The organism is Streptomyces sp. cmx-18-6 (assembly GCF_046548915.1).
Classification (GTDB): domain Bacteria; phylum Actinomycetota; class Actinomycetes; order Streptomycetales; family Streptomycetaceae; genus Streptomyces.
The window spans coordinates 1-57671 of record NZ_JAEBEP010000001.1 but is presented as its reverse complement, the minus strand read 5'-3'; the positions used below and the strand labels follow the sequence as shown (position 1 = coordinate 57671).

Annotated in this window: 50 protein-coding genes and 2 pseudogenes (1 of these 52 running past the window's edge); 32 read left to right on the top strand and 20 right to left on the bottom strand. The window is 73.2% G+C overall.

From position 1 onward, the window contains the following. A protein-coding gene (locus ACLJPL_RS00260; protein ID WP_411078579.1) for a Na+/H+ antiporter crosses the window boundary here: on the top strand, positions 1-139 show its 3' portion. The gene continues 1448 nt to the left of window position 1, outside the view; only the last 139 of its 1587 coding nucleotides appear in the window; its start codon lies beyond the left edge, outside the window; its stop codon occupies positions 137-139. 98 nt (positions 140-237) lie between these two features. Here ACLJPL_RS00260 and ACLJPL_RS00255 read toward each other — a convergent pair whose 3' ends face one another. Beyond that, on the bottom strand, positions 238-1389 hold the full coding sequence (locus ACLJPL_RS00255; protein WP_411078578.1) for a mechanosensitive ion channel family protein: 1152 nt from the start codon (positions 1387-1389) through the stop codon (positions 238-240). Positions 1390-1426: 37 nt separating this feature from the next. On the opposite strand from ACLJPL_RS00255, the gene ACLJPL_RS00250 reads away from it, so the two are divergent. Further along, the gene (locus tag ACLJPL_RS00250) at positions 1427-2005 is read left to right on the top strand and encodes a dienelactone hydrolase family protein (protein WP_411079418.1); all 579 of its coding nucleotides are present in this window, start codon (positions 1427-1429) and stop codon (positions 2003-2005) included. 198 nt (positions 2006-2203) lie between these two features. Here ACLJPL_RS00250 and ACLJPL_RS00245 read toward each other — a convergent pair whose 3' ends face one another. The 3 genes from ACLJPL_RS00245 to ACLJPL_RS00235 form a co-directional block, all read right to left on the bottom strand. Beyond that, on the bottom strand, positions 2204-3019 hold the full coding sequence (locus ACLJPL_RS00245) for a DsbA family protein (protein ID WP_411078577.1): 816 nt from the start codon (positions 3017-3019) through the stop codon (positions 2204-2206). A gap of 71 nt (positions 3020-3090) precedes the next feature. Beyond that, positions 3091-3822 (bottom strand): hypothetical protein, encoded by a 732-nt coding sequence (locus ACLJPL_RS00240; RefSeq protein WP_411078576.1) that lies wholly within the window; start codon positions 3820-3822, stop codon positions 3091-3093. 78 nt (positions 3823-3900) lie between these two features. Then, entirely contained in the window at positions 3901-5226 is a 1326-nt protein-coding gene (locus ACLJPL_RS00235) for a DUF2252 domain-containing protein (RefSeq protein ID WP_411078575.1), read from the bottom strand. Positions 5227-5440: 214 nt separating this feature from the next. Between ACLJPL_RS00235 and dnaE the strand changes: the two genes are divergently transcribed. Next, the gene (gene dnaE, locus ACLJPL_RS00230) at positions 5441-8977 is read left to right on the top strand and encodes a DNA polymerase III subunit alpha (RefSeq protein ID WP_411078574.1); all 3537 of its coding nucleotides are present in this window, start codon (positions 5441-5443) and stop codon (positions 8975-8977) included. A gap of 78 nt (positions 8978-9055) precedes the next feature. On the opposite strand, the gene ACLJPL_RS00225 is transcribed toward dnaE, so the two are convergent. After that, positions 9056-9235 (bottom strand): hypothetical protein, encoded by a 180-nt coding sequence (locus tag ACLJPL_RS00225; RefSeq protein WP_411078573.1) that lies wholly within the window; start codon positions 9233-9235, stop codon positions 9056-9058. 290 nt (positions 9236-9525) lie between these two features. Between ACLJPL_RS00225 and ACLJPL_RS00220 the strand changes: the two genes are divergently transcribed. The 4 genes from ACLJPL_RS00220 (at position 9526) to ACLJPL_RS00205 (ending at position 13671) form a co-directional block, all read left to right on the top strand. Next, positions 9526-10800, top strand: a complete 1275-nt coding sequence (locus ACLJPL_RS00220) for an NYN domain-containing protein (RefSeq protein WP_411078572.1) — start codon at positions 9526-9528, stop codon at positions 10798-10800. A gap of 141 nt (positions 10801-10941) precedes the next feature. Next, positions 10942-11925 carry an ABC transporter ATP-binding protein gene (locus tag ACLJPL_RS00215; protein ID WP_411079417.1) on the top strand — a complete coding sequence of 328 codons (984 nt, stop codon included), beginning with the start codon at positions 10942-10944 and terminating at the stop codon, positions 11923-11925. A gap of 112 nt (positions 11926-12037) precedes the next feature. After that, positions 12038-12883, top strand: coding sequence for an ABC transporter permease (locus ACLJPL_RS00210; protein WP_411078571.1), 846 nt, complete (start codon positions 12038-12040; stop codon positions 12881-12883). Positions 12884-12927: 44 nt separating this feature from the next. Further along, complete coding sequence (locus ACLJPL_RS00205) at positions 12928-13671, top strand: ABC transporter permease (protein WP_411078570.1); 744 nt, start codon at positions 12928-12930, stop codon at positions 13669-13671. A 218-nt stretch (positions 13672-13889) separates the two neighbouring features. Here ACLJPL_RS00205 and ybaK read toward each other — a convergent pair whose 3' ends face one another. From ybaK to ACLJPL_RS00185, 4 genes are all read right to left on the bottom strand, one after another. Continuing rightward, complete coding sequence (gene ybaK / locus ACLJPL_RS00200) at positions 13890-14390, bottom strand: Cys-tRNA(Pro) deacylase (RefSeq protein ID WP_411078569.1); 501 nt, start codon at positions 14388-14390, stop codon at positions 13890-13892. A gap of 16 nt (positions 14391-14406) precedes the next feature. Further along, complete coding sequence (locus ACLJPL_RS00195; RefSeq protein WP_411078568.1) at positions 14407-15171, bottom strand: LON peptidase substrate-binding domain-containing protein; 765 nt, start codon at positions 15169-15171, stop codon at positions 14407-14409. A gap of 5 nt (positions 15172-15176) precedes the next feature. Further along, on the bottom strand, positions 15177-16217 hold the full coding sequence (locus tag ACLJPL_RS00190) for a hypothetical protein (protein ID WP_411078567.1): 1041 nt from the start codon (positions 16215-16217) through the stop codon (positions 15177-15179). Positions 16218-16439: 222 nt separating this feature from the next. Continuing rightward, positions 16440-18041: an oxidoreductase gene (locus tag ACLJPL_RS00185; RefSeq protein ID WP_411078566.1), complete on the bottom strand. Its 1602-nt coding sequence runs from the start codon at positions 18039-18041 to the stop codon at positions 16440-16442. A gap of 219 nt (positions 18042-18260) precedes the next feature. On the opposite strand from ACLJPL_RS00185, the gene hisD reads away from it, so the two are divergent. From hisD to ACLJPL_RS00130, 11 genes are all read left to right on the top strand, one after another. Beyond that, a complete protein-coding gene (hisD, locus tag ACLJPL_RS00180) occupies positions 18261-19583 on the top strand; it encodes a histidinol dehydrogenase (RefSeq protein ID WP_411078565.1) in 1323 nt (440 codons plus the stop codon). After that, positions 19580-20746, top strand: a complete 1167-nt coding sequence (locus ACLJPL_RS00175; RefSeq protein ID WP_411078564.1) for a histidinol-phosphate transaminase — start codon at positions 19580-19582, stop codon at positions 20744-20746. Before hisD ends, ACLJPL_RS00175 begins: the two co-directional genes overlap by 4 nt. After that, complete coding sequence (hisB, locus tag ACLJPL_RS00170) at positions 20743-21339, top strand: imidazoleglycerol-phosphate dehydratase HisB (protein WP_411078563.1); 597 nt, start codon at positions 20743-20745, stop codon at positions 21337-21339. The genes ACLJPL_RS00175 and hisB overlap by 4 nt, the downstream gene beginning before the upstream one ends. After that, positions 21336-21503, top strand: coding sequence for a hypothetical protein (locus tag ACLJPL_RS00165; protein WP_003969742.1), 168 nt, complete (start codon positions 21336-21338; stop codon positions 21501-21503). Before hisB ends, ACLJPL_RS00165 begins: the two co-directional genes overlap by 4 nt. 10 nt (positions 21504-21513) lie before the next feature. Further along, entirely contained in the window at positions 21514-22167 is a 654-nt protein-coding gene (hisH, locus tag ACLJPL_RS00160) for an imidazole glycerol phosphate synthase subunit HisH (RefSeq protein WP_411078562.1), read from the top strand. Further along, positions 22167-22892, top strand: a complete 726-nt coding sequence (priA, locus tag ACLJPL_RS00155; protein ID WP_411078561.1) for a bifunctional 1-(5-phosphoribosyl)-5-((5-phosphoribosylamino)methylideneamino)imidazole-4-carboxamide isomerase/phosphoribosylanthranilate isomerase PriA — start codon at positions 22167-22169, stop codon at positions 22890-22892. Before hisH ends, priA begins: the two co-directional genes overlap by 1 nt. Beyond that, positions 22889-23302 (top strand): RidA family protein, encoded by a 414-nt coding sequence (locus tag ACLJPL_RS00150; RefSeq protein WP_411078560.1) that lies wholly within the window; start codon positions 22889-22891, stop codon positions 23300-23302. Before priA ends, ACLJPL_RS00150 begins: the two co-directional genes overlap by 4 nt. Then, positions 23299-24054, top strand: a complete 756-nt coding sequence (gene hisF, locus ACLJPL_RS00145) for an imidazole glycerol phosphate synthase subunit HisF (protein WP_411078559.1) — start codon at positions 23299-23301, stop codon at positions 24052-24054. The genes ACLJPL_RS00150 and hisF overlap by 4 nt, the downstream gene beginning before the upstream one ends. 306 nt (positions 24055-24360) lie before the next feature. Beyond that, positions 24361-25284, top strand: a complete 924-nt coding sequence (locus ACLJPL_RS00140; RefSeq protein WP_411078558.1) for an alpha/beta hydrolase family protein — start codon at positions 24361-24363, stop codon at positions 25282-25284. 135 nt (positions 25285-25419) lie between these two features. Next, positions 25420-28620 carry an AAA family ATPase gene (locus ACLJPL_RS00135; RefSeq protein ID WP_411078557.1) on the top strand — a complete coding sequence of 1067 codons (3201 nt, stop codon included), beginning with the start codon at positions 25420-25422 and terminating at the stop codon, positions 28618-28620. A gap of 181 nt (positions 28621-28801) precedes the next feature. Beyond that, positions 28802-30184 carry a PucR family transcriptional regulator gene (locus ACLJPL_RS00130; RefSeq protein ID WP_411078556.1) on the top strand — a complete coding sequence of 461 codons (1383 nt, stop codon included), beginning with the start codon at positions 28802-28804 and terminating at the stop codon, positions 30182-30184. Between the two features lie 71 nt (positions 30185-30255). On the opposite strand, the gene ACLJPL_RS00125 is transcribed toward ACLJPL_RS00130, so the two are convergent. Next, positions 30256-30888, bottom strand: coding sequence for a TIGR03085 family metal-binding protein (locus ACLJPL_RS00125; protein ID WP_411078555.1), 633 nt, complete (start codon positions 30886-30888; stop codon positions 30256-30258). 84 nt (positions 30889-30972) lie between these two features. Between ACLJPL_RS00125 and hisI the strand changes: the two genes are divergently transcribed. From hisI to lgt, 11 genes are all read left to right on the top strand, one after another. After that, positions 30973-31350: a phosphoribosyl-AMP cyclohydrolase gene (hisI, locus tag ACLJPL_RS00120; RefSeq protein ID WP_411078554.1), complete on the top strand. Its 378-nt coding sequence runs from the start codon at positions 30973-30975 to the stop codon at positions 31348-31350. 11 nt (positions 31351-31361) lie between these two features. Then, positions 31362-32855, top strand: coding sequence for an anthranilate synthase component I (locus tag ACLJPL_RS00115; RefSeq protein ID WP_411078553.1), 1494 nt, complete (start codon positions 31362-31364; stop codon positions 32853-32855). Positions 32856-32869: 14 nt separating this feature from the next. Beyond that, on the top strand, positions 32870-33652 hold the full coding sequence (locus ACLJPL_RS00110; protein WP_411078552.1) for a TIGR02234 family membrane protein: 783 nt from the start codon (positions 32870-32872) through the stop codon (positions 33650-33652). Positions 33653-33785: 133 nt separating this feature from the next. After that, positions 33786-34037, top strand: coding sequence for an HGxxPAAW family protein (locus ACLJPL_RS00105; RefSeq protein ID WP_411078551.1), 252 nt, complete (start codon positions 33786-33788; stop codon positions 34035-34037). A gap of 841 nt (positions 34038-34878) precedes the next feature. Beyond that, positions 34879-35277 (top strand): DUF2752 domain-containing protein, encoded by a 399-nt coding sequence (locus ACLJPL_RS00100; RefSeq protein ID WP_411079416.1) that lies wholly within the window; start codon positions 34879-34881, stop codon positions 35275-35277. A gap of 115 nt (positions 35278-35392) precedes the next feature. Beyond that, positions 35393-36202: an indole-3-glycerol phosphate synthase TrpC gene (gene trpC, locus ACLJPL_RS00095; protein WP_356748790.1), complete on the top strand. Its 810-nt coding sequence runs from the start codon at positions 35393-35395 to the stop codon at positions 36200-36202. Positions 36203-36219: 17 nt separating this feature from the next. Then, positions 36220-36432: a tryptophan biosynthesis modulator TrpM gene (gene trpM, locus ACLJPL_RS00090; protein WP_411078550.1), complete on the top strand. Its 213-nt coding sequence runs from the start codon at positions 36220-36222 to the stop codon at positions 36430-36432. A 139-nt stretch (positions 36433-36571) separates the two neighbouring features. Then, positions 36572-37858: a tryptophan synthase subunit beta gene (gene trpB / locus ACLJPL_RS00085; protein WP_411078549.1), complete on the top strand. Its 1287-nt coding sequence runs from the start codon at positions 36572-36574 to the stop codon at positions 37856-37858. Next, the gene (trpA, locus tag ACLJPL_RS00080) at positions 37855-38667 is read left to right on the top strand and encodes a tryptophan synthase subunit alpha (protein WP_411078548.1); all 813 of its coding nucleotides are present in this window, start codon (positions 37855-37857) and stop codon (positions 38665-38667) included. The genes trpB and trpA overlap by 4 nt, the downstream gene beginning before the upstream one ends. Before the next feature lie 76 nt (positions 38668-38743). Next, positions 38744-39604: a DsbA family protein gene (locus tag ACLJPL_RS00075; RefSeq protein ID WP_411078547.1), complete on the top strand. Its 861-nt coding sequence runs from the start codon at positions 38744-38746 to the stop codon at positions 39602-39604. A 138-nt stretch (positions 39605-39742) separates the two neighbouring features. Beyond that, positions 39743-40852 (top strand): prolipoprotein diacylglyceryl transferase, encoded by a 1110-nt coding sequence (lgt, locus tag ACLJPL_RS00070; RefSeq protein WP_411078546.1) that lies wholly within the window; start codon positions 39743-39745, stop codon positions 40850-40852. Here the strand turns inward: lgt and ACLJPL_RS00065 are convergent. From ACLJPL_RS00065 to ACLJPL_RS00030, 8 genes and pseudogenes are all read right to left on the bottom strand, one after another. Further along, positions 40747-41151: pseudogene (locus tag ACLJPL_RS00065) on the bottom strand (pentapeptide repeat-containing protein); the annotation flags it as partial. The gene lgt and the pseudogene ACLJPL_RS00065 sit on opposite strands and share 106 nt — an antisense overlap. Beyond that, a pseudogene (locus ACLJPL_RS00060) lies at positions 41112-41762 on the bottom strand (HpcH/HpaI aldolase/citrate lyase family protein); the annotation flags it as partial. The pseudogenes ACLJPL_RS00065 and ACLJPL_RS00060, both read right to left, overlap by 40 nt. Positions 41763-41776: 14 nt before the next feature. Beyond that, positions 41777-43003, bottom strand: coding sequence for a CaiB/BaiF CoA transferase family protein (locus ACLJPL_RS00055; protein ID WP_411078545.1), 1227 nt, complete (start codon positions 43001-43003; stop codon positions 41777-41779). Continuing rightward, positions 43000-43890 carry a ribokinase gene (gene rbsK, locus ACLJPL_RS00050; RefSeq protein ID WP_411078544.1) on the bottom strand — a complete coding sequence of 297 codons (891 nt, stop codon included), beginning with the start codon at positions 43888-43890 and terminating at the stop codon, positions 43000-43002. Before rbsK ends, ACLJPL_RS00055 begins: the two co-directional genes overlap by 4 nt. Next, complete coding sequence (locus tag ACLJPL_RS00045; protein WP_411078543.1) at positions 43887-45278, bottom strand: ADP-ribosylglycohydrolase family protein; 1392 nt, start codon at positions 45276-45278, stop codon at positions 43887-43889. Before ACLJPL_RS00045 ends, rbsK begins: the two co-directional genes overlap by 4 nt. Beyond that, positions 45275-46474: an ADP-ribosylglycohydrolase family protein gene (locus ACLJPL_RS00040; protein WP_411078542.1), complete on the bottom strand. Its 1200-nt coding sequence runs from the start codon at positions 46472-46474 to the stop codon at positions 45275-45277. The genes ACLJPL_RS00045 and ACLJPL_RS00040 overlap by 4 nt, the downstream gene beginning before the upstream one ends. After that, a complete protein-coding gene (locus ACLJPL_RS00035; protein WP_411078541.1) occupies positions 46395-47654 on the bottom strand; it encodes an ADP-ribosylglycohydrolase family protein in 1260 nt (419 codons plus the stop codon). The genes ACLJPL_RS00040 and ACLJPL_RS00035 overlap by 80 nt, the downstream gene beginning before the upstream one ends. After that, positions 47651-48754: an ADP-ribosylglycohydrolase family protein gene (locus tag ACLJPL_RS00030; RefSeq protein ID WP_411078540.1), complete on the bottom strand. Its 1104-nt coding sequence runs from the start codon at positions 48752-48754 to the stop codon at positions 47651-47653. Before ACLJPL_RS00030 ends, ACLJPL_RS00035 begins: the two co-directional genes overlap by 4 nt. A 299-nt stretch (positions 48755-49053) precedes the next feature. Between ACLJPL_RS00030 and ACLJPL_RS00025 the strand changes: the two genes are divergently transcribed. The 3 genes from ACLJPL_RS00025 (at position 49054) to ACLJPL_RS00015 (ending at position 56293) form a co-directional block, all read left to right on the top strand. Then, on the top strand, positions 49054-49785 hold the full coding sequence (locus ACLJPL_RS00025; RefSeq protein WP_411078539.1) for a VIT1/CCC1 transporter family protein: 732 nt from the start codon (positions 49054-49056) through the stop codon (positions 49783-49785). 486 nt (positions 49786-50271) lie between these two features. Then, the gene (gene gltB / locus ACLJPL_RS00020) at positions 50272-54840 is read left to right on the top strand and encodes a glutamate synthase large subunit (RefSeq protein ID WP_411078538.1); all 4569 of its coding nucleotides are present in this window, start codon (positions 50272-50274) and stop codon (positions 54838-54840) included. Then, entirely contained in the window at positions 54833-56293 is a 1461-nt protein-coding gene (locus tag ACLJPL_RS00015) for a glutamate synthase subunit beta (RefSeq protein WP_411078537.1), read from the top strand. Before gltB ends, ACLJPL_RS00015 begins: the two co-directional genes overlap by 8 nt. Positions 56294-56500: 207 nt before the next feature. On the opposite strand, the gene ACLJPL_RS00010 is transcribed toward ACLJPL_RS00015, so the two are convergent. Together ACLJPL_RS00010 and ACLJPL_RS00005 are read right to left on the bottom strand one after the other, a co-directional pair. Next, a complete protein-coding gene (locus tag ACLJPL_RS00010) occupies positions 56501-57430 on the bottom strand; it encodes a rhomboid family intramembrane serine protease (RefSeq protein ID WP_411079415.1) in 930 nt (309 codons plus the stop codon). 114 nt (positions 57431-57544) lie between these two features. Continuing rightward, positions 57545-57671: integrase core domain-containing protein (locus ACLJPL_RS00005; RefSeq protein WP_411079414.1), on the bottom strand; the 127-nt coding region annotated here is incomplete at its 5' end.

Sequence of the window (57671 nt, the reverse complement as noted above, 5' to 3'; positions counted from 1 at the left end):
CAAGGCGGTCAGCCGCGTCCAGCGCGAGATGATGTCGGCCGCCCGCCACGAGGTGCTCTCCGCCCGCAACGAGGCCGGCTCCGACCCCGAGGTCGTGGACCGGGTGCTGCGCTACCTGGACTTCCGCTCCCTGCGCTGAGCGTTCCGGAGGGCGGGCCCCGGGGGCGTACGGAAACCGGGGGCCCGCATTCCGGGGCGTACGGGATCGTCCGCGCCGCCCCCCGGGCGTACGGGGCCTCAGCCGCGGCCGGTCCTGGGGGCCTTGGAGTCGTCCAGGTCGCGGGAGGGGCCCGACCCGTTGCGGCCGGCCAGGACCTCCGCGCCCGTCAGCTCCGCCCACTGCTCGCCCGGCGGCAGAGCGGCGGGGGAGGTGGCCAGGCGCGGCAGCGCGTACGGGTGGTGGTCGCGCAGCCAGCCGATCAGCTGCTCGCGCACCGCGCAGCGCACCGTCCAGATGTCGTTCGCGTCCTTCGCGGTGACCACGGCCCGCACCTCGATCGTGGTGGGGGTCGTGTCGGTGACCGCGAGCGACCAGTCCCGGCCGTCCCACGCGGCGATGTCGCCGAGGATGTCCCGCAGCTTCCGGCGCATCGCGGCCACCGGCGCGGCGTGGTCGAGGTGGAAGAAGACCGTGCCGGTCATCTGGACCCCGCCGCGCGACCAGTTCTCGAACGGCTTGCTGGTGAAGTACGAGACCGGCATCGTGATCCGCCGCTCGTCCCAGGTCCGTACCGCCAGGAACGTCAGCGTGATCTCCTCGATGGTGCCCCACTCGCCGTCCACCACCACGGTGTCCCCGAGCCGGACCATGTCCCCGAAGGCGATCTGGAGACCGGCGAAGAGGTTGCCCAGGGTCGACTGGGCGGCCACGCCGGCGACGATGCCGAGCACACCGGCCGAGGCCAGCATCGAGGTGCCGACCCCGCGCATCGCCGGGAACGTCAGCAGCATCGCCGCGATGGCGACGACCGTCACGACCGCTATGACGACCCGCTGGATCAACGTCACCTGTGTACGGACCCGGCGCACCCGGGCCGGATCGCGGGTGGACGTCGCGTACCGGGCGTAACTGGACTCCACGACCGTCGCGGCGGCCCGGACCACCAGCCACGCCGAGGCGCCGATCAGCACCAGGGAGAGGGCCTGACCGATCCCGACCCGGTGCTCCCACACCCAGGCGATGCCCGACTGGCGGTAACTGCCGCGCAGCAGCGCGGTGATGACCACCACCTGCAACGGTGGCCGGCAGCGCCGCAGCAGACCCCAGAGCGGGGTCTCGTGGTGGCGGCCGTCGGCCCGGCGCAGCAGCCGGTCGACCAGCCAGCCGACCAGCAGGGTGATCACCACGGAACCGCCGATGACCATCAGCGGGCGCAGCACGTTCTCCATCGCCTCGTCCTCCAAGCTGTGGGGCACAACTGGCACCATGGGCCTCATGAACATCATGCTTTTCCACTCGACCTACGGGTTCAGGCCCGCGGTGCACGCGGCGGCGGCACGTCTGAGGGACGCCGGCCACGAGGTGCGCGTGCCCGATCTCTTCGAGGGGCACACCTTCGACACGGTGGAGGAAGCCAGGGTCTTCAAGGAGGAGGTCGGCAAGGAGGAGCTGCTGAAACGCGCCGTGCTGGCCGCCGCCCCCTACTCCGACCAGGGCCTCGTCTACGCCGGTTTCTCCCTCGGGGCCGCGGTCGCGCAGACGTTGGCCCTGGGCGACGCGAAGGCGCGCGGGCTGCTGCTGTTCCACGGCACGTCGGACATCGCCGAGAACGCCTCGGTGGAGGAACTGCCCGTCCAGCTGCACGTCGCGGACCCGGACCCCTTCGAGCCGCACGACTGGCTGAACAGCTGGTACCTCCAGATGCAGCAGACCGGGGCGGACGTGGAGATCTACCGCTACCCCGGGGCCGGCCACCTGTTCACCGACCCCGATCTGCACGACTACGACCAGGCTGCCGCCGAGCAGACCTGGAAAGTCGCGCTCGGCTTCCTGGCCACGCTGTAGGAGCCCTCAGCCCTCAGCCCTCAGTTCTCGGCCCTCAGCCCTCAGTCCTCGGCCCCAAGTCCTCAGCGCACCGGGCGGTCCATTTGCGAGCGCCCGGCGGTGACGTCCAGGACGCCATAGCCGTGCGAGTCCAGGTGGCGGGCGGCGGAGAGGCCGGGGCCGGGCGACCCGACCCGGGCCCTCCGCCGCCCGAAGGCGCTACGCCTTCAGCGCCTTGTCGACCGCCGCCGTGAACGCGGCCGCCGTCATCGGGGCGGCGTCGCTGCCTTCGGAGGTGACCGGCTTGCCGTCCATCTTCAGCGTGGGCGTGCCCTCCACCCCGCTCTTGCTGAACGCGGCGGACATCTTCATCGCCCAGGCGTCGTACGTGCCGTCCTCGACGTCCTTCTGGAACGCCTTGTCGCCCTTCAGCGCGTCCACCGAGTCCGCGACCTCGATGAGATAGCTGTCCTTGGCGAACTTGTCGTCGCGCTCCTCCGGGTGGAACTTCGCGGAGTACAGCGCGGCCTTGTAGTCGAGGAACGCCTCGGGGCTCACGTTCAGCGCCGCGCCCAGCGCGCTCAGGGCGTTCTTGGAGCCCTCGCCACTGGCCATGTTGTCGATGAAGGTCGCACCGACGTACTTGACCTTGTACTTGCCGTCCTCGACGTCCTTCGCGAGGGTCTCGCCGACAGCCTGCTCGAACGTGGCGCAGACCGGGCAGCGGGAGTCCTCGTACAGCTCCAGGGTCTTCTTGGCGTCGGACTTGCCGATCACCACGGTGGTGCCGTTCTCGCCGGAGGCGTTCTTCGGCACGCTGACGTTCTTCGCGTCGGCGGCGGCCTCCCAGGCGTCCGGCTTGTTCAGCTGCATCACGCCGTAGCTGATGCCGCCGACGACGGCGAGGGCGGCGACGACCGAGACGGCGACGACGACCTGCTTGCGGGTCCGGTCCCTCTTGGCCTGGGCCTCGCGCTCGGCGCGCAGCCGCTCACGGGCGGCAGCCTTGTTGGCCTGGTTGTTGCGCTTGCTCATGATCGTTCTCCGTGCGTGCGTATGTGCGTGGGGAGTGGAAGGGGTGCTGCTCGACGTCGGCCGTCCTGCCCTCAGGCAGCGGCGGCGTACGCGGTGAGCGGCGGCCCCCTCCGTCCCACGGAGTGCACGAGGAGGCGGGCGGGGCAGAGCGGGTGCACGCGCCCGGCGGTCCGCGGCCGGCGGGCCGCCGACCGGACGCTCCCGCGCACCACGGCGACCGCGACGAGCAGGGGCCGGAAGGCCACCAGGGCCGCCGCGCGCAGCAGCCCCGCGAGCGCCGCCTCGCCCCGGCGCAGCCACGCCGCGGCGAGCAGCCCCACGGCCACATGGGCGGCGAGCAGCAGCCACGGCACGGCGGGTCCTGGCTGCGCCAGCAGGGCCGCCGCGCGGTCGCCCGCACCGGTCACCCCGGCGAGCGGGGTGCCCACCGTGCCGACGCCCGCCAGGTGCGCCCCGGCCGCACCGGCCTCGCCGCCGCCGCACAGCACGTCGAAGCCCACCGAACGCAGCGGGCCCGCGATGGGCCCGCCGGCCGCCCCGTAACAGAGGTGCTGGCCGGCGGTGAAGAGCGTGTCGGCGGCCAGCTCCAGCGGGACGAGCAGCCCCGCTATCGCGCCGAAGCCGCGCTCCCGGCCGGCCAGTGCGTAGGCGACGGCGAAGACGACGCCGGCGAGCAGCGCCACCGCGGCCAGCGGCAGCGGGACCCCGGAGAGCAGCACATGGGACGCCGTGGACAGGGTGACGACGAGCGCGGCGAAAAGCGCCGCGCGCGCCACCCTGAGCTGCGTCCCTGAGATGTCCATCGCCGGAAAGTGTGTCATGTGCTGAGGTAGGAGGAGATTAAAAGAGGCTGAGATTGAGTCCCGGGACACATGCCCTGGTCACAGCCCCGGGATCTTCCCGTTGCGGAAGAGGTCCACGAAGATCTGGTGGTCCGCGCGGGCCCTGGCCCCGTAGCTGTGGGCGAAGTCGACCAGCAGCTCCCCGAACCCCTCCTCGTCGGCCGCGATGGCCGCGTCGATGGCCCGCTCCGTGGAGAACGGCACCAGCGAGTGCCCGCTCTCGTCGTCCGCCGCCGCGTGCATGGAGGCGGTCGCCCGGCCCAGGTCGGCGACGACCGCCGCGATCTCGTCCAGCTCGTCTATCTCGGACCAGTCCAGGTCGACCGCGTACGGCGAGACCTCGGCGACCAGCTGGCCCGCGCCGTCCAGCTCGGTCCAGCCCAGCCACGGGTCCGCGTGCGCCTGGAGCGCCCGCTGCGAGATCACCGTGCGGTGGCCCTCGTGCTGGAAGTAGTCCCGCACGGCGGCGTCCGTGATGTGCCGGGAGACCGCCGGGGTCTGCGCCTGCTTGAGGTAGATCACCACATCGTTCTCCAGGGCGTCGCTGTTGCCCTCCAGGAGGATGTTGTACGAGGGCAGCCCGGCGGAGCCGATGCCGATGCCCCGGCGGCCCACCACGTCCTTCACCCGGTAGGAGTCGGGGCGGGACAGGCTCGACTCCGGCAGCGTCTCCAGATAGCCGTCGAACGCGGCCAGCACCTTGTACCGCGTCGCGGCGTCCAGGTCGATCGCGCCGCCGCCGTCCGCGAACCGGCGCTCGAAGTCCCGGATCACCGTCATCGAGTCCAGCAGCGAGAAGCGGGTCAGCGAGCGGGCGGTCCGCAGCGCGCCCAGCAGCGGGCCCTGAGCCGTGTCCAGCGTGAAGGGCGGCACCTCGTCGTTCTTCGCGCCCGTCGCCAGGGCGTGGACGCGCTCCCGGTAGGCCCCGGCGAAGATCCGGACCAGGTCGGTGATCTGCTCGTCGGCCAGGGCCTTGGCGTAGCCGATCAGCGCCACGGAGGCGGCGAAGCGCTTCAGGTCCCAGGTGAAGGGGCCCACGTACGCCTCGTCGAAGTCGTTGACGTTGAAGACGAGACGGCCGTGGGCGTCCATGTAGGTGCCGAAGTTCTCCGCGTGCAGATCGCCGTGGATCCAGACCCGGCCGGTGCGCTCGTCCAGATACGGGCCGCCGCGCTGCTCTCGCTCCAGATCGGTGTAGAACAGGCAGGCCGTGCCCCGGTAGAACGCGAAGGCCGAGCCCGCCATCTTGCGGAACTTGACCCGGAAAGCGGCCGGATCGGCGGCCAGCAGCTCCCCGAAGGCGGTGTCGAAAATGGCGAGAATCTGCTCCCCGCGCCGCGCTGCGCCGGTCTGCGTCTCCGACATTTCTTGCTGCCTCCCGCTGTAGCTGGCGTGCCTGGCCGGACCGAGGGTCCTCATGACCGGTGGATGATGGAGGTCATGACAAAACGGACACGTGTTCCGCCCTCTCCAACGCTCGGCGATCGCCAGTAGTGCCCGTCGTCCGGGTCCGCCACGTCGTAGACTTCCACGCTGTCCCCCCGTCCGTCATCGCCCGACTTCCCGGAGGCCCGACGCCGTGACCAAGCCGCCCTTCACGCACCTGCACGTGCACACCCAGTACTCGCTGCTGGACGGTGCGGCGCGGCTCAAGGACATGTTCGAGGCGTGCAACGAGATGGGCATGTCGCACATCGCGATGACCGACCACGGCAACCTCCACGGGGCCTACGACTTCTTCCACTCGGCGACCAAGGCCGGCGTCACGCCGATCATCGGCATCGAGGCGTACGTGGCCCCCGAGTCGCGCAAACACAAGCGGAAGGTGCAGTGGGGACAGCCGCACCAGAAGCGCGACGACGTGTCCGGATCCGGTGGTTACACCCACAAGACGATCTGGGCGTCCAACAAGACCGGGCTGCACAACCTCTTCCGGCTCTCCTCGGACGCGTACGCCGAGGGCTGGCTCCAGAAGTGGCCCCGGATGGACAAGGAGACCATCTCCCAGTGGTCCGAGGGCCTGATCGCGTCCACCGGCTGCCCCTCGGGCGAGGTGCAGACCCGGCTGCGGCTCGGCCAGTTCGACGAGGCGGTGCAGGCGGCCTCCGACTACAAGGACATCTTCGGCGCGGACAAGTACTTCCTGGAGCTGATGGACCACGGCATCGAGATCGAGCGCCGGGTCCGTGACGGGCTCCTGGAGATCGGCCGGAAGCTGGACATCCCGCCGCTCGTGACGAACGACTCCCACTACACGTACGCCAACGAGGCCACCGCCCACGACGCCCTCCTGTGCATCCAGACCGGCAAGAACCTCTCCGACCCGGACCGCTTCCGCTTCGACGGCACCGGCTACTACCTGAAGACGACGGACGAGATGTACGCCGTCGACTCATCCGACGCCTGGCAGCAGGGCTGCGCCAACACCCTCCTGGTCGCCCAGCAGATCGACACCGCCGGCATGTTCGAGGCGAAGAACCTCATGCCGAAGTTCGAGATCCCGGACGGCTTCACGGAGGTCACCTGGTTCCAGGAGGAGGTCCGGGTCGGCATGCAGCGCCGCTTCCCGGCCGGGGTGCCCGAGGACCGGCAGAAGCAGGTCGAGTACGAGATGGACATCATCATCCAGATGGGGTTCCCCGGGTACTTCCTGGTCGTCGCCGACTTCATCATGTGGGCCAAGAACAACGGCATCGCGGTGGGCCCCGGCCGCGGTTCGGCGGCCGGCTCGATCGTGTCGTACGCGATGGGCATCACCGACCTCGACCCGATCGAGCACGGGCTGATCTTCGAGCGCTTCCTCAACCCCGAGCGCGTCTCCATGCCCGACGTCGACATCGACTTCGACGAGCGCCGGCGCGTCGAGGTGATCCGGTACGTCACCGAGAAGTACGGGGCCGACAAGGTCGCCATGATCGGCACCTACGGCAAGATCAAGGCGAAGAACGCCATCAAGGACTCGGCCCGCGTGCTGGGCTACCCGTACGCCATGGGCGACCGCCTCACCAAGGCGATGCCCGCCGACGTCCTCGGCAAGGGCATCGACCTCAACGGCATCACCGACCCCAAGCACCCGCGCTACAGCGAGGCGGGCGAGATCCGGGGGATGTACGAGAGCGAGCCGGACGTCAAGAAGGTCATCGACACCGCGAAGGGCGTCGAGGGCCTGGTCCGGCAGATGGGCGTGCACGCCGCCGGCGTCATCATGTCCAGCGAGCCGATCGTCGACCACGCACCGGTCTGGGTCCGGCACACCGACGGCGTCACCATCACGCAGTGGGACTACCCGCAGTGCGAGTCGCTCGGCCTGCTGAAGATGGACTTCCTCGGCCTGCGCAACCTGACGATCATGGACGACGCCATCAAGATGGTGAAGTCCAACAAGGGCATCGACCTGGAGATGCTCTCCCTGCCGCTGGACGACCCCAAGACGTACGAACTGCTCTGCCGCGGCGACACGCTCGGCGTCTTCCAGTTCGACGGCGGGCCCATGCGCTCCCTGCTGCGCCAGATGCAGCCCGACAACTTCGAGGACATCTCCGCCGTCTCGGCCCTCTACCGGCCGGGCCCGATGGGCATGAACTCGCACACGAACTACGCGGAGCGCAAGAACGGCCGCCAGGAGATCACCCCGATCCACCCGGAGCTGGAGGAGCCCCTCAAGGAGGTCCTCGGCCTCACCTACGGCCTGATCGTCTACCAGGAGCAGGTCCAGAAGGCCGCCCAGATCGTCGCCGGGTACTCGCTCGGCGAGGCCGACATCCTGCGCCGCGTGATGGGCAAGAAGAAGCCCGAGGAGTTGGCGAAGAACTTCGTCCTCTTCGAGGCGGGAGCCAAGAAGAAGGGCTTCTCCGACGCGGCGATCAAGGCGCTGTGGGACGTCCTGGTGCCGTTCGCCGGGTACGCGTTCAACAAGGCGCACTCCTCGGCGTACGGCCTGGTCACCTACTGGACGGCCTACCTCAAGGCGAACTACCCCGCCGAGTACATGGCCGCCCTGCTGACCTCGGTCAAGGACGACAAGGACAAGTCCGCGGTCTACCTCAACGAGTGCCGCCGCATGCGCATCAAGGTGCTCCCGCCGAACGTCAACGAGTCGCTGTCCAACTTCGCCGCCCAGGGCGACGACGTGATCCTCTTCGGCCTGACCGCCATCCGCAACGTCGGCCAGAACGTCGTGGACTCGATCATCCGCTCCCGCAAGGCCAAGGGGAAGTACAGCACCTTCCCCGACTTCCTCGACAAGGTCGAGGCGGTCGTCTGCAACAAGCGCACCGTCGAATCGCTGATCAAGGCCGGCGCGTTCGACGAGATGGGCCACACCCGCAAGGGCCTCGTCGCCCACCACGAGCCGATGATCGACAACGTGGTGCAGGTCAAGCGCAAGGAGGCCGAGGGGCAGTTCGACCTCTTCGGCGGCGGCGAGGAGGAGAGCGGCGAGCCGGGCTTCGGGCTCGACGTGGAGTTCTCCGACGTCGAGTGGGAGAAGTCCTACCTGCTCGCCCAGGAGCGGGAGATGCTCGGCCTGTACGTCTCCGACCACCCGCTCTTCGGTCTGGAGCACGTGCTGTCGGACAAGGCCGACTCCTCGATCTCCCAGCTCATGGGCGGGGACTACGGGGACGGCGCGATCGTCACCGTGGGCGGCATCATCTCCGGCCTCCAGCGCAAGATGACCAAGCAGGGCAACGCCTGGGCCATCGCCACCGTGGAGGACCTGGCCGGCTCCATCGAATGCATGTTCTTCCCCGCCACCTACCAGCTGGTCTCCACCCAGCTCGTCGAGGACACCGTCGTCTTCGTCAAGGGACGGCTCGACAAGCGCGAGGACGTGCCCCGGCTGGTCGCCATGGAGATGCAGGTCCCCGACATCTCCAACGCCGGGATCAACGCGCCGGTCATCCTCACCATCCCCACCGTGAAGATCACCCCGCCCATGGTCACCCGGCTCGGCGAGGTGCTCAGCCACCACCGGGGCGACACCGAGGTGCGCATCAGGCTCCAGGGCCCCCGCAACACCACGGTCCTGCGGCTCGACCGGCACCGGGTCAAGGCCGACTCGGCCCTCTTCGGCGACCTCAAGGTGCTGCTCGGACCGTCCTGCCTGGCCGGCTGAGCCCGGAGACACGACGAGAGGGGCGTCCCGCACCGTGCGGGACGCCCCTCTCGTGCATGACCGCGAGCGGCCGACGCGTCAGTTGTGACCGAAGCGCCGCTGGTGCTTGCGCGCCACGTCGGAGGGGCTGCCCTGAGCCTGCGGCTGGGACTGGGCCTGCGACTCGTACGCCGTCGACTTCGCCTGCTCGGCACTACGCTCCGACGCGGACGCGCGATCGTGCTGGCTGCCCTGCTTGCGGTTCTTGTTCTTGGCCATGGTGAATGCCTCCTGTGGGGAATCCTGGGGGGCCAGGACCGTTGTCAGACTCACATAGCGCCGCAAACCGTGCATGTTGGATCATTACGGTGCGTAGTGGTATCCGCAGTGGCCGCTCCGCCGTCGCCTGCCCCAGACCTTTTCCGGCCCTTTCCCGATTCGCCACGCCGATGATCGAGTTCCGGCCGCTAACCCCTGCGCGGTCGGGCAGACTCGAAGGAAACCCTGGGTAAGCGGACCCACTCATCGAGGGGCGGGCCGCTGAACCGTTCCCGAATTCCTGGAAGAGGGTGGAGCGCGTGGACCGTTGCGTCGTCCTGGTGGACGCCGGCTACTTGCTGGGCGCAGCCGCGAGTCTGCTGGCCGGAGAGCCCGCACGTTCCCGCATCACCGTCGACCACGCCGCCCTCATCCTGGGGCTGCGCGAGCGGGCCGAAGCCGATACGCAGCAGCCGCTGCTGCGGATCTACTGGTTCGACGGCGCCCCCGACCGGGTGCCCCAGCCCGAGCACCGCAGGCTCCGCGTGATGCCCCGCGTGACCGTACGGCTGGGAGCCCTGACCCGCAGCGACGGACGCTGGGCGCAGAAGGGCGTGGACGCCGCCATGCACGCCGAACTCACCGAACTGGCCAGGAACCGGGCCTGTTCCGACGTGGTCCTGGTGACCGGCGACGGCGATCTGCTGCCGGGCCTGATGTCCGCCAAGGAGCACGGGGTCGCCGTCCACCTCTGGGCCGTCCAGGCCGCGGACGGCGACTACAACCAGTCCGAGGACCTGGTCGCGGAGGCGGACGAGCGGCGGGTGCTCGACCGGGCCTGGATCACCAAGGCCGTCCGCGCCAAGGACACCGGCGGCAACTGCCCCCCGCCGCCCGCCCCGCGCCCCGAGATCGCCGCCATCCTCTCCGCGCCGCTGCCGGAGGCCGCCCTCGCCGCCTCCGCCGAGCGGGCCTCCGAGGCGGCGCAGGCAGCCCAGGCCGCAGCCGCCCGCAACGGACCCGCGGCGCACGCCGAGCCCGGCCCCTCCGAGCCCGCACCCGCCCCCGGCCACAAGGGCGTCCCCACCCCCAAGGACCTCGCCGCACTCCGCGCCCACAGCACCCACCCCGACCGGTCGGCCGCCCAGGCAGCGCCCCCCGCCAACGCCACCCTGCGCTGGTCCTCCGACAAGGGCTGGGTCGAGCGCGGCGGCCCCCTCGGCGAACCGGCCGAGACCGCGTCCCTGCCCACCCTCGCCCAGCTCACCAGCGCCGAACAGCGCTGGGCCGACCGGGAGGAGGACATCACCACGGTCGGCGGCGACCCCTTCGAGGTGGGCCAGGTCTTCGCCCGGCGCTGGATGGAACGCCTCCCGGAAACCGTCCACCTGCAAAAGCTGTCCACCATGTACCCCCGCATCCCGCACCGCATCGACGGCGAACTCCTCCGGTACGCGGCCCGCTTCGGGCTGCTGGCCCACAAGGACGACCAGATCGACGAACACGACCGGTACGCGATCCGGGCCGGGTTCTGGCGCGAGATCGACGTGCGGGCGGCGGCCGAACACGTGCCCGCCGGGGAGTAGGCGCGTACGCGGGGTGCGAGCGGGCGCGTACGCGGGCTCCGCGACGCGTGGCGGCCCCGGGCGCGAACCGGGGCATGTGACCCCGTACCCTCGTACCTCGTGAGTACGGGCACAGCACAGGCGCAGAGCGACACCGGCACCGTGTGCGCGGTGCGCGACCTCGTCAAGACCTACCCCGCCGTCCGGGGCCGTCGCGGCGCACCCGCCACCCCCGAGGTGCGCGCCACCGACCGGATCAGCCTCGACGTCGAGCGCGGGGAGATCTTCGGCCTGCTCGGCCCCAACGGCGCCGGCAAGTCCACCCTGGTCCGCCAGCTCACCGGCCTGATGCGCCCCGACTCCGGCTCCGTCGAGGTCCTGGGCCACGACCTCGTACGCCACCCCGAGCGGGCCTCCCGGCTGATCGGCTACCTCGGGCAGCAGTCCACCGCGCTCGACGAACTCACCGTCTCCCTCGCCGCGGAGACCACCGGACGACTGCGCGGCCTCACCGTGCGCGAGGCCCGCGCCGAACGGGACGCCGTCCTGGAGGAGCTCGGCCTCACCGAGCTCGCCGGACGGCCCCTGAAGAAGCTCTCCGGCGGTCAGCGCCGGCTCGCCTGCTTCGCCGCCACCCTCGTCGGCGACCGGCCCGTGCTGGTCCTGGACGAGCCCACGACCGGCATGGACCCCGTCGCCCGCCGGGCCGTCTGGGCCGCCGTCGACCGCCGCCGCGCCGAGCGCGGGGCCACCGTCCTGCTGGTCACCCACAACGTCATCGAGGCCGAGACCGTCCTCGACCGGGTCGCCGTCCTGGAACGCGGCCGGGTCATCGCCTGCGACACCCCCTCCGGACTCAAGGAGAAGGTCGCCGGAGAGGTCCGCGTCGAGCTGATGTGGCGTGAGCGGGCCCCGCTGGACGTCCCGGAGGTCGCGGCCCTGCGCCCCTCCGCCCAGGAGTCCGGGCGGCGCTGGGTGCTGCGGCTCAGCCCCGACGAGGCCCGGGCCGCGGTCGCCGCGGTCACGGGCGGCGCGGCCTTCGCCGCGCTCGACGATTTCACCCTGGCCACACCCAGCCTGGAAGATGTGTACCTGGCGCTCGGGGGAGACGCGGCCAATGCGACCAAAGGGCTGGTGAAGGCGTGAGGATCCACCGACGCGGGACGCGGGCGTCAAAGGCGTTGAACGCCGCGCGGACGCGGTACGTAGGGGTGGGCGCGGTGCATGGACCGGACGGGTGTAAGGGGAGCGGCCTCAGGTGACGAGCATCATTCCGGCCAGGACCGCACCCTCGCGCGTCCGGCCCCTGACCCGCCCCGCCGGTTCCGGCTCCGCCGCGCGGACCGTGCCCGCCCCCCTCGCGCCGCGCGCCCGGCTGCTGCCCTCGCTGGCCGCCGTCTACCGGGCCCAGCTCTCCCGGGCGCGGGTCGCCCGGATCCCGCTGCTGTTCGTGGCGACCTTCCAGTCCGTCGGGATCATGGTCCTGATGCGGGGCGTCGTCGACGGCGGGGCCGAGGCGCGGGCGGTGGTCGCCGGCTCCAGCGTGCTGGTCGTGGCGTTCGTCGCGCTCAACCTGCTCGCCCAGTACTTCGGCCAGCTGCGGGCCGGCGGCGGGCTCGACCACTACGCCACGCTGCCGGTGCCGCCCGCAGCGGTGGTGCTCGGGGCGGCGGCCGCGTACGCCTCGTTCACCGTGCCCGGCACGATCTTCACGGCGATCACCGGGAGCGTGCTGTTCCAGCTCCCGATGACCCATCTGTGGGTCCTGGTCGCCGTCATCCCGCTCTCCGGCGCGGCCCTGGCGGGGCTCGGCGCGGCCCTCGGCCTGCTGGCCCCGCGCCAGGAGCTGGCCACCCTGCTGGGGCAGCTGGGGATGTCCGCCGCCCTGCTGCTCGGGGTGCTGCCGGCCGACCGGCTGCCGGAGCCGGTGGGGTGGGCGCGCGACCTGCTGCCTTCGACGTACGGGGTCGAGGCGCTGGCCCGCTCCTTCGACGCCGATCCGGACTGGGGCGTGATCGGCTTCTTCCTCGCGATCTGCGCGGTGGTGGGGGTGCTGTCGCTGGCGGTGGCGACGTGGGCGTACCGGCGGGCGGCCGTACGGTAGGCGGCGGCCCCCCCCGTGCGGCAGCCGGTGAGGCGTCGCACCGGGTGGCCTGGCACGATGGCACGGTGACCGCACCTCTGACGCCGCCCGACCGGCCGCACTCCGACGACCCGTGGCAGGCTCCGCCCTCGGGCTCCCACTCCGCGAAGTCGCCCGACGACCCGGACACGGCCACGGAGCTCCGTCAGGCCGCCCTGGTCGTCGTGTTCACGGCGCTCGCGGGCCTCGCGCTCGGGCTGCTGTGGCTGTGGCTCGCGCCCCGGGTTCCACTGGTCTCCGACGACACGGCCGTCTTCCTGAGGAACAGCGAGGGCGAAGAGGCGATCGGGGCGGACGGAACGTTTGTCCTGCTGGCGCTCGGGTTCGGCGCGGTGTCGGCGGCGGCCGTCTTCTGGCGGCTGCGGCGCGGGGGCGTCTTCGTGGTGGCGGGTCTCGCGCTGGGCGCGCTGCTGGGCTCCCTGATCGCGTGGCGCGTCGGCGTCTGGCTGGGACCGTCCTCCGACGTGGTGTCCCGGGCGCGGGAAGTGGGCCAGGGCGTGACGTTCGACGCGCCGCTGGAGCTGCGTGCGGTGTGGGTGGCGGTGCTGGTGTGGCCGTTCGCGGCGATGGCGGTGCATCTGCTGCTGACCGGGGCGTTCGGGCCTCGGGATCCGGAGCCGGATTGGGTGGGGGCGGGGTGGTCCACGTATTACGAGGGGGAGGGGGCGGTCGGTGCGGCTGGCGCGGCTGACGCGTCCGGTGCGGGTGGGCAGCCTGGCACGCCGCCCGAGGCGCCCAGGGCGTCCTAGGGGCGCCTGCGGCGCTGTTCCCCTACCCCGCCCCTTCCCGAAACCGGGGCTCCGCCCCGGACCCCGCTCCTCAAACGCCGGAGGGGCTGAAATGCCCGCCGGTCGTCTGGATTCTGGTGGGGCGGGGCAAATCAAGCCCGTCCGGCGATTGAGGACGTCTTTCCAGCCTCGCCGGCGTTTGAGGCGCGGGGGTTCGGGGGCAGCGCCCCCGGTAGCGCCTACGCGGCCCTCCCGATGTCCGCGAACACCGCCCCCGTCAGCCCCGCCAGATCCGTCGCCGCGAGCTCCACCTCCAGGCCCCGGCGGCCCGCCGAGACGCAGATCGTCGGGTGCGATCGCGCCGACGCGTCCAGCACCGTGCGCAGCCGCTTGCGCTGGCCCAGGGGCGAGATTCCGCCCCGGACGTAGCCCGTCGTGCGTTCCGCCGCCGCCGGGTCCGCCATGACGGCCCGTTTGCCGCCCACCGCGGACGCCAGGGCCTTGAGGTCCAGGGAGCCGGCCACCGGGACGACCGCGACCGTCAGTTCGCCGTCCACGTCCGCGACCAGGGTCTTGAAGACCCGGTCGGGGGAGACGCCCAGGGCCTCGGCGGCCTCCTCGCCGTAGGAGGGGGAGGCCGGGTCGTGGTCGTAGGCGTGGACCGTGAAGGGCGTGCCCGCCGCGGTCAGGGCGACCGTGGCCGGCGTGCCGCCCGGCTGCTTCTTCGGCTTCTTCGCCACCGGGGTGGAGTCCTCGTCAGTTGGGGTGGGTGGGGGCGCGGGTCAGGTCGGTGGCGGGGAGCGAGGGCAGGTGGCGGATGACCGCGGTCTCCCTGCGCAGCAGGGTCAGCTCCTCGCGCAGCCGGGTCGCGGTGTCCGGGGCCTGGAGCAGCCGCTGCTTCGTGGGGACGTCCAGGACCGTGGCCGCCGCGACCAGGTAGGAGACGACGGAGGGGTCGTCGGGGAGGTCGGAGCCCGTGGCGAGCGAGCGTTCGCTCGCTCCGGCCAGGCGCTTCTGGTAGGCGCGGAAGGCCCGCAGGACGCCCTCGGCCAGGGCTCCGGCCTCGTCGGCCTCGTCCTTCGCGGGGGGTTCCTCGGTCACCTCCTCGACCTCGGCGCTCAGATAGGGGCCGCTCGCGTCGACGGAGAGCAGCCTGACCCGGGTGGTGCCGGTGGCCAGGACCTCGAAGCTGCCGTCGGGGCGCTCGCGGATGGTCGCGGCGTCGGCCACGCAGCCCACCCGGTGGAAGGTCTGGACGGGGTCGGGGCCGAAGCCCCCGGCGGGGGCGCGCTCGGCGGGGGGTGCGGAGGCGACGGGGTCCGGCATGCCGGTGCCCGTCACGGCGGTCTCGCGGCCGTCGCGGATCGCGACCACGACGAAGCGGCGAGGTTCGTCCTCGTCGCTCTTCAGCAGCTCCCGCATCATGGCGCGATATCGCTCCTCGAAGACGTTGAGCGGCAGCACGAGGCCGGGGAACAGCACCGCGTTGAGCGGGAAAAGGGGAAGACGGGCGGTGGTCACAACGCTCAAGCGTAATGGCCGCGCGGCCGGCCGCGGTCGGCCCGGTTCCGTATCGGGGTCAGGGAGGCCGCCTGGAGCCGTGCGCCGTCCCGCGCGTCGAGGAAACGGCCCAGTGCGTCGTCGGAGACCGAGGACCACGGGAACGACGTGGCGTGCAGCCCGATCAGCGTGAACTGGTCCAGCGCCTCGGCCCAGCGGCCGCGGGCGAGGAGCACGTACGCGAGGAGGTTGCGGACCTCGGCGGGCCACGGGTCGCCGGGCCGGTAGGCGGCCGAGAGCCGGATGGCCGCGTCGGCCGCCGCGTCGATCCGCTCCTCCAGTACGGAGGTGCTGCGGGTCATCGCCTGGGGGTCCAGCAGCAGGGCGAAGGCCGCCCGCACCGGCAGGGCCTGCACCAGGGAGTCGGGCAGGGCGTCCTCGGCGGCCCGCTCGGCGAAGTCGAAGCACTCGCGGTGCGAGCCGTACCAGGCGGCGGAGAGGTAGCGCAGCGCCGCCACATGGCAGCCGTAGTGGTGCGCGGAGCGGCGTACCGCCTGCTCCCACAGCGCCTCGAAGGCGGTGTGCGTGGCGTGGGAGCCGCGGGCGTGGTCCAGCGCGAGCCGCCAGGGCACGGGGTCGAGCGGAGCCGCTTCGGCGGCGGCCGTGATCAGCGGGCCGACCTCCTTGAGCCGTTCCGCGCGGGCGGGCGACTCCCAGGCCCGGTGGACCGCGAGCTCCGCCTTGACCAGCAGGGCGTCCGGGTCGCGCGGGGCGGCGGCCAGCCAGTCGACGAGCCAGCCGTCCCGGTGGCGGGCGAAGGTCACGAGCCGGCCGAGATAGCGGTCCCGGTTCTCCCAGTCGGCGGCCTCCCGGGTGGCGGCGAGCAGCCGGGCGGCCGGTTCGTGGTCGCCCAGGGCGGCGGCCACCAGCGCCGGGGAGAGCCGCTCGTCGGGTGCGTCGAGCAGCACGGCGTCATCCGCGGACAGTCCGGCGGACAGCGGAGGGCTGTGCCGGATCATGCGGGCGGTACTGAGCAGAGCACGAAGGAAAGCCATGGTGCAGACCATTGAAAAGCGCTGGTGAGGGCCGCGCCAGAGCTGTGCTGTGAAGCTTCTGTGGCGAGTGAATGGGTTGTATCGGGGCAGGTCAAGAAAGAGCAAAGGAAAAAGCCGATGATGGCGTGAAATCGCCCCTCCGGTCAGGCCGTCCGGAGTGGTCCCTCCTTGTCCTCGAACCCCTGGACGTACCGGTGCGGAGGCATCCGCACCCGGTTCGAGCTGCCCTTTCGGTCAGCCCCTGCGCAGCAGCCGGGAGGCCCCGGCGGCCACCGTCGTGGCCAGAACCCACCCCACGAGCACCAGACCGGCCGCCGCCCACTGCCAACCGCCCTCCATCCGCCAGTAGCCGTCCTGCCCCAGGTTGATCACGGGGATGAGCAGGTCCAGCGCGTAGAGCGCGGGATTCCACAACGGGGACTCGTCGTTCTTGATCGACGCCGGCTCGTACTGCGAGAACGCCGCCGTGCCCGCCGCCCACAGCACCGCCATCCACACCGCCGCCCGCCCCGGCCGGTACCCGTACGCCACCGTCCAGTCCTGGAGGAAGCCCCACGCCTTCGCGGCGGGCGGCAGCGTCTCGCGGCGGCGGCGCTGCTTGGCCAGCAGCACCTCCCGCGCGTCCGAGTCCTCGCCGCAGCTGCGCATCACCGCGGCCAGCCGCTCGTACGGCTCGGGGACGTACTCCGGGGTCGCCGCCTGCACCCACTCCAGCCGCCGGGAGAGCGGGAAGTGGCCGTAGGGGACGAGGTTCTCGTACACGAAACCGCCCATCGCGAGGCCGCCGGGTCCCGGCCAGCTGGTGGACAGGTCGATCAGGGTCACCACCTTCGCGCCGTTCAGCACGACCCGGCCCTCCTCCGGGCGCTCCGCGTTGAACCGCAGCTCCGGCGTGACGATCCGGCGCAGCGACAGCTCCTCCTGCCGGGTCATCGTGAACCGGGCCTTGTGCAGGTCCACCGCGTCCCCGAACCGTCCGTCGTCGAGGCGCACCCCGCCCTGGCACTCGAAGATCTGCGACCGGGTCCCGCGCGCCGGGGTCGGCGCGTAGACCACGCCGTACGGGGGAGTGGTGCCCTGGTTCCCGGTGTCGACGCTCACCCACGCCTCGGTCATGTACAGCGTGCGCTCCACGGTCAGCTGCGGGGCGTTCAGCGCGCGCCGCCCGTCCCCGGCGCGCAGACGGCTGCCGCGCAGGCTCAGCGAACCGCCCACCTTCGCCCCGCGCAGGCTCAGCTCCCCGTGCGTCTCGACCATCTCGGCCTGGAGGTCCTGGGCGACCGCCATGCCGTCCCCGACGAAGGCCCGGCCGTGCCGGTCGGAGCCGACGCTGAGCTGGTTGATCAGCAGATCGGTGCCTATCTGCGCGTCGGTGAGCCGGATCCCCCGGTCGATCCGGCAGCGCGGCAGATGCAGATCGCCCTCCGTGTGCAGCCGGGCCGCCTCCAGCCGGGGCAGCAGGCAGCCCACCATCCGCAGCGTGGTGAAGTGGCACTCCGGCAGCACCACCTCCTGCTCGAAGCGGCAGCCCGTCAGCTCCACGTACGGAGCCACCCGGCCGCCCGCCAGGTCCAGCTTGCCGGTGATCCGCACCCCCCGGAGCTTGAGCGCGGCCACCCGGCCGGGTCTCGCCGGCGGCCCGCTCAGCAGCAGCCGCGCCAGCGTGCGCGCGCCGACGCTCCGCTCGGGCCCCCAGACGTGCGGGGCGAACGGGTCGTTGCGGGTCGAGTCGTAGGTCCGTAAGTCGTAGGTGGTCCCGTTGCGGAAGGACTGCCACATGCCCAGCTCCGCTGCGCTGAGGCCGTCCGGGATGTCACCGTCGTGCGGCTCGGTCACGGCCGCTCCCTCCGTGCACACTGCACACAAGTCGTAGTGCTGTTCTTCCCTCTGTGTGACGATGTGAAAGCTATCGGTCAGCAGTGACAGTCGGGCATGGCCGGGCGACGGCCGTGCGTGGACGCGCACGGCCGGGCCGGGATCCGGCGCCGGCCGCGTCATGTATCAGCCAGTGATACGGGCGACCGGCGGCGCTGAGCGGTCTGAGAGAATTGCGGTGTGATCTCTCGAATCGATCTGCGCGGTGACGCCCTCCCCGAGGGCGCCGCCCTGCGCGACCTGCTGCCCCGTGCCGAGTTCGACGTGGAAGCCGCCCTGGAGACGGTGCGGCCCATCTGCGAGGACGTACGCCATCGCGGCTCCGCGGCAGTGATCGACTGGGGGGAGAAGCTCGACGGTGTCCGGATCTCGTCGGTCCGGGTGCCCGCCGACGCCCTGACCCGGGCGCTGGACGAGCTGGACCCCGCCGTCCGCGCGGCCCTGGAGGAGTCGATCCGCCGCGCCCGCCTCGTCCACCGCGAGCAGCGCCGCACCACGCACACCACCCAGGTCGTCCCCGGCGGCACGGTCACCGAGAAGTGGGTCCCCGTCGAGCGCGTCGGGCTCTACGTCCCCGGCGGCCGCTCGGTCTACCCCTCCTCCGTCGTCATGAACGTCGTCCCCGCCCAGGAGGCGGGCGTCGAGGGCATCGCCGTGGCCTCCCCGCCGCAGAAGGACTTCGACGGCCTGCCGCACCCCACGATCCTCGCCGCCTGCGCCCTGCTCGGCGTGGACGAGGTGTACGCGGCGGGCGGCGCGCAGGCCGTCGCGATGTTCGCGTACGGCACCGAGGACTGCCTCCCGGTCAACCTGGTCACCGGCCCCGGCAACATCTACGTGGCCGCCGCCAAGCGCCTCCTGAAGGGCCGCATCGGCATCGACGCCGAGGCCGGGCCCACCGAGATCGCGATCCTCGCGGACGCCACCGCCGACCCGGTGCACGTCGCCGCCGACCTGATCAGCCAGGCCGAGCACGACCCGATGGCCGCCGCCGTCCTGGTCACCGACTCCGAGGAGCTGGCCGCCGCGACGGAGGCCGAGCTGACCCCGCAGGTCGCCGCCTCCAAGCACGTCGAGGACCGCATCGCGCCCGCCCTCGCCGGCCGCCAGTCCGCGATCGTCCTGGTCTCCGGCATCGAGGACGGCCTCAAGGTCGTCGACGCGTACGGGGCCGAGCACCTGGAGATCCAGACCGCCGACGCCGCCGCCGTCGCCGACCGGGTCCGCAACGCCGGAGCGATCTTCGTCGGCCCCTGGTCGCCGGTCTCCCTCGGCGACTACTGCGCCGGCTCCAACCACGTCCTGCCCACCGGCGGCTGCGCCTGCCACTCCTCGGGCCTGTCGGTGCAGTCCTTCCTGCGCGGCATCCACATCGTCGACTACACCCGCGACGCCCTCGCCGAGGTCGCCCACCACGTCGTGACCCTCGCCGAGGCGGAGGACCTCCCCGCCCACGGCGCGGCCCTCAAGGCAAGGTTCGGCTGGAAGGTCCCGCAGCAGTGACGAACGGCAGCACCACCCCCCGCGACGCCGAGGCCGGCAACGGCGGGAACGAGCCCCGCAACCCCTGGGACGAGCTCCCCGTCCGCGACGAACTGCGCGGCCAGTCCCCGTACGGAGCCCCCCAGCTCGACGTCCCCGTACGCCTCAACACCAACGAGAACCCCTACCCGCTCCCCGAAGCCCTGGTCGACCGCATCGCCGAGCGGGTCCGCGAGGCCGCCCGCGGCCTCAACCGCTACCCCGACCGGGACGCCGTCGAGCTCCGCACGGAGCTGGCCCGCTACCTCACCCGGACCGCCGGGCACGAGGTGACAGCGGCCCACGTATGGGCCGCCAACGGCTCCAACGAGGTCCTCCAGCAACTGCTCCAGACCTTCGGCGGGCCCGGACGCACCGCGATCGGCTTCGAACCCTCGTACTCGATGCACGCCCTGATCTCCCGGGGCACCGGCACCGGCTGGATCTCCGGGCCGCGCAACGACGACTTCACCATCGACGTGGAGGCCGCCCGCGCCGCCATCGCCGAGCGGCGCCCCGAGGTCGTCTTCATCACCTCGCCCAACAACCCCACCGGCACCGCCGTGGACGCCGACACCGTCCTCGCCCTGTACGACGCCGCCCAGGCCGCCGGGCCCTCGATCGTCGTCGTCGACGAGGCGTACGGCGAGTTCAGCCACCACCCCTCGCTGCTCCCGCTGATCGAGGGCCGCCGCCACCTGGTCGTCTCGCGGACCATGTCCAAGGCGTTCGGCGCCGCCGGGCTGCGCCTGGGCTACCTCGCCGCCGACCCCGTCGTCGTCGACGCGGTGCAGCTGGTGCGGCTGCCGTACCACCTCTCCTCCGTCACCCAGGCCACCGCGCTCGCCGCCCTGGAGCACACCGATACGCTGCTGGGGTACGTCGCGCAGCTCAAGAGCGAGCGCGACCGGCTGGTGGCCGAGCTGCGCGCCACCGGCTACGAGGTCACCGAGTCGGACGCCAACTTCGTCCAGTTCGGCCGCTTCGACGACAGCCACGCCGTCTGGCGGCAGATCCTCGACCGGGGCGTCCTGGTCCGGGACAACGGCGTACCGGGATGGCTGCGGGTCACCGCGGGAACCCCGGCAGAGAACGACGCGTTCCTCGATGCGGTACGCGAACTCAAGAAGGAGCACGACGCATGAGCCCCCGCGTAGGCCGCGTGGAACGCACCACGAAGGAAACGTCCGTGCTCGTCGAGGTCAACCTCGACGGCACCGGAAAGGTCGATGTCGCCACCGGGGTCGGCTTCTACGACCACATGCTCGACCAGCTCGGCCGCCACGGCCTCTTCGACCTCACGGTCAAGACCGAGGGCGACCTGCACATCGACAGCCACCACACCATCGAGGACACCGCGCTCGCGCTCGGCGCGGCCTTCAAGCAGGCCCTCGGCGACAAGGTCGGCATCTACCGCTTCGGCAACTGCACCGTCCCGCTGGACGAGTCGCTCGCCCAGGTCACCGTCGACCTCTCCGGCCGCCCCTACCTCGTGCACACCGAGCCCGAGAAGATGGCGCCGATGATCGGCGAGTACGACACGACGATGACCCGGCACATCCTGGAGTCCTTCGTCGCCCAGGCGCAGATCGCCCTGCACGTCCACGTGCCGTACGGGCGCAACGCCCACCACATCGTCGAGTGCCAGTTCAAGGCGCTCGCCCGCGCCCTGCGGTACGCCTGTGAGCACGACCCGCGCGCCGCCGGCATCCTGCCCTCCACGAAGGGCGCCCTGTGACCGGCCTCAACACCATCCTGATCGTCGTCGGCCTCTTCCTGGCCGGCGGCGTCTACTCCTTCGCCAAGCAGGGGATGCCCAAGGGCGTCATCGTGCTGCTGTCGATCGGCTCCGTGATGTGCCTGGTGGCGGGCATCCTGCGGATCCAGGGCCTGTGGGACTGAGGGGCACGCTGTGACTGACACATCGACCGGCAAGAAGAAGGTCGTCGTCTTCGACTACGGCTTCGGCAACGTCCGCTCCGCCGAGCGGGCCCTCGCCCACGTCGGCGCGGACGTCGAGATCACCCGCGACTACGACCGCGCGATGAACGCGGACGGGCTGCTCGTCCCCGGCGTCGGCGCGTTCTCCGCCTGCATGGACGGGCTGAAGCGGGCCCGCGGCGACTGGATCGTGGGCCGCAGGCTCTCCGGCGGCCGCCCCGTGATGGGCATCTGCGTCGGGATGCAGATCCTGTTCGAGCGCGGCATCGAGCACGGCGTGGAGACCGAGGGCCTGGACGAGTGGCCCGGCACGGTCGGACCCCTGAAGGCCGACGTCGTCCCGCACATGGGGTGGAACACGGTGGAAGCCCCCGAGGACTCCCGGCTCTTCGCGGGCCTGGACCCCGAGGCCCGCTTCTACTTCGTGCACTCCTACGCGGCGCACGACTGGTCCCTCGAAGTCACCAACGCCAAGATCCGCGCCCCCAAGGTCACTTGGGCCACGCACGGCGAACGGTTCGTGGCCGCCGTGGAGAACGGCGCGCTGTGGGCCACCCAGTTCCACCCCGAGAAGTCCGGCGATGCCGGCGCCCAGCTGCTGACCAACTGGATCGAGACGCTGTAATGCCGAAGCTTGAACTGCTCCCCGCCGTCGACGTCCGCGACGGCCAGGCCGTCCGCCTCGTGCACGGCGAGTCCGGCTCCGAGACCTCCTACGGCTCCCCGCTGGAGGCCGCCCTCGCCTGGCAGAGCGCCGGCGCGGAGTGGCTGCACCTCGTCGACCTGGACGCCGCCTTCGGCACCGGCGACAACCGGGACCTGATCGCCGAGGTCGCCGGGGCCATGGACATCAAGGTCGAGCTGTCCGGCGGCATCCGCGACGACGCCTCGCTGGCGGCCGCCCTCGCCACCGGCTGCCGCCGCGTCAACCTCGGCACCGCCGCCCTGGAGACCCCCGAGTGGGTCGCCAAGGTCATCGCGGAGCACGGCGACAAGATCGCGGTCGGCCTCGACGTCCGCGGCACCACCCTGCGCGGCCGCGGCTGGACCCGCGACGGCGGCGACCTCTACGAGACCCTCGCCCGCCTCGACGCCGAGGGCTGCGCCCGCTACGTCGTCACCGACATCGCCAAGGACGGCACCCTCCAGGGCCCCAACCTGGGCCTGCTCCGGGACGTCTGCGCCGTCACCGACCGCCCGATCGTCGCCTCCGGCGGCGTCTCCTCGCTCGCGGACCTCCGCGCGATCTCCCTCCTCGTCCCCGAAGGCGTCGAGGGCGCGATCGTCGGCAAGGCGCTGTACGCCAAGGAGTTCACCCTGGAAGAGGCGCTGAAGGCGGTAGCCGCATGACGGAACCCACTGCTTCGGCCTCCGTGCGCCGGATCTCCACCGGCGCGCCCTGGGAGGAGAAGTTCGGCTACTCCCGCGCGGTCGAACTGCCGGGCGGGCTCGTCCTGGTGGCCGGCTGCACCTCCGTGGTGAACGGCCAGATCTCCGCCGGCTCCCCCTACGAGCAGGCGATCACCTCCTTCGACGTCGCCTTCGCGGCGCTGGAACAGGTGGGCCTCACCCGCCAGGACGTCGTCCGCACCCGGATGTACATCACGCACGCCCGGGACGTGGACGACATCGGCCGCGCCCACAAGGAGCTGTTCGACGACGTACGCCCCGCCGCCACGATGATCATCGTGTCCGGGTTCGTCGACCCGAGCCTGGTCGTCGAGGTCGAGGTCGAGGCATACCGGGGAGGCGCGAAGTGAGCCTCGCCGTACGCGTCATCCCCTGCCTGGACGTCGATGCCGGCCGGGTCGTCAAGGGCGTCAACTTCCAGAACCTGCGCGACGCGGGCGACCCCGTCGAGATGGCCAAGCTGTACGACGCCGAGGGCGCCGACGAGCTGACGTTCCTCGACATCACCGCCTCCAGCGGCGACCGCGAGACGACGTACGACGTGGTCCGCCGCACCGCCGAGCAGGTCTTCATCCCGCTCACGGTCGGCGGCGGCGTCCGCACCCCCGACGACGTGGACAAGCTGCTGCGCGCCGGGGCGGACAAGGTCGGCGTCAACACCGCCGCCATCGCCCGCCCCGACCTCATCCGCGAGATCGCCGAACGCTTCGGCCGCCAGGTCCTGGTGCTCTCCGTCGACGCCCGCCGCACCCCGGACGGCAGCTTCGAGGTCACCACGCACGGCGGCCGCAAGGGCACCGGCATCGACGCCGTCGAATGGGCGCACCGCGCCGCCGAGCTGGGCGCGGGCGAGATCCTGCTCAACTCGATGGACGCGGACGGCACGAAGGACGGCTACGACACCGAGATGATCGAGGCGGTACGGGGGCACGTCACCGTCCCCGTCATCGCCTCCGGCGGCGCGGGCCGCCTCGCGGACTTCGCCCCGGCCATCGAGGCGGGCGCGGACGCGGTGCTCGCCGCGTCGGTGTTCCACTTCGGCGACCTGCGGATCTCCGAGGTCAAGGGCGCACTGCGGGAAGCGGGCCACCCGGTCCGCTAGGGCCTCCGGCGGATCAGGACGGGACAGGCCCCAGGTCCTTCCGCGTGGACCAGGCCGCAGATGTGCGCCTGCCGGGGCCCGGCGAGCCCGGCGTGATCCGCCGGACACCCGCTGGGCCTTTCGGCGGTATCACCGGTCCGCCAAGACCGGTGATACCGCCGATGCGCGTGCCCGGGACGCACCGTGAGAGTGGCGATCGCCGCCGGACGACGACGGCAGCCACGCGGTGTACCCCGACAGCCCCCGGACGACGGGCTCGTGGGCCTTCGCGTGGTGCGGTTCCCCCGCCACCGAGAGGATCCCCCCGTGCAGCAGCACCTCCTCCCCTCCCGCCAGCACCCCCCGCGCCCGAGCCGCTCCCGTACGTTCACCGGCCTGCTGACCGCCGCCGCGGCCACCGCCGGCCTCCTGATGACCGCCCTGGCCCCGGGAGCCCAGGCCGCCGCCAACCCCTACGAGCGCGGCCCGGCCCCCACGAACGCCTCCATCGAGGCGAGCCGAGGCTCGTACGCCACCTCCCAGACCTCCGTCTCCTCGCTCGCCGTGAGCGGGTTCGGCGGCGGCACCGTCTACTACCCGACGTCGACCGCGGACGGAGCCTTCGGCGCGGTCGTCATCTCGCCCGGCTTCACCGCCTACCAGTCCTCCATCGCCTGGCTCGGCCCGCGCCTGGCCTCGCAGGGCTTCGTGGTCTTCACCATCGACACCAACACCACGCTCGACCAGCCCGACAGCAGAGGCCGCCAACTCCTGTCCGCACTGGACTACCTGACCCAGCGCAGCTCGGTACGGACCCGGATCGACGCCACCCGGCTCGGCGTGATGGGCCACTCGATGGGCGGCGGCGGCTCCCTGGAAGCCGCCAAGAGCCGTACGTCGCTCAAGGCGGCGATCCCGCTGACCGGCTGGAACACCGACAAGACCTGGCCCGAACTGCGCACGCCCACCCTGGTGGTGGGGGCGGACGGCGACACGGTCGCCCCGGTCGCCTCGCACTCCGAGCCCTTCTACGAGTCGCTGCCCGGGTCGCTGGACAAGGCGTACCTGGAACTGCGCGGGGCCTCGCACTTCACGCCCAACTCGTCCAACACCACGATCGCGAAGTACAGCATTGCGTGGCTGAAGCGATTCATCGACAACGACACCCGCTACGAGCAGTTCCTCTGCCCGATCCCGCGCCCGAGCGTCACCATCGCGGAGTACCGGGGCAACTGCCCGCACGCGTCGTAGAACCGGCGCACAACCGGCTCCGGCGCTGTGCCCGCGCACAGCGCCGGAGCCGTCCGGCTGGGAGTCCGCACCGCCCCGGCCGGGTCGCCGGACGCGTGCCTTCCGCCCCCGGTCGCCCCGCCCTAGCGTGCCGACATGACCTCATCGACGACCGTGCACAGTCCGCCCCGGCTGTACGGCCGCAGCGGTGAACTCGCCATCCTGAACAGTCTGCTCGACCGGCTGCGGCGCGGCGACGGCGGCGCTCTCGTGCTGGCCGCGCCGCCCGGCCTCGGCCGCAGCGCGCTGCTGCGCGAGGCCGCCGCCGCCCACCGCGAGCGGGGCCCGGTGCTGTACGCCACCGCCGCCCCCGCCGAACGCGGCCTGCCCCACAGCGGACTGCGCGCCCTGCTCCGCCCGGCCCCCGGGGCCCTCACCCCACAAGCGCTGCTCGCCCGCCTCCGGGAGCTGGGCGAGCGACGCCCGCTGCTGGTCTGCGTCGACGACGCGCACGCCTGGGACCCGGCCTCCCGCGCCGCCCTCGGCTCCACCGCCCACAGGCTCGGCGCGGGCAGCCGGGTCGCCGTCCTCATCGCCGCCGACGACGGCCCCGCCTTCGCCGGACTGCCCGCCCTCCGCCTCGGCCCGCTGGAGGAGGACGCGGCCTCCGCGCTCCTGGACCGGCTCACCCGCGGTACGGAGGGGCTCGACCCGGTCGTCCGCGCCGAACTCCTCCGGGAGGCGGCGGGCAACCCGCGCCTGCTCACCGGGATCACCGCCCGCCTCACCCCGGACCAGCTCACCGGGCGCACCCCGCTGCCCGGCCCGCTGCCCGGGGCCGAGGGAGTGCTCGCCGCGTACGCGGACCGCCTCGACGGCCTCCCCGCGCACACCAGGGCCCTGCTCCTGCTGGCCGCCGCCGCCCAGGAGCACGAGCCGGCCGGCTCCGGGGCGGACGCCCTGCTCCTGCTGCGGGCCGGCGGCCGGGCGGGGCTGCCCCGGGACTTCCTGGACGGGGCCCTGTTCGGCTCCGCCGCGACCGGGGGCCTGCTCCAACGGGCGGGCAGCCGGGTCCACTTCAGCCACCCGCTGTTCGCCCGCGCGATCCTGCACCACGCCCCGCCCGCCCACCGCCGCGCCACCCACGAACTGCTCGCCGCCCTGCTGACGGAGACCGGCGACCGGGTGGCCGAGGCGCCCGCCCTGTCCACGGGGGCCGGCGACCGGTCCGTCGCGTCGCCTGCTCTGTGCGCGGGGGTCGCGGACGGGGCCGAGGGGTCGGCCTCCTCGGGTGTGGGGGGCGGTGACCGGGCCGCTGTGTCGTCCACCCCGGTCGCGGTCAGGGCCGGGGGGCCGGCCACCCCGGTCGTGGGGCCCGACGACCGGCCCGGCCTGCCGGCCTCCCCGTCCGCGGAGACCGGCGACCACCCCGCCCCGCTCGCCTCCCTCGTCCAGCTCTCCTGCGCGACGCCCGGCCCGGACACCCGCCTCGCCGCCCGGCTGGAGGCGGCCGCGACCGGCCCGTACCCGCATGCCGAACGCTCCTCGGCCCTGGCCCGCGCCGCCGCGCTCACCGCCGACCGGCCCCTGCGCTCGGCCCGGTTCGCCGCTGCGGCCGAACAGGCGGCCCTCGCCGGCGACCCGGCCCGGGCCCGTGCCCTGCTGGCCCGGACCGGGGCGGCGGGGGAGCACGCCGCCGCGCCCGGCCTCGCCCCCTACGTCCACGGGCTGCTCGCCCTGCGCTCCGGCCCCGCGTCCGACGCCCATGAGGCACTGCTCGCCGCAGCCGCCCTGCTCGGCCCGCACGACCCCCGGCGGGCCCTCGACGCCCTGCTCGGAGCGGCCGAGGCGGCCTGGGCTGCGGGCGACGCGCCCGGCTACCTGGAGGCCATGAACCGCGTCGCCCCGACCCCGTACGACCGCGTCGACCCGACCCCGTACGCCGTGAACCGCGTCGACCCGACCCCGTACGCCGTGAACCGCGTCGACCCGACCCCGTACGACCGCCTCGCCCCCACCCCGTACGCCATGAACCGCGTCGACCCCACCCCGTACGACCGTGCGTTCGCCTCTTACCGGGACGGGATGCGCGCGGTGCTCACCGGCCGCACGGCCGAGGGCCACGCCCACCTCCGCCAGTGCCTCGACCCGGCGGATCCGGCGGTGGCGGACTTGGCGGACCCACTGAACCCGGCGGACCGCGCCCATCGAGCCGCAGGCCGAGCCGTCGGCCCCGCCCCGGTCGCCCCCGCGACCGCCGACCCCGCCGCCCTCCTCCGCGCCGGAGTCGCCGCCCTCGTCCTCGGGGAGGTGGCCGCCGCCTGCCGGACCGGGGCCCGGGCGCTGGCCGCCGTACGGACGCGGGGGCCGGACGCCCTCCTGCCGCAGGCCCTGGAGCACCTGGCGTACGCCGAACTGCGGGCCGGGCTGCACGCCGGGGCCCGCACCCACGCGCTGGAGGGGCTGCACGCGGCCCGTCGCACCGGGCAGCCGAACAGTTCCGTCCACCTGCACGCGGTCCTGGCCCTGGCCGCCTCCGTGGAGGGGCCCGTCGAGGCGTGCGCCGCCCACTGCGACGCCGCGCTGGCCGGCGCCGTGCCGCACGGGCTCACCCAGGCCGCGACCCTCGCCACCTGGGCCAGGGCCCGGGCCGACCTGGCCGCCGGACGGCCCGAGGAGGCGGCGGCCCGGCTCGCCCCGCTGGTGCGCCCCGGACCCCGCCAGGGCCACTTCGCCGCCCGGATGCTCGCCCTGCCCTGTTACGTCGAGGCGGTCGTCGGCTGCGGCCGGGCCACCGAGGAGGCCGGCGAACTCCGCACCGCGGTGGCCGAGTTCGCCGACTGGACCACCCGGACCGCCGACCCCCAGGCCCCCGCCCAACTCGCCCGCTGCCGCGCCCTGCTGGCCCCCGCCGGGGAGGCCGACGCCCGGTACGCCGAGGCCCTGGCCCACCACGACCGGGCGGACGGCGACTTCGAACGGGCCCGCACCCAACTCCTGTACGGGCAGTGGCTGCGCCGCCGCCGGCGCACCCGGGAGGCGCGCGGCCCGCTGCGCGACGCGCTGGTGGCCTTCCAGCGGTGTTCGGCCCGCGCCTGGGCGGATCGGGCGGCCGGCGAGTTACGGGCGGCGGGGGAGCAGGGCCCCGCGGTGCGGCCGGCGGCGGGCGGGGCGCTGGCCGCGCTCACCCCGCAGCAGCAGCGCATCGCCCGCTGTGTCGCGGAAGGGGCCACCAACCGCGAGGTCGCGCTCCGGCTCTCGCTCAGCCCGCGCACGGTCGACCACCACCTCCGCAACGTCTTCGCCGCCCTCGGCATCCGCTCCCGCACCGAACTGGCCCGGCTGCTGGGCCCCTGAGCCGCAAACAACGGGAGGTTGCAGGACCGTGATGACAAGTTCCGCGCAGACCCCTAGGTACCGACCGGGCGGTATGCCATTCTGCGGGCGTCAGGATCATTCGGCTGTGCTCGCGCCCTGCCGGGCCGGGTGCTCCGAGCCGGCCGATCGCGCGGCCGGCCGATTCCCGGTGGAGGCCGCCATGCACCAGGTCGTACGTTCGCGGATCGCCGTGCTCCACGGCACGCCCTCCGCGACGCCCTTGCCCCAGCGCTTCCGTTCCCTGGCCGACCGCGAGGCCGTCGAGGTGCTGCACCGGGCCGCCCGGGTCCTGGTGGCCTCGCTCCCGGCGCTCACCGACCGGCTCGTCGAGGCCCTGTACGAGCAGGAGCCCGGCTACCGGGCGGCGATCGACTCCGACCGGGCCGAGGTCTGGCAGGAGGTCCACCACTCGCTGCGGCACAACGTCGGCTCGCTGCTCCAGCCCCGGGAGTTCCGGGACGCCGCCCATCGCACCTCCCGCTGGATCGGCGAGATCCGGGCCGCGCAGGGCGTACCGCTCGACGCCGTCCTGCACGCCTTCCGGATGGGCGGCGCGATGGTCTGGCAGGACCTGGTGGACGAGACGGCCCGCCGCGACCCCGACGACGTACGGCTGCTCGTCCATGTGGCCGCCGACGTGTGGAACTTCGTCGACGAGCACTGCGGCATCGTCGCGGACGCCTACCGCCAGGCCGAGCGCCGTCTCTCCTGGCGGCGGGAGAACCAGCAGCGGCTGATGGTCGCGGCGCTGCTCGACGGGACCGCCCGGATCGCGGACCTCAGCGAGGCGGCGGCGATGCTGGGCCTGCCCGAACAGGGGCGGTACGCCGTGCTCGCGGTGGCCTCCGCACCGCGCGGGCCGCAGCAACAGGGCCCCGCCCGGCCGCCCCTCACCCTGCCGGCCGGTCTTCCGGGCGGGCCCCTCCTCCGGCACACCGGCCCCGACGCGGAGTACGCGATCCTCCCGCTCAGCCCGCTCAGCGGTGAATCCGGCGGATTCGGAGGATTCCGCGGATTCGGAGGATTCGGAGGACCCGGCGAATCAGGTGAGTCCGGCGAGTCCGGCGAACTGCACGCGATCGCCGCCGCGCTGGAAGCCTCCGCCGACACCCCCGCCGGCACCCGGGCCGGCATCGGCTCCGCCGTCGAGGGCCTGGCCGCCCTCGGGGACGCCCGGCGGCTGGCGGAGACCGCCCTGCGCGCCTGCCCCGCGTCCGGGGGCACGGTCCTGCTCGACGAGCACCTCCCGGACGCCCTCGTCGTCTCCTCCCCGGCCCTCGGCACCGCCCTCGCCGACCGGGTGCTGGGGCCGCTGGACCGGCTCGACCCCTCCGACCGCGACGTCATCGTGGAGACCCTGACGGCCTGGCTGGACGCGGACGGCTCGGCGCAGCGTGCGGGCGCGCGGCTCTACTGCCACCGCAACACCGTCCTCAACCGGCTGCGCCGCTTCGAACAGCTCACCGGCCGCTGTCTCACCCGCCCGAAGGACGCCGTGGAGGTCTCCCTCGCCCTGGCGGCCCGGCGGCTGCTGGGAACGTAGCAGCGGCTGCTGGAAACGCGGCAGCGGCCGCCGGGCACGCAGCGGCGGCCGCCGGGGCCCAGGGGAAGCCGCTACATCCCCAGCTCCGCCCGGTTCAGCCGCTCCACCGCGTCCTTGTCGCCCTCCACCTGGACGTCCACCGCGTCCTGCCGGCCGAACGCGAACAGCAGCAGCTCCGCCGGCTCCCCGGTCACCGTCACCACCGGGGCGCCCTTGTGGGCCACCACCGTCCGGCCGTCCGGGCGGCGCAGCACCAGCCCCACCGGGGACCGGCGGCCCAGCAGCCGGGCCGTCTTCTCGGTCCGGGACCACAGCACATCGGCGAAGACCGGGTCCAGCTCGCGGCGCGACCAGTCGGGCTGGGCGCGGCGCACGTCCTCCGTGTGGACGAAGAACTCGACGGTGTTCGCCGCCTCGTCGATCTGCTTGAGGGACATGGGGGAGAACCGGGGCGGCCCCGTACGGATCAGCTGGATCAGCTCCTCGTACGGCTTCGCCGCGAACTCCGCCTGCACCCGCTCCAGCCGGCTCTTCAGGGCCCCGAGCACCAGCCCGCCCGCCGCGTCCACACGGCGTTCACGGACCACCACATGGGCGGCCAGGTCGCGGGTCTTCCAGCCGCCGCACAGGGTCGGGGCCCCGGGTCCCGCCGCCTCCAACAGATCGGCTAGCAGAAGACGTTCACGCTTCGCATGGGTCGACATGCCCGCCAGCGTACGACCGTCACCCGCGGTCCGCCCAGTGGACGTCCGCCCGGGGAGCGCCCGCCGCCACGGCACAATGGGCCCATGACCAGCACGCCCGGCCCCACGCCGCCCGCCAGCAGCCTCGACCCCGCCATCGCCGCCCGCCTCAAGCGCGGCGCGGACGGCCTGGTCCCGGCCATCGCGCAGCAGTACGACACCGGCGAGGTGCTGATGCTCGGCTGGATGGACGACGAGGCGCTCCACCGCACCCTCACCACCGGCCGCTGCACCTACTGGTCGCGCAGCCGCCAGGAGTACTGGGTCAAGGGCGACACCTCCGGCCACATCCAGCGCGTGAAGTCCGTCGCCCTGGACTGCGACGCCGACACCGTGCTGGTCAGGGTCGACCAGAGCGGCGCCGCCTGCCACACGGGCGACCGCACCTGTTTCGACGCCGACGTCATCCCCCTCGACCAGTAAGGTCACCGGCCATGGATCTCGACACCTTCCGCAAGCTGGCCGTCGACCGGCGCGTCATCCCCGTCAGCCGCCGCCTCCTCGCGGACGGCGACACCCCGGTCGGCCTGTACCGCAAGCTCGCCGCCGAACGCACCGGCACCTTCCTGCTGGAGTCCGCGGAGAACGGCCGCACCTGGTCGCGCTACTCCTTCATCGGCGTCCGCAGCGACGCCACCCTCACCGCCCGCGACGGCGCGGCCCACTGGCTCGGCACTCCGCCGGTCGGCGTCCCGGTGGACGGCGACCCGCTGGACGCCCTGCGCGCCACCGTCGAGACCCTGCACACCCCGCGCGACCTGGTGAGCGACGCGGGCCTGCCCCCGTTCACCGGCGGCATGGTCGGCTACCTCGGCTACGACGTCGTACGCCGCCTGGAGAAGATCGGCGAGCACGGCGGCGACGACCTGAAGCTCCCCGAGCTGACCATGCTGCTCACCTCGGACCTCGCCGTCCTCGACCACCAGAACGGCACCGTCCTGCTGATCGCCAACGCGATCAACCACAACGACCTCTCCACCGGCGTCGACGAGGCGTACGCGGACGCCGTCGCCCGCCTCGACGCCATGGAGCGGGACCTGCGCCGCCCGGTCGAGAACGCCCCTGCCGTGCTGCCCCCGTCCGAGCTGCCGCCGTACACCGCGCTCTGGGGCGGCGAGGCGTACCAGGACGCGGTCGAGGACATCAAGGAGCGCATCCGGGCCGGCGAGGCTTTCCAGGTCGTCCCCTCGCAGCGCTTCGAGACCCCGTGCACGGCGAGCGCCCTGGACGTCTACCGGGTGCTGCGGGCCACCAACCCGTCCCCGTACATGTACCTCTTCCGCTTCGACGGGTTCGACGTCGTCGGCTCCAGCCCCGAGGCCCTCGTCAAGGTCGAGGATGGGCGTGCGATGGTCCACCCGATCGCCGGGACCCGGCACCGGGGCGCGACCCCGCAGGAGGACCAGGCGCTCGCCGAGGAACTGCTCGCCGACCCCAAGGAGCGCGCCGAGCACCTGATGCTCGTCGACCTCGGCCGCAACGACCTGGGGCGGGTCTGCGAACCCGGCAGCGTGGAGGTCGTCGACTTCATGTCGATCGAGCGCTACTCCCACGTGATGCACATCGTGTCCACCGTCACCGGCCGCGTCACCGAGGACCGCACCGCCTTCGACGTGCTGACCGCCTGCTTCCCCGCCGGCACCCTCTCCGGGGCTCCCAAGCCGCGCGCCATGCAGATCATCGAGGAGCTGGAGCCGAGCCGCCGGGGCCTGTACGGGGGCTGCGTCGGCTACCTCGACTTCGCCGGGGACTCCGACACCGCCATCGCCATCCGCACCGCCCTGCTCCGTGACGGGACGGCGTACGTGCAGGCCGGGGCGGGTGTGGTGGCCGACTCGGACCCGGTCGCCGAGGACACCGAGTGCCGCAACAAGGCCGCCGCCGTCCTGCGCGCCGTCCATACCGCCAACCGGCTCCACGACCGCTGAGGCGGTAGGGGATAGTGGAACGCGTGAGTGCCGTCCCCGTACCCCAGCCCCGTCCCCGTAACGCCGACCCGGTGGCCCGCAGCGGCGACTCCGCGTCCCGCACCGCGACCGACGCGGGGGCCGGAGTCGAGCCCGGCGCGGATTCCGGCCCCGCGCCCGATCCGGCCGCAGGCTCCGCACCCTCCGGGTCCGTTTCCGGGTCCGCTTCCACGGGCGGCCGCCGGTCCCTCGCGGCCGGGCTGCTCCTCGGCGCGGTCGGCGCGACCGTCGTCCTGCTGGCCTCCGGCCAGGTCTGGGCCGAGGGCAGGGCGGCCACCGGCGGTGGCGCGCTGCCGCTGACCGCAGACGGCCAGGACGTCACCGGCGCACCGGCCGCCCTGGCCATCGTGGGCCTGGCCGCCCTCGTCGCCGTCTTCGCCGTGCGCGGCGCGGGCCGCCGCGTCGTCGCCGTCCTGCTCGCCCTCAGCGGCCTGGGGGCCGCGCTCAGCGCGTGGGCCGGCGCGTCCGACAGCACGGCGCTCGACGAGGAGGCCGCCCGGACCACCGGTGACGCGGCGGCCACCATCGACGCCCTCACCCACACCGCCTGGCCCTATGTCACGGCCGCCGGGGGCCTGCTGCTCCTGCTCGCCGGGCTGCTGGCCCTGCGCTACGGCAGCCGCTGGCCCACGATGTCGGGCCGGTACGAGCGCGACGGCACCCCGCGCCCCCGCAAGGCCCCCCGCACCGCCCCCGACCCGGACCGGCCCGAGGAGCTGTGGAAGGCCCTGGACCGGGGCGAGGACCCGACGCGCTAGACACCCCCCGGGGCGACCCCCGCTCACGTCCGGCCCTCCCGTACGGGACAATGAAGGCGAGCCGTCCCCCGAGCGACAGCTCCAGCGACACGCACAGCGATACCCACAGCGCAACACCACCTAGGAGCAACTCATGGCGGGCAGCAGCCACGGACACACCCCGGCCGCCTGGACCGGTGTCATCATCGCCTTCATCGGCTTCTGCATCGCAGGCGTCTTCATGGTCGCGGCCAACCCGCTCGGCTTCTGGGCCGGTATCGCCGTCATCTTCGCCGGCGGCATCGTCGGTTACGCCATGAAGCTCGCGGGTCTCGGCATGCCGAAGGAGTCCTCCGACCTGGTGGAGGCCCGGGCGCGCGCCGGAGAGGCCCAGACCTCCCACTGACCCACGCGGCCGACACGCAGTGAGGCGCAGCCCTGCCGGGGCTGCGCCTTTCCGTGTCTGTACGGGGGACCGTCACCGGTTTCCGTACGAGTGGGGGGACAATCACCGGGTGGACGCCACCCCGACCCCCGCCGCCGCCCAGCCCCCGGACCCGGAAGCCGCAGCGCCTCCGGAAGCCGCGCCCCAGGGCGTGGGCCCCTGGAACATGCCCCTGACCGTCTGCCCGACCCCGGACATGGCCCGGCCCACCCCGACCCGTGCGGGGTCCGGGGACGAAGCCCTGCCCACCCCCGCCCGCGCGGCGTCCGGCGACGAAGCCCCCGCCACTCCAGCCCGTCCGACGTCCGGGGACGGGACCCTGCCCACCCCAGCCCGCCCGGCGTCCGGGGACGGGCCCCCCGCCACCCCAGCCCGCCCGGGATCCGGCGACGGGACCCGGCCCACCCCAGCCCGCCCGGGATCCGGCGACGGGACCCGGCCCACCCCAGCCCGCCCGGGATCCGGCGACGGGACCCGGCCCACCCCAGCCCGTCCGGCGTCCGGCGACGAAGCCCCCGCCACCCCAGCCCGTCCGGCGTTTGAGGACGGAACCCTCGCCGGGGTGGACCCGGAGCTCACAGGCCCCTCGGGCGAGGGCCCCTCGCAGGCGCCCGGCCCCCAAGGCGACGGTTCCGTCCTCAAACGCCGGACGGGCTGGGTGGGGACCCACGGCCCCGGGTCCGTCACCAGACGCCGGACGGGCTGGGTGGGGACCCAAGGCCCCGGTTCCGCCCTCGGAGGGCGGACGGGCTGGGCAGGGACCCAAGGCCCCGGCCTCGTCCTCGGAGGGCGGACGGGCCGGCTGGGAACCGCCCGCCGCCTCGCCCCGCCGATCGGCATCCTCGCCGCCGTCGCAGGAGCCTTCGCGTACGTCGGCACGGTCGACCCCAACGAACCCGGCCACTACCCGGTCTGCCCCCTGCTCAGAGTGACCGGCACGCTCTGCCCCGGCTGCGGCGGGCTCCGCAGTGCCCACGCGTTCATCCACGGCGACCTCGGCACGGCCCTCTCCGCCAACGCGGTGGCCGTCGTCGGCTACTTCCTCTTCGCCGCGGTCATGGTCCTCTGGCTGGTCCGCGCCTGGCGCGGGCGGCCGATGCGGATCGTTCTCGCGCCGGTCTGGTGGTGGGGCCTCGGCGCGCTCCTGCTGATCTTCTCCGTCGTCCGGAATCTGCCGTTCGGCTCGGCCCTGGCCCCGTGAATGCCCAGGTAATGGGATGCGGCGTGGCCGGATGCGGGCCCCAGGGCATCCTGCGGATACCATCGGTATGGCTGATCCTGTTCACCGTCAACCGTTCCGGAAGGGGGCCGCTCGCGTGAGTGTGCTCGACGAGATCATCGACGGCGTTCGCGCCGACCTCGCGGAGCGGCAGGCGCGCGTCAGCCTCGACGAGCTGAAGGAGCGCGCCGCCCGCGCTCCCCAGGCCAAGGACGGAGTCGCCGCCCTGCGCGGCGAGGGCGTCACCGTCATCTGCGAGGTCAAGCGCTCGTCCCCGTCCAAGGGGGCCCTTGCCGCCATCGCGGACCCCGCCGCGCTCGCCGCGGACTACGAGGCGGGCGGCGCGTCCGTCATCTCCGTCCTCACCGAGGAGCGCCGCTTCGGCGGCTCGCTCGCGGACCTGGAGGCCGTCCGCGCCAAGGTCGACACCCCGATCCTGCGCAAGGACTTCATCGTCACCTCGTACCAGCTGTGGGAGGCCCGGGCCTACGGCGCGGACCTCGCCCTGCTGATCGTCGCCGCCCTCGACCAGGAGGCCCTGGTCTCCCTCATCGAGCGCGCCGAGTCGATCGGGCTCACCCCGCTCGTCGAGGCGCACGACGAGGAGGAGGCGGAGCGCGCCGTGGACGCCGGGGCGAAGATCATCGGTGTCAACGCGCGCAACCTGAAGGACCTCAAGGTCGACCGCTCCACCTTCGAGCGCGTCGCCCCCGAGATCCCCGACCACATCGTCAAGGTCGCCGAGTCCGGCGTCCGGGGCCCGCACGACCTGATCGCGTACGCCAACGCCGGCGCCGACGCCGTCCTGGTGGGCGAGTCCCTGGTCACCGGCCGCGACCCGCGCGGAGCCGTGGCCGACCTGGTCGCCGCGGGCGCGCACCCGGCGCTCCGCCACGGCCGCGGCTGACCGGGGAGCCCCACGACATGACCGACCGTCCCGTGCCCCGCGCCCGTCCGGGCCTGCGCCCCGCCGGCGCCCCGGCCCGGGACCCGCACGCCCCGCTGGCGCGCGGTTGCCGCCCGCGCGGCTGCCGGGCCCCCGCCCGCCGGGTGCACGGACGGCGCGTGCGGTACGTGATCGGGGACGAGCCCGGCCAGGTCAACGGGATGCGATGGCGTCCGGGGTCCGCGCTGTAGGCGAGCCCCGGCCGACGTACCGCAGTACTCCCTCTCGTACGTACGACCGCACCGCCGCGACCGCATGCCGGTCCCGGTGGCGCTCGCTGCTCCGCGCATACGGTGAACCCACCCGTTGCCATGCCAAGGAGCACGTCGCATGACGTCCGAATTCTTCATCCCGGACCCCGAGGGTCTGATCCCCAGCGCCGAGGGCTATTTCGGCGCGTACGGCGGCAAGTTCATCCCGGAGGCGCTCGTCGCCGCCGTGGACGAGGTCGCCGTCGAGTACGACAAGGCCAAGTCCGACCCCGCCTTCGCCGCCGAGCTCAACGAGCTGATGGTCAACTACACGGGCCGGCCCAGCGCGCTCACCGAGGTCCCGCGCTTCGCGGAGCACGCGGGCGGCGCACGGATCTTCCTCAAGCGCGAGGACCTGAACCACACCGGCTCGCACAAGATCAACAACGTGCTGGGCCAGGCGCTGCTCACCCGGCGCATGGGCAAGACCCGGGTCATCGCCGAGACCGGAGCCGGTCAGCACGGGGTCGCCACCGCGACCGCCTGCGCCCTCTTCGGCCTCGACTGCACCATCTACATGGGCGAGATCGACACCGAGCGCCAGGCGCTGAACGTGGCCCGGATGCGGATGCTCGGGGCCGAGGTCGTCGCCGTGAAGTCCGGTTCGCGGACCCTGAAGGACGCCATCAACGAGGCGTTCCGCGACTGGGTCGCCAACGTGGACCGCACGCACTACCTCTTCGGCACGGTCGCGGGTCCGCACCCCTTCCCGGCGATGGTCCGCGACTTCCACCGCGTCATCGGCGTCGAGGCCCGCCGCCAGCTCCTGGAGCGCGCCGGACGCCTCCCGGACGCGGCGGTCGCCTGCGTCGGCGGCGGCTCCAACGCCATCGGCCTCTTCCACGCCTTCATCCCGGACGCCGGGGTCCGCCTGGTCGGCTGCGAGCCCGCCGGGCACGGTGTGGAGACCGGCGAGCACGCGGCGACCCTGACGGCGGGGGAGCCGGGCATCCTGCACGGCTCGCGCTCCTACGTCCTCCAGGACGACGAGGGCCAGATCACCGAGCCGTACTCCATCTCGGCGGGCCTGGACTACCCGGGCATCGGCCCGGAGCACTCCTACCTCAAGGACATCGGGCGCGGCGAGTACCGCGCGGTCACCGACGACGCCTCCATGCAGGCCCTGCGGCTGCTCTCCCGCACCGAGGGGATCATCCCGGCCATCGAGAGCGCCCACGCCCTCGCCGGGGCGCTGGACCTCGGCAAGGAGCTCGGCAAGGACGGGCTGATCCTCGTCAACCTGTCCGGCCGGGGCGACAAGGACATGGACACCGCCGCCCGCTACTTCGGGCTGTACGACACCGACGCCTCCGTCGAGGCGGACGCGGCCGGCGACCGCGCCGAGATCGAGGGGGACGCCAAGTGAGCGGCAACATCGAGCTGTTGAACACCACCCTCGCCGCCGCGAAGGCGGAGGGCCGGGCCGCGCTCATCGCCTACCTCCCGGCCGGGTTCCCGACCGTCGACGGCGGCATCGAGGCGGTCAAGGCGGCCGTGGCGGGCGGCGCGGACGTCGTGGAGGTCGGGCTCCCGCACAGCGACCCGGTGCTCGACGGGCCGGTCATCCAGACCGCCGACGACATCGCCCTGCGCGGCGGGGTCCGCATCGCCGACGTGATGCGCACGGTCCGCGAGGCGCACGAGGCAACCGGCGCGCCGATCCTGATCATGACGTACTGGAATCCCATCGACCGGTACGGCGTCGAGCGCTTCACCGCCGAACTGGCCGAGGCGGGCGGTGCCGGGTGCATCCTGCCCGACCTGCCGGTCCAGGAGTCCGCGCTGTGGCGCGAGCACGCCGACAAGCACGGCCTCGCCACCGTGTTCGTCGTCGCCCCCAGCAGCCGGGACGCCCGCCTCGCCACCATCACGGCGGCCGGCAGCGGCTTCGTCTACGCCGCGTCCCTGATGGGCGTCACCGGCACCCGCGCCTCGGTCGGCGAGCAGGCCCAGGAGCTGGTGGGCCGCACCCGCGCCACCACCGACCTGCCGGTCTGCGTCGGCCTCGGCGTCTCCAACGCCGAGCAGGCCGCCGAGGTCGCCGGGTTCGCGGACGGCGTGATCGTCGGCTCGGCCTTCGTCAAGGCGATCCTGGACGCCCCCGACGAGGCCGCCGGTCTCGACGCCGTCCGCTCGCTCGCGGGCGAGCTGGCGCAGGGCGTTCGAAAGCGCTGACCGTCGAAGTCACCTGAATGGGTGGAATCTGGACCGGGGAGGCGCGAACGTGCCTCCCCGGTTCGTTGCTGCGGGTGTGAGCGACAAGATTCCTGAGGGAAACCGAAGTGCGCGTGAGCGCCTGGCCCAGCAGCGCGAGCGGGAGAAGGGCCGCGAGAAGCGCCGCCGCACGCTGATCGTCTCCTCGGCCGTGGTCGGCGTGCTGGCGCTGGCCGGCGTGGTCGGCCTGATCGCGGCCAACGTGGGCAAGGACGGCGGCGGCGACAGCGCGTCCGGACCGGCCATCACCCCGTCCGGAGCGACCGGGAAGGACTCCCTGACCCTGCCGGTCGGCGCTTCTGACGCCCCGTCCACGCTCACGATCTGGGAGGACTTCCGCTGCCCGGTCTGCGCCCAGTTCGAGAACGCCTTCCGGGACACCATCACGGAGCTGGTCGAGGCGGGGCAGCTCAAGGTGGACTACCACCTGGCCACGATCATCGACGGCAACCTCGGCGGCAAGGGCTCGCTCCGCGCCGCCAACGCCGCCGCCTGCGCCCAGGACGCCGGCAAGTTCGCCCCGTATCACGACGTCCTCTTCAGCAACCAGCCTCCCGAGCCCGACGACGCCTACGCCAAGAACAGCCGGCTCATCGAGCTGGCCGGTGAGGTGGAAGGGCTGGACACACCGGGCTTCCGCAGCTGCGTGGAGGACGGCGAGCACGACAGCTGGGTGCAGAAGTCCGACACCGCGTTCCGCGAGGGCGGCTTCCAGGGGACCCCGACCGCGCTGCTCAACGGCGAGTCGATCTTCCCGACGAAGGGCGACGAGCAGATCTCCGTGGAGAACCTGAAGAAGTGGGTCGCCGAGGCCAACAAGGGCAAGAAGCCCGGCACCGCCACCCCGTCCGCCCCCGCCTCCGCACCGGACACTCCTTCGTCGCCGCCCGCTTCCTGAGGGGGCGGCGCTGAGGCGGCCGGTCCTGACGGGGCCGGTCCAGAGGGACCCGCCCGCCCCCGGGGCGGCCCTCGTTACCCAGAAGTTGCCGGGTGGCTTGCCGCACCCACCGCCCGGCAAGGTAGCGTCGACCTCGCCATGAACCTTGCCTTCATTCCCAGCCCGTCGACCGGTGTCCTCCAACTCGGACCGATCCCTCTGCGCGGCTACGCATTCTCGATCATCGTCGGGCTCTTCCTCGGCCTGTGGATTCTGAACCGCCGCTGGGTCGCCAGGGGAGGTAAGCACGGGACGAGCTGGGACATCGCCGTCTGGGCGATTCCCTTCGGCCTGATCGGCGGCCGTCTCTATCACGTGATCACCGACTACCAGCTGTACTTCGGTGAGGGCCGTGACTGGGTCGACTCCTTCAAGATCTGGGAAGGCGGTCTCGGCATCTGGGGCGCGGTCGCCCTCGGCGCCGTGGGCGCCTGGATCGGCTGTCGGCGGCGAGGCATCGCCCTGCCCCCCTTCGCCGACGCGGTGGCCCCCGCCCTCGCCGTGGCCCAGGCCATCGGCCGCTGGGGCAACTGGTTCAACCAGGAGCTGTACGGCAGGCCCACCGATCTGCCGTGGGCCGTCGAGATCAGCGAAGGGGCGAACCGGGTCGCCGACACGTACCACCCGACCTTCCTGTACGAGTCGCTGTGGTGCGTCGGCGTCGCCCTGCTGGTCATCTGGGCCGACCGCCGCTTCCGGCTGGGCCACGGCCGGGCGTTCGCGCTGTACGTCGCGGCGTACTGCGCGGGTCGCGGCTGGATCGAGTACATGCGGGTCGACGAGGCGCACCACATCCTGGGCGTCCGGCTGAACGTGTGGACCGCGATCATCGTCTTCCTGCTCGCCGTCGCCTACTTCGTGGTCTCCGCGAAGCTCCGCCCGGGCCGCGAGGAGATCGTCGAGCCCGACCGCGACGCCGAGACCGCCGGAACGGACGGGGCGGCGAGCGCCTCGGACGCACCGGAGAAGGACGTCGGCGCGGACGGCGACCAGCCGGAGGCGGACAGCGATCCGCTGAAGAAGACCGCACGGAAGCAGGACCCGCTGAAGAAGGACGTGCCGGAGAGGTCCGCGCCGGAGAAGGACGTGCCGGAGAAGTCCGCGCCGGGCGAGGACGCCCCGGACAGCGACGCCCCGGACAGCGACGCCCCGGACAGCGACGCGCCGGCCAAGGACTCCGCCCCCTCCGAGGCGGCCGACAAGGGCTGACCGCCCGCGCCCCGCACGGGGCGCCCCGCGATTCCCCCCGATCGCCGGGCGGACCTGAGAAACCTCAGGACCGCCCGGCGATCGCCAGTGTGCGGCGGGCCGACGCCACCACCGCCGCGTCCACGAACCGCCCGTCCGGCAGCGCCAGCGCCCCCGCCTCCACCGCCGACGCCGCGACGATCTCCTCCGCCGCCTCGATCTCCTCGGCGGTCGGCCGGAACGCCCGCTCGATCACCTCCAGCTGACGCGGATGGATCGCCGCCCGGCCCAGCAGCCCGAGCCCCCGCCCCCGTACGCACGAGGTCCACAGCCCGTCCAGGTCCCGGACGTCCGGGAAGACCGACTGGGCGGGCGGCGGCAGCGCGGCCGCCCGGGCCGCCACCACCAGCCGGCTGCGCGACCAGTCCAGCCCGCGGTCCTCCCGTACGCCCAGATCGGCCCGGAGATCCGCCTCGCCCAGCGCGACGCCCCGGACGGCGGGGTCGGCCGAGGCGATCGAGTACGCGTGCTCCACGGCGAGCGCCGACTCCAGCAGCGGATACAGCGGTACGCCGGGGGCCACCGCCGCCACATGGTGCACGGACACCGCGTGCGTGATCTTGGGCAGCCGGAACCCGGAGAGGCCGGGCAGCCCGGCCAGCGCCCGTACGTCCCCCTCGCCGTGCACCCGGACATGGACCGGTACGGCGTCGGGGGCGACGGTCACCGGGTCCGCGAGGAGCTCGGCGGTGGCCGCTCGCGCGTACTCCTTACGGTGCGGGGCCACCGCGTCCTCCAGGTCGACGATCACCACGTCGGCCCCGCAGCCCAGCGCCTTGGCCACCACCTCCGGCCGGTCCCCGGGGACGTACAGCCAGGTCAGCGGGGGCCGGCCGGGCAGCGGGGGAAGGCCGGCCCCGGGCGGGTCCACGACCACCGGGCCGGTCACAGCGCCCCCTGTTCGCGCAGCGCCGCGACCCGGTTCTCCGAGAGGCCGAGCCCGGCCAGGATCTCCTCGGTGTCCGCGCCGTGCGGGCGGCCCGCCCAGCGGATCGCGCCCGGGGTCCCGGAGAGCCGGAAGAGGACGTTCTGCATCCGCAGCGGCCCCAGCTCCGGGTCGTCGACCTCGGCGATGGAGCCCAGCGCCCGGTACTGCGGATCCTCCATCACCTCCCGTACGTCATGGATCGGCGCGACGGCCGCCTCCGCCTTCTCGAAGCCGTTGAGCACCTCCTCGCGACTGTGCCGGGAGATCCAGTGGCCGACCGCCTCGTCCAGCTCCTCCGTGTGCTCCGCCCGGGTGGTCCCGGCCGCGAACCACGGCTCCTCGATGAGGTCCGGGCGGCCGACCAGCCGCATCACCCGCTCCGCGACGGACTGGGCGGAGGTGGAGACCGCGACCCAGTGGCCGTCCGCGGTGCGGTAGGTGTTGCGGGGGGCGTTGTTGCGGGAGCGGTTGCCGGTGCGCGGCTGGACGTAACCGAGCTGGTCGTACCAGAGCGGCTGCGGGCCCAGCACCGTGAGGATCGGCTCGATGATCGCCAGGTCCACCACCTGCCCCCGGCCCGTCTTCTCCCGCCCCGCGAGCGCGGCCATCACCGCGTACGCCGTCGCCAGCGCCGCGATCGAGTCCGCGAGCCCGAACGGCGGCAGCGTCGGCGGCCCGTCCGGCTCCCCGGTCATCGCCGCGAACCCGCTCATCGCCTCGGCCAGCGTGCCGAATCCGGGGCGGTGCGCGTACGGCCCGAACTGGCCGAAACCGGTGACCCGCGCCAGCACCAGACGCGGGTTGACGGCGTGCAGCTCCTCGGGGCCCAGGCCCCAGCGCTCCAGCGTCCCCGGCCGGAAGTTCTCGACGATCACGTCGGTCTCGGCGGCCAGCCGGAGGAGCACGTCCCGGCCACCCGGGGCGGACAGGTCCAGGGTGAGGGTGCGCTTGTTGCGGCCGAGCAGCTTCCACCACAGGCCGACGCCGTCCTTGGCGGGGCCGTGGCCGCGCGAGGGGTCGGGCTTGCGGGGGTGCTCGACCTTGATCACATCCGCGCCGAAGTCCCCGAGCATGGTGGCGGCGAGCGGCCCGGCGAAGAGGGTGGCGAGGTCGACGACCTTCAGCCCGGTCAGGGGTCCGGCTTCCGTCGCCCCGGCCGGGGGGCCTGCTTCGGTCGTGCTCATACGGCATCCGCCTCGATCTCGCTCCGGTACGGCATGGACGTGGACGCGCCCGGCTTCTGGACGCACAGCGCGGCGGCCGAGGCCGCGAAGGCCAGCGCCTTCGCCACCGGCCGCCCCTCTCCGAGCGCCACCGCCAGCGCCCCGACGAAGGTGTCCCCGGCCCCGGTCGTGTCGACGGCCCGCACCTCGGGGGCCTCGAACAGCACCGGTTCGCCGCCCCGGGCCGCGTACAGGCATCCCTTCGCACCGAGCGTCACGATCACCTCGGGCACCTGCCGCAGCAGGATCTGCGCCGCCGCGTGCGGCTCGGCCTGCCCGGAGAGTTCGGCGGCCTCGTGCTCGTTGGGGACCAACAGGTCGATGTGGTCCCAGAGTTCATCGGGCAACGGCTGTACGGGGGAGGGGGTGAGGATGGTCCGTACGCCCTGGGACCTGGCGGCGCGGGCCCCCTCCACGACGGCGGAGAGCGGGAGTTCGAGCTGCATCAGCAGCAGATCGGCGGCGGCGATCGCCGCGATCTCGCCGGGCCCGAGCGCGGTGACGACGCCGTTCGCGCCGGGGACCACGACGATGGCGTTGGACCCGGAGTCGTCCACCACGATGTGCGCGGTGCCGCTGGGGCCCTCGGCGGTGTGCAGGAGATCGGTGTCCACCCCGGCGTGTTCGAGGCCGTCGCGCAACTGCCTGCCGTACGCGTCGTCGCCGACCGCGCCGATCATCGCCACCTCCCCGCCCGCGCGGGCGGCGGCGACGGCCTGGTTCGCCCCCTTGCCGCCGGGGATCGTCCGGAACTCCCGGCCGGTGACGGTCTCGCCGCGTTCCGGGGCGCGGGCGGTGTAGGCGACGAGGTCCATATTGGTGCTGCCGAGCACCGCGATACGGGTCATGGGCGCAGAGCCTCCTGGTGGGTCAGTGCGGCGAGGGTGTCGAACCCGGTGCGGTCGTAGCCGGGCACGGAGGTGGCGAGGCGGTTTTTCAGCGGGGCCGTCCAGTGGTCGGGCAGGGCGTCCGGGGCGCCCGCGAGCAGTCCGGCGAGCGAACCGGCGGTCGCCCCGTTGGAGTCGGTGTCCCAGCCGCCGGAGACCGCGAGGCCGATCGACCGGGTGAAGTCGCCGTCCGCGTGGGTGAGGGCGGCGGCGAGCAGCGCGGCGTTGGGCAGCACGTGTACCCAGTGGTGGGTGTCGGCATACGCGGCGTGCAGCCGGTCCACCACCACGTCGAACTCCCCCTCCGCACGGGCGGTTTCGACGCCGAGCCGGACCGCGCGGGCGTACCGCGACTGCGGCGGCACCACCCGCAGCCCGGCCGCCAGGCAGCCGTGGACATCGCTCTCCCCGCCCGCCGCGACGGCCAGGGCGGCCGCGGTGAACATCGCGCCGTAGACGCCGTTCGCGGTGTGGGTGAGGACCGCGTCGCGGTGGGCCTGGGCCGCTGCCCCGGCCGGGTCGCCGGGGTGGGTCCAGCCGTGCACGTCGGCCCGGATCTGGGCCCCGATCCACTCGCGGAACGGGTTGCGGAAGCGGGCCGTCTCCGGGGGCTCGACGCCCGCGAGGAGATTGCCGTACGCGATGCGCTCGGCGGTGAAGGTGCGGCCGGCCGGGAGCTCGTCGAGCCAGAGGCGGGCCAGGTCGGCGGTGGTGAAGTCGCGCCCGTGCCGCTGGAGCAGCAGCAGGGTGAGGAGGGGGTGATCGAGGTCGTCGTCCTCGGGCATGCCGTCGATGTTCTCGGCCAGGGAGGTGGGGGCCGAGCGGCGGTTCCAGGGGTGCGCGGCCAGCAGTTCCGGGGGCACCCCGTGGGCGGTGAACCAGGTCGTCGGGGGCCAGTTGCCGGCGGCGCGGGCCAGGGCGCGGATGCCGTACAGCGGCAGCTTCTCCACCGGCTTGCCGAGCAGACAGCCGGCCGCCCGGCCCAGCCAGGCCGCGTGCAGCCGGTCCCGGCCGACGACGGGCCGCCGGTCCCGGCCGACCGTGGTGGCCGCCTCGGGCGGGCCCGGCCAGTGCGGGCAGGCGGCCACGATCTCCGCCAGTTCGGTGGGCTCGTCGGCGGCCAACGGGGAGTCCAGCGAGGCGAGTTCGTCCAGCAGCTCACCGGCCAGCTCGCGCAGTCGCGGCGGCGCCGGCGGTTCGGACGCGCCCGCGCGGTCCGGGGCGGGGGAGCCCCCGGCCGCGTACCACCGCGCCTCGATCTCCCGCGCGTCCCGGCCGTCCTGCGCCGCCTGCCGCAGCTCGTGCCCGATCAGGTCCTCGGGCTGCACCCAGGTCAGCCGTACGCTCACCGCGCACCGGCCAGCGCGGCGAACGCCTCTTCGTGGGCGCGGCGGCGCTCCAGGTCCCGGGCGAAGACCTCCCGGGCCACCCGCGCCAGGGTCCGGCCCGGGGCGTGCAGGTCGAGCCGGCTCGCCTCGGCGACCGTGGCCGCCCAGTCGGCCGGGACCTCACCGCCCAGCGCGCCCGCGATCGCGCCGCTCATCGTGGCGATGGAGTCGCAGTCCCGCCCGTAGTTCACCGAACCGAGCACCGTACGCCGGTAGTCGCCGCCCCCGACCAGCAACATGCCGAGCGCTACGGGCAGTTCCTCGATGGCGTGCAGCCGGGAGGGGCGGCGGGCTCCGAGCGAGGGGCTGCGGTAGTCGGGGCCGACCGTGTCGAACGGCTCCACCGCCGCCCGCAGCGGGGCGAGCGCGGACTCGAAGTCGTCGTGGTGCGCGGCCGCTTCGCAGACCGCCTCGATCGCGGACCGGGTGCCGTCCTTCGCCAGGGCGAGGGCCGCGTCGACCACCGCGCCGGGCGTGGCCCCCGGACGGCAGGCGGCGGCGACGGCGGCTGCGAAGACCCCGGCGGCCTCCCGCCCGTAGGAGGACTGGTGGGGCGCGGCGATCTCCAGGGCCTCGGCGTACGCGGCCTCCGGGCAGGCGGCGTTGACCAGGCCGACCGGGGCCATGTACATCGCGGCCCCGCAGTTGACGATGTTGCCCGCACCGGCCTCGCGCGGGTCCACGTGCCCGTAGTGCAGCCGGGCCACGAGCCACTTCTCCGCCAGGAAGATCCGCTGGAGCGGCAGCGCCTCGGCCTCCAGCTCCGGGATCCAGCGGGGTGACAGGAGATCCGGGACGAGGTGGTCCGCGACGGCGTACGCGTCGAGGTGGTCGCGCACCCGGTCGTAGACCCGGACCAGGGCGTGGGTCATCAGGGTGTCGTCGGTGACGTGCCCGTCGCCCTTGTGGTACGGGGCGATGGGGCGCGCGGTGCGCCAGTTCTCGCCGTGCCAGGGGCCGACGATCCCGGTCACCCGGCCGCCGTGGCGCTCGGCGATCTGCTCGGGGGTCCAGCCCTCGACCGGACCGCCGAGGGCGTCTCCCACCGCCGCGCCGACGAGGGCCCGGGTGATGCGTTCATCGAGTCCGGGCGGGGTCCGCTGTGCGGTGCCGGTACGGGGGGTGGGCTCGGCTGTCGTGGCCGTTGTGGGCGTCATGCCGGAATTGTCCACCCGGGGCGGCCGGTTCCGTGGCTGCCAGCAGCCCGGCGAGTTCGATCAGGTCCGTGCCCGCGAACCGGGGCAGCGCACACCCCGCGAGCGTCCGGCACGCCTCGCGCCACCCCGCCGGTACGGCGGTGACCGAGCCGATCGCCCCGGTGAGCGCCCCGGCCAGGGCGGGCGCGGAGTCCGCGACCCGGGAGAGGCAGGCGGCGGCCGGGATCGCCTGGGCGATCTCGCCCCGGGCGGCGGTGGCCAGGGCGAGGGCGACGGGCACGGTCTCGGCCGCCGCGATGCCGTAGCTGTAGACGTGGTCCACGATCTGGTGCTCCAGCACCGGGACCAGGGCGAACGCCCCGGCCGGCTCGTCCGCGAACTCCCGGGCCAGGCGGACCGCGTGCACGGCGTTGCGGGCGATCTCGGTGCCTTCGGGGAGCTGGGCGAGCGCGGCGTTCACCACCGTGTCGACGTCCGCCCCGGCCAGCGCCACGGCGATCGCGGCGGCCACGGCCCGCGCCCCGTGCACCCCGTCGCCGTCCTGGGTGTACCGGGCGTCGAACTCCGCGAGCGCCGCCGCCTCCCGGGGGTCGCCCGGGTGGACGACGGCGAGGACGGCGGCCCGTACGCAGGCGGCGTCGTCGAAGTAGTGCGGGTTGTCGTGCCCGGTGGCGGGCGGCCGCAGCCCGGCGGCCAGGTTGCCGAGCCCGGCCCGTACCGAGATCCGGGCGCGCAGCGGGAGCACCGCCGCCTCCACCTCGGGGGCCCGGGCGCTCGCGGCGGCGACGGCGGCGGCCAGCGCGTTCCAGGCCCGGTCCACCGCGTCCCGCGTCCGGCGGCCGGGGGGCAGGCCGGACGCGTCGTCGGCGGCCGCCGCCAGCACCGTACCGGCGGCGAACGCGGCCCACTCGGCGTCGTCGGACGGGCCGAGCCGCAGGGGTTCGGGCGGCTGGTTGAGGGCGATGGGCACGGGGAGCGTGGTGGTGGCGTTCTGCTCGGCGAAGGTGTCCAGCTCGCGGGTGAGCCGCCGGGTCCACTCGGGCATCCGGGCCGCCCGGTGCCGTGCGGCGGGCCACCCGGCGGCGTCCCCGGAGGCCAGCCCGAGGAGCAGGCCCTCGATCCGGGCGCGGCGGGAGGGGGCGGCGGCCCCGGGCGTCGCGGCCGGGCGTTCCGTCGTCATCGCCGGTCCTCCCGTACGGGCTCGAAGGAGGCGGCCACGGACGCCAGGTGCCGGCCCCGTACGGCGGAAGGCTCACGCCCGCCGGCCTGCCCCTGCCCCTGAACGCCTTCCGTGCCTTCCGCGCCCTCCGGCGTCAGCAGGTCCGCGATGTCCAGCACGTGGTAGCCGCGCATCGAGGGCAGACAGCTTCCCCGGACCGGTCCGATCGCCGCCGCCCAGTCCGGCGGGATCGCGCCCGCCCCGTGCAGCGCCCCGGCCAGGGACCCCGCCACCGCCGCCGTCGTATCCGCGTCCCGCCCCATGTTCACGGCCGTCAGCACCGCCGTACGGAAGTCGCCCCGGGCCGCCGTGAAGGCCCCGAACGCCAGGCCCACCGCCTCCGGCGCGAGGTCCGTCCACGGGTAGCCGCCGATCACCACCGCCGAACGCACCGCCCGCTCCATCGTCAGCCGGTCCGGGTACGGGCGCTGGGCCGCCGCCACCGCACGGCGCAGCGAGCGGGCCGTCCAGGAGTCCATCGGGACCACCGACAGCGCGGCCGCGATCACCGAGGCGAGGCCCGCGCCGACCATCGCCGCCGCCACCCCGGCCGCCACCGCCTGGCCCCCGTAGATGCCCTCGCCCTCATGGCTCACCCGGCCGTCCACCGCCACCAGCCGGGCCGCCTCGGCGGGGCGGCCCGCCGCGAACACCCCGAAGGGGGCCGCCCGCATCGCCAGGCCGTCGCTCCAGGCGTGCCGGTGCTGGGCGGAGATCGGCGCGGCGAGGCCCCGGCGCAGGTTCTCCAGGGTGCCGCGCTCGCTGAAACCGGCCCCCCGGAACGGGCCCTCGTCCAGATCGGCGATCCAGTGGTGCCAGGCCCGCTCCACGTGGGAGACGGTGAGCGCGGAGCCGTGCCGGGCCAGCAGCAGCCCGGAGAAGATCGCGTACTCCGTGTCGTCGGTCCCCGCCGGGTCCTCGCTCACGAACCCTTCGATCCGCCCCCAGCGGCGGCGGATCTCCGAGGGCCGCAGGTTCTCCGCCGGTGCCCCGAGCGCGTCCCCGACCGCGAGTCCCAGCAGCGCACCCCTGGCCCGGTCCTTGCCGCCGGTCGTCTCCATCGCGTCGCCCTTCCGCTCGTCCGGCGAGTCCGTCTCCGGGGCCCGCTCGCCGGGGCCCTGTCCGCATCTGTCCCACGCGGAGGCCGGTCGGAGCCGGAACGGCGGCAGAAAGGGGCCGGTCGGATGACGGCGCGGACAGTCGAGGCGGGCCTTTCTTCGCAGGTCGGAGCGGCGGTAAGGCAGTACTGCCTTCCTGGCGGCGGTCGCTCGTCCGGCGTACTTTGGACTTTGTCGAAAGTTGTACGGAGAACGGTCCGGCGGGGTGACGTCCGCCGGGAGAGCAAGGGGAGACGCACGCTGTGGCCATCATCGAGACCGACGCCGTCCTGCACGAGGCGCACCGGGACAACCACACCCACCGGGATGTGAACGGCGGCTGGCTGCGCCCGGCCGTCTTCGGCGCCATGGACGGACTGGTCTCCAACCTCGCCCTGATGACCGGGGTCGCGGGCGGCGCCCTCTCCCAGCAGACCATCGTGATCACCGGGCTCGCGGGCCTGGCCGCCGGGGCCTTCTCCATGGCGGCCGGCGAGTACACCTCCGTCGCCTCCCAGCGCGAGCTGGTCGAGGCCGAGCTCGACGTCGAGCGCCGGGAGCTCCGTAAGCACCCCAAGGACGAGATGGCGGAGCTCGCCGCCCTCTACGAGTCGCGCGGGGTCGACGCCCCGCTGGCCCGCGAGGTGGCCCGGCAGCTGTCCCGCGACCCGGAACAGGCCCTGGAGATCCACGCCCGCGAGGAGCTCGGCGTCGACCCGGGCGACCTGCCCTCGCCGCTGGTCGCCGCCGTCTCCTCCTTCGGGGCTTTCGCGCTCGGGGCGCTGCTGCCCGTCCTGCCCTATCTCCTCGGGGCGAGCGTGCTGTGGCCCTCGGTGCTCCTCGCGCTGGCCGGCCTGTTCGGCTGCGGCGCGGTGGTGGCCCGGGTGACGGCCCGCAGCTGGTGGTTCAGCGGGCTGCGGCAGCTCGCGCTGGGCGGTGCGGCGGCGGCGCTGACGTACGGGCTGGGCACGCTGTTCGGCGTGGCGGTCGGCTGACCCGGGGATGGGGGAGGCGGCCGGCTGACCCGGCGGGGCTGACTGAGGGGGTGGCGGGCGGCGTAACGCGACCGCCCGGACGGCTCAACGGTGCGGCAACCCGTGTGACGTACGTCTTGGCGCCGCCCCCTGGGCGGGACGGGACGCGCAGCCGTAAAATGAGACTCTATGCAGGGCTGCACATAAGTAGCCGTTACTCGGTGGTTTCGTTTCCTTTGCCGCCGGGCATGAGCCGTAGGGCACCGCAGGCAACGACGCCTGCTCTCTGCGAGTCCCCGGGCGCCGATCCGTCCGACAGCGGCCCGCCCCCTGGTCCACCGGTCGCCTCTGGTCACCCAGTCACCTCCGGTCACCACGGTGTCCGTATGTTGGAATGAGCCTTCCGCTTCTTGAGAAGCGCCCCATCATGTAACCTGCACGAAATTTCGCAGAGGGCCAACGTCGTCCCTCGGCACCGCAAATGCCACGACGACGACGGGAGAGCCGATGCGTATCGACGCCTGGTCGCCCATGGACGGTCGCCCCGCCCAGCAGGGGATGTACGACCCCCGTAACGAGCACGACGCCTGTGGCGTCGGGTTCGTGGCCACTCTGACCGGTGTGGCCAGCCATGAGCTGGTCGAGCAGGCGCTGACCGTACTGCGCAATCTCGAACACCGCGGCGCCACCGGCTCCGAGCCCGACTCCGGCGACGGCGCCGGCATCCTCTGCCAGGTCCCCGACGCCTTCCTGCGCGCCGAGACCCCCTTCGAACTTCCCGAGGCCGGCGCCTACGCCGTGGGCATCGCCTTCCTCCCCGCCGACGACTCCATCGAGGCGGTCCGCACGATCGAGGAGATCGCCGCGCAGGAGGGCCTGACGGTCCTCGGCTGGCGCGAGGTCCCGGTCACCCCCGCACTTCTCGGCAACGGCGCACGCGCCACCATGCCCGAGTTCCGCCAGGTCTTCGTCGCGGACGGCGAGTCCACCGGCATCGTCCTGGACCGCAAGGCGTTCGTCCTGCGCAAGCGCGCCGAGCGTGAGGCCGGGGTGTACTTCCCCTCGCTCTCCGCCCGCACCGTCGTCTACAAGGGTATGCTCACCACCGGGCAGCTGGAGCCGTTCTTCCCGGACCTCTCCGACCGCCGCTTCGCCTCCACCGTCGCGCTGGTCCACTCCCGCTTCTCGACCAACACCTTCCCGAGCTGGCCGCTGGCACACCCGTACCGCTTCGTCGCGCACAACGGCGAGATCAACACGGTCAAGGGCAACCGCAACTGGATGAAGGCCCGCGAGTCCCAGCTCGCCTCCGACCTCTTCGGCTCCGAGCAGCTCGACCGGATCTTCCCCGTCTGCACCCCGGACGCCTCCGACTCCGCCTCCTTCGACGAGGTCCTGGAGCTGCTGCACCTCGGCGGGCGCTCGCTGCCGCACTCGGTGCTGATGATGGTGCCCGAGGCGTGGGAGAACCACGACTCGATGGACCCGGCCCGGCGCGCGTTCTACCAGTACCACGCGACGATGATGGAGCCCTGGGACGGCCCCGCCTGCGTCACCTTCACCGACGGCGTCCAGGTCGGCGCGGTCCTCGACCGCAACGGTCTGCGCCCCGGCCGCTACTGGGTCACCGACGACGGCCTCGTCGTCCTCTCCTCCGAGGTCGGCGTCCTCGACATCGACCCCGCGAAGGTCGTCCGCAAGGGCCGCCTCCAGCCCGGCAAGATGTTCCTCGTCGACACCGCCGAGCACCGCATCATCGAGGACGACGAGATCAAGGCGTCCCTCGCCGCCGAGCAGCCGTACCAGGAGTGGCTGGAGACCGGCGAGATCGGCCTCGGCGACCTGCCCGAGCGCGAGCACATCGTGCACACCCACGCCTCGGTCACCCGCCGCCAGCAGACCTTCGGCTACACCGAGGAGGAGCTCCGCATCCTCCTCGCGCCGATGGCCCGCACCGCCGGCGAACCGCTGGGCTCCATGGGCACCGACTCGCCGATCGCCGCGCTCTCCGAGCGCCCCCGGCTGCTGTTCGACTACTTCACCCAGCTCTTCGCCCAGGTCACCAACCCGCCGCTGGACGCCATCCGCGAGGAGCTCGTCACCTCGCTGCGCTCCTCGCTGGGCCCCCAGGGCAACATCCTGGAGCCGACCGCCGCCGCGTGTCGCAGCGTCACGCTGCCGTTCCCGGTGATCGACAACGACGAGCTCGCCAAGCTGATACACATCAACGCGGACGGCGACATGCCGGGCATGAAGGCCGCGACCCTCGCCGGCCTCTACCGGGTCGGCGGCGGCGGTGACGCCCTGGCCGCGCGGATCGAGGAGATCTGCGCCGAGGTCGACGCCGCCATAGAGGACGGCGCACGCCTCATCGTCCTCTCCGACCGGCACTCCGACGCCGAGCACGCCCCGATCCCCTCGCTGCTGCTCACCTCCGCCGTCCACCACCACCTCATCCGCACCAAGCAGCGCACCCAGGTGGGCCTGCTGGTCGAGGCGGGGGACGTCCGCGAGGTCCACCACGTCGCCCTGCTCATCGGCTACGGCGCCGCCGCGGTCAACCCGTACCTGGCGATGGAGTCCGTCGAGGACCTGGTCCGCGCCGGCACGTTCATCGAGACCACCGAGAACATGGACGCCGAGCAGGCCATCCGGAACCTGATCCACGCGCTCGGCAAGGGCGTCCTGAAGGTCATGTCCAAGATGGGCATCTCCACCGTCGCCTCCTACCGGGGCGCGCAGGTCTTCGAGGCCGTGGGCCTGGACGACGCGTTCGTCGCGACGTACTTCAACGGCACCGCCACCAAGATCGGCGGCGCGGGCCTGGAGGTCGTCGCCAAGGAGGTCGCCGCCCGGCACACCAAGGCGTACCCCGCCTCCGGCATCGCGGCCTCGCACCGCGCGCTGGAGATCGGCGGCGAGTACCAGTGGCGCCGCGAGGGCGAGCCGCACCTCTTCGACCCGGAGACGGTCTTCCGCCTCCAGCACGCCACCCGCAACCGGCGCTACGACATCTTCAAGCAGTACACGGACCGGGTGAACGAGCAGTCCGAGCGCCTGATGACGCTCCGCGGCCTGTTCGGCTTCACCTCCGGCCGGGCCCCGATCTCCATCGACGAGGTCGAGCCCGCCTCCGAGATCGTCAAGCGGTTCTCCACCGGCGCCATGTCGTACGGCTCCATCTCCCGCGAGGCGCACGAGACGCTCGCCATCGCGATGAACCAGCTCGGCGGCAAGTCCAACACCGGCGAGGGCGGCGAGGACCCCGACCGCCTGTACGACCCGGCGCGCCGCTCCTCCATCAAGCAGGTCGCCTCCGGCCGCTTCGGCGTGACCAGCGAATACCTGGTCAACGCGGACGACATCCAGATCAAGATGGCCCAGGGCGCGAAGCCCGGCGAGGGCGGCCAGCTGCCCGGCCACAAGGTCTACCCGTGGGTCGCCAAGACGCGTCACTCGACGCCCGGCGTCGGCCTCATCTCGCCGCCGCCGCACCACGACATCTACTCCATCGAAGACCTCGCGCAGCTCATCCACGACCTGAAGAACGCCAACCCCGCGGCCCGCATCCACGTGAAGCTGGTCTCCGAGGTCGGCGTCGGCACGGTCGCCGCCGGTGTCTCCAAGGCGCACGCGGACGTCGTCCTCATCTCCGGCCACGACGGCGGAACGGGCGCGTCCCCGCTCACCTCCCTCAAGCACGCGGGCGGCCCCTGGGAGCTCGGCCTCGCCGAGACCCAGCAGACGCTGCTGCTCAACGGGCTGCGCGACCGGATCGTCGTCCAGACGGACGGCCAGCTCAAGACCGGCCGCGACGTCGTCATCGCCGCGCTCCTCGGCGCCGAGGAGTTCGGTTTCGCGACCGCGCCGCTCGTCGTCTCCGGCTGCGTCATGATGCGCGTCTGCCACCTGGACACCTGCCCGGTCGGCATCGCCACCCAGAACCCGGTCCTGCGCGACCGGTTCTCCGGCAAGGCCGAGTACGTCGTCAACTTCTTCGAGTTCATCGCCGAAGAGGTCCGCGAGATCCTCGCCGAGCTGGGTTTCCGCACCATCGAGGAAGCGGTCGGCCACGCCGAGCTCCTCGACACCGACCGGGCCATCACCCACTGGAAGGCGCAGGGCCTCGACCTGGCTCCGCTCTTCCACGTCCCCGAGCTGCCCGAGGGCGCGGTCCGCCACCGGATCGTCGAGCAGGACCACGGTCTGACGAAGGCGCTCGACAACCAGCTGATCAAGCTGGCCGCCGACGCCCTCGGAGCCGACAGCGCCGAGACCGCCCAGCCGGTCCGCGCGCAGGTCGCGATCCGCAACATCAACCGGACGGTCGGCACCATGCTCGGCCACGAGGTGACCAAGAAGTTCGGCGGTCCGGGCCTGCCCGAGAACACCATCGACATCACCTTCACCGGCTCGGCCGGCCAGTCCTTCGGCGCGTTCCTGCCGCGCGGGGTCACCCTGCGCCTGGAGGGCGACGCCAACGACTACGTCGGCAAGGGCCTCTCCGGCGGCCGCGTCGTCGTCCGCCCCGACCGGGGCGCCGACCACCTCGCCGAGTACTCCACCATCGCCGGCAACACCATCGGCTACGGCGCGACCGGCGGCGAGGTCTTCCTCCGGGGCCGCACCGGCGAGCGCTTTTGCGTCCGCAACTCCGGGGCGCTCGTCGTCTCCGAGGGCGTGGGCGACCACGGCTGCGAGTACATGACCGGCGGCCACGCCGTCGTCCTCGGCGAGACCGGACGCAACTTCGCCGCCGGCATGTCGGGCGGCGTCGCCTACGTCATCGACCTGAACCGCGACAACGTCAACGTCGGCAACCTCGGCGCGATCGAGGAACTGGCCGACACCGACAAGCGGTGGCTGCACGACGTCGTGCGCCGCCACCAGGAGGAGACCGGCTCCACCGTCGCGGAGAAGCTCCTCGCCGAGTGGGACACCGCCGTGGCCCGCTTCAGCAAGATCATCCCGTCCACGTACAAGGCAGTGCTCGCCGCCAAGGACGCCGCTGAGCTCGCCGGTCTCTCCGAGCAGGAGACCACCGAGAAGATGATGGAGGCGGCGACCCATGGCTGACCCCAAGGGCTTCCTGACCACCGGACGCGAGGTCGCCCAGACCCGCCCCGTGGCCGAGCGCGTCAAGGACTGGAACGAGGTCTACGTTCCGGGCTCGCTGCTCCCGATCATCAGCAAGCAGGCCGGCCGCTGCATGGACTGCGGCATCCCGTTCTGCCACAACGGCTGTCCGCTCGGAAACCTCATCCCCGAGTGGAACGACTACGCCTACCGCGAGGACTGGACCGCGGCCTCCGAGCGGCTGCACGCCACGAACAACTTCCCGGAGTTCACCGGGCGGCTGTGCCCGGCCCCCTGCGAGTCGGCGTGCGTGCTCGGCATCAACCAGCCGGCCGTCACCATCAAGAACGTCGAAGTCTCCATCATCGACAAGGCGTGGGACAGCGGCGACGTCACCCCGCAGCCGCCCGAGCGCCTCTCCGGCAAGACCGTCGCCGTCATCGGCTCGGGCCCGGCGGGACTCGCCGCCGCCCAGCAGCTGACCCGGGCCGGCCACACCGTCGTGGTCTACGAGCGCGCGGACCGCATCGGGGGCCTCCTCCGCTACGGCATCCCCGAGTTCAAGATGGAGAAGTCGCACATCAACCGCCGCATCGAGCAGATGCGCCTGGAAGGCACCAAGTTCCGTACGGAGGTGGAGATCGGCAAGGACATCGACGCCGCCAAGCTCCGCCGCCGCTACGACGCGGTCGTCATCGCGGCCGGTGCGACCGTCTCCCGCGACCTGCCGGTCCCCGGCCGTGAGCTCGGCGGCATCCACTTCGCGATGGAGTACCTGCCGCTCGCCAACAAGGTGCAGGAGGGCGACCTGACCGTCGCCCCGATCCACGCCGGCGGCAAGCACGTCGTGGTCATCGGCGGCGGCGACACCGGCGCGGACTGCGTGGGCACCGCCCACCGCCAGGGCGCGGCCTCCGTCACCCAGCTGGAGATCATGCCGAAGCCGGGCGAGGAGCGGAACGCCAACCAGCCGTGGCCGACCTTCCCGATGCTCTACAAGGTCACCTCCGCGCACGAGGAGGGCGGCGAGCGGGTCTACGCCGTCTCGACCACCCACTTCGAGGGCGACGAGGACGGGAACGTCGCGGCCCTCCACCTGGTCGAGGTCGAGTTCAAGGACGGTAAGCTGGAGCAGAAGCCCGGCACGGAGCGGCGCATCCCCGCGCAGCTCGTCACCCTCGCCATGGGCTTCACCGGAACCGACCAGTCCAACGGTCTGGTCCAGCAGTTCGGCCTGGAGCTCGACCAGCGCGGCAACGTGGACCGCGACGAGAACTACGCGACCAACGTCGACGGCGTCTACGTCGCCGGGGACGCGGGCCGCGGCCAGTCGCTCATCGTCTGGGCGATCGCCGAGGGCCGCTCCGCCGCCCGCGGCGTGGACCGCTTCCTGACCGGGACCAGCGCCCTGCCGGCCCCGATCCGCCCGACGGACCGGTCCCTGCTGGTCTGAGCTTCACCCGGGTTCCTCCCGGGTCCGCACCGCCCGGGCACCCCGGGTCTGCACCACCCGGGTTCCCCCTGGGCCACGCGGCCCGGGGGTGAGCCCCCAGACACGTCCCGTACAACGGCGTACGGAACTGAACGCGGCGCCTGCCCGTCCCCGACCGGACACCAGCGGGCGCCGTGGCGCGTCCGGGGCCGGTTTCCCCGGAGGGCCTCAGCCGCCCAGCCGGACCGCGCCGCCCGTCAGCTCCGCGGTCCTCACCGCCACCGCCACCGCGAACAGGCCCACCAGCACCGCCCCGCCCGCCAGCTGGGCCGGCCAGGTCCGCAGCTTCGCGGGCGCGTAGGCGAGCCCGTACGTCACCAGCGCCCCGGTCAGCAGCCCGCCCAGGTGCCCCTGCCACGAGGCGAACAGGGCCGAGAGCACCATCCAGAGCAGGAACCCCGCCATGAACCGGTTGACCGCCCCCATGTCATGGCCCAGCCGCCGGTTGATCACCCAGTACGCGGCGGCCAGCCCGAAGACCGCACCGGACGCGCCGACCGTCGAGGTGTCCGGGGCCAGCAGGTACACCGCGACGGAACCGCCCACGGCCGCCAGCAGATACAGCGCCAGATAGCGCGCCCGGCCGAGCTGCCCCTCCACCGCCCGGCCGATGTTCCACAGCGCGAACATGTTGAACACCAGGTGCATCACCCCGAACGACGTGTCCGGCGGCAGATGCAGGAACGCCCCCGTCACCAGCCGGTACCACTCGCCGTCCGCGATGCCCGTCAGCTCGTACCCGGCGAACGTGTCGCCCCGGTAGTAGTACTGCGCACCGTCCGGCCCGGTCAGCGCGGCTCCGAGCACCGCGAACCGGTCCACGATCTCCGGCCGGACCACCTCGCCCAGATACGCCAGGATGTTCAGCGCCATCAGGACGTACGTCACGACCGGAGCCGTCGCCCCGGACACCGCGCCGCCGAAGACGGTCCGGGCCCGCCGCACCGAGCGCCGCCCCTCCTTCACGCACTCCACGCAGTGGTAGCCGACCGCGGCCTCACGCATGCAGTCCGGGCAGATGGCGCGCTCGCAGCGGGTGCAGCGCACATACGTCTCGTACGACGGATGGCGGTAACACGTGGTGGCGGCGGCCTCCATGACCGGCTCCTTCACTGGGCGAGTGTGCTGCGGGGCCGGTGTGGGCGGCGGCGATCAAGATAGCGAACCGGTACGGGAGTCCCCGGGGCCGGGGGCCCCGCCGTGGCCTACCCTCTAGGTGTGTGGTTCGGACAGGTTGGTGACGCGGCTGGCGGGTGGCTGGCCCCCGATTCCGGTGTGGGGTCGGTGGTAGTTGTACCAGTGCAGCCAGTCGGTGAATGCTTCCATCCGGTCCAGGTCT

Coding starts and splice junctions, on each gene's coding strand:
- ACLJPL_RS00010 (WP_411079415.1), bottom strand. CDS start 57,430: ATGGAGGCCGCCGCCACCACGTGTTACCGCCATCCGTCGTACGAGACG.
- ACLJPL_RS00125 (WP_411078555.1), bottom strand. CDS start 30,888: ATGTCGACCCATGCGAAGCGTGAACGTCTTCTGCTAGCCGATCTGTTG.
- ACLJPL_RS00190 (WP_411078567.1), bottom strand. CDS start 16,217: ATGGTCTGCACCATGGCTTTCCTTCGTGCTCTGCTCAGTACCGCCCGC.
- ACLJPL_RS00240 (WP_411078576.1), bottom strand. CDS start 3,822: ATGGACATCTCAGGGACGCAGCTCAGGGTGGCGCGCGCGGCGCTTTTC.
- hisB (WP_411078563.1), top strand. CDS start 20,743: ATGAGCCCCCGCGTAGGCCGCGTGGAACGCACCACGAAGGAAACGTCC.
- ACLJPL_RS00150 (WP_411078560.1), top strand. CDS start 22,889: ATGACGGAACCCACTGCTTCGGCCTCCGTGCGCCGGATCTCCACCGGC.
- ACLJPL_RS00235 (WP_411078575.1), bottom strand. CDS start 5,226: ATGTCGGAGACGCAGACCGGCGCAGCGCGGCGCGGGGAGCAGATTCTC.
- gltB (WP_411078538.1), top strand. CDS start 50,272: ATGCGTATCGACGCCTGGTCGCCCATGGACGGTCGCCCCGCCCAGCAG.
- ACLJPL_RS00250 (WP_411079418.1), top strand. CDS start 1,427: ATGGGCCTCATGAACATCATGCTTTTCCACTCGACCTACGGGTTCAGG.
- trpB (WP_411078549.1), top strand. CDS start 36,572: ATGACGTCCGAATTCTTCATCCCGGACCCCGAGGGTCTGATCCCCAGC.
- ACLJPL_RS00225 (WP_411078573.1), bottom strand. CDS start 9,235: ATGGCCAAGAACAAGAACCGCAAGCAGGGCAGCCAGCACGATCGCGCG.
- lgt (WP_411078546.1), top strand. CDS start 39,743: ATGAACCTTGCCTTCATTCCCAGCCCGTCGACCGGTGTCCTCCAACTC.
- ACLJPL_RS00105 (WP_411078551.1), top strand. CDS start 33,786: ATGGCGGGCAGCAGCCACGGACACACCCCGGCCGCCTGGACCGGTGTC.
- ACLJPL_RS00030 (WP_411078540.1), bottom strand. CDS start 48,754: ATGGAGACGACCGGCGGCAAGGACCGGGCCAGGGGTGCGCTGCTGGGA.
- ACLJPL_RS00015 (WP_411078537.1), top strand. CDS start 54,833: ATGGCTGACCCCAAGGGCTTCCTGACCACCGGACGCGAGGTCGCCCAG.
- ACLJPL_RS00040 (WP_411078542.1), bottom strand. CDS start 46,474: ATGACGCCCACAACGGCCACGACAGCCGAGCCCACCCCCCGTACCGGC.
- rbsK (WP_411078544.1), bottom strand. CDS start 43,890: ATGACCCGTATCGCGGTGCTCGGCAGCACCAATATGGACCTCGTCGCC.
- trpM (WP_411078550.1), top strand. CDS start 36,220: ATGACCGACCGTCCCGTGCCCCGCGCCCGTCCGGGCCTGCGCCCCGCC.
- ACLJPL_RS00135 (WP_411078557.1), top strand. CDS start 25,420: ATGACCTCATCGACGACCGTGCACAGTCCGCCCCGGCTGTACGGCCGC.
- ACLJPL_RS00055 (WP_411078545.1), bottom strand. CDS start 43,003: ATGAGCACGACCGAAGCAGGCCCCCCGGCCGGGGCGACGGAAGCCGGA.
- ACLJPL_RS00255 (WP_411078578.1), bottom strand. CDS start 1,389: ATGGAGAACGTGCTGCGCCCGCTGATGGTCATCGGCGGTTCCGTGGTG.
- ACLJPL_RS00130 (WP_411078556.1), top strand. CDS start 28,802: ATGCACCAGGTCGTACGTTCGCGGATCGCCGTGCTCCACGGCACGCCC.
- ACLJPL_RS00245 (WP_411078577.1), bottom strand. CDS start 3,019: ATGAGCAAGCGCAACAACCAGGCCAACAAGGCTGCCGCCCGTGAGCGG.
- priA (WP_411078561.1), top strand. CDS start 22,167: ATGCCGAAGCTTGAACTGCTCCCCGCCGTCGACGTCCGCGACGGCCAG.
- ACLJPL_RS00115 (WP_411078553.1), top strand. CDS start 31,362: ATGGATCTCGACACCTTCCGCAAGCTGGCCGTCGACCGGCGCGTCATC.
- ACLJPL_RS00035 (WP_411078541.1), bottom strand. CDS start 47,654: ATGACGACGGAACGCCCGGCCGCGACGCCCGGGGCCGCCGCCCCCTCC.
- hisI (WP_411078554.1), top strand. CDS start 30,973: ATGACCAGCACGCCCGGCCCCACGCCGCCCGCCAGCAGCCTCGACCCC.